This is a genomic window from Brevundimonas sp. FV1ye4L, assembly GCF_058681255.1.
The window spans coordinates 904,955-962,625 of the sequence record NZ_CM178734.1; the positions used below are offsets into that span (position 1 = coordinate 904,955).

Consider the following 57,671-nt stretch of genomic DNA (forward strand, 5'->3'; position numbering starts at 1 on the left):
GTTTTTCACGTGCGGTGGCCATGATGCTTCTCCTCAGATTCGTCGCCCTTTAGCTAGTCAGTGCAACGCTCCGGCGAAAGCCCCGTCGTCCGCCATTTTCGCGCACCTCGCTTTCATGCCTGGGCGCGCCCTATTCACGCAATCTAAACGCGTCCACTACACTATCTATAAACCAATATTTGTCATCGTCGTCTGCGACTTGACCCCTCGGGTCAATCTGGCCCATGCGTCATGAAACACAATAGTTGCAGTCGCGCCTGGGACGACGAAGGCCGCCCCGTTCGCCACAAATCCATCGCGCAGGGGCAATACTGCATCAGCGACGATCCCGACGCCGTGATCACGACGGTCCTGGGCTCCTGCGTCGCCGCCTGTATTCGTGATCCGCACAGAGGAATCGGCGGGATGAACCATTTCGTCCTCCCCAAATCGCCGACGCCCCTGCCGCAACATTGTGATCCTTACCGTTACGGCGATCATCTCATGCCCAGCCTGATCGACGCCTTGATCGCCAAGGGCGCCAAACTGGCGCGGCTGGAGGCGGTCGTCTTCGGTGGAGCAAGCACCTTTGAGTCGTTTTACAATGTCGGCGAGCGCAATCGCGACTTCGCGTTGGACTTTCTCTTCGCGGAAGGCATCACGATCATAGACGCTCCACGCGTCTGCGCTCTAGGCTGCAGACTGGAATATTGGCCGTTTTCCGGCAAGGCGGTCCAGACGCCTTTAGGCGCTACCCGGGGCGCTCGACATAGACCCTGAGTCGATATCAACTGCTGGGAGGGACAAGGCTCCCAAGTCGATCGACTATTCTACCATGCGCCTCACGCGCGGTAGACCCAATCTATTGCCAATAAATATCCTTCGAGATACCTCTATCCTCTAAGCTTGACCGACGGCAAGGTCGCGATTCCACCGGATAGAACGAGGTCGATGATGATCAGCAGGCGCTCCATCATGTCTGTGATGGCGACCGTCGGATGCCTCGCCGCAGGTGCGCGCACCGCGTCGGCAGGCTCGTCGACGTCGACGGACACAGGCGCCCTCATCGTCTCGACCTGGGATTTTGGTGCGGCGGCGAATGACGCGGCCTACGCCCGTCGGCGCGCCGGCGGCTCCCTGCTGGACGCGGTCGAGGCCGGGGCCATGGTGCCTGAGGCCGACCCTAACAATCATTCCGTCGGCTTCTCCGGCTATCCCGACCGGGACGGTCATGTCACCCTGGACGCCGTCATTATGGATGATGCGGGCCGCGTCGGCGCCGTCGCAGCCCTGGAAGATACGGTCCACGCCATTTCGGTGGCGCGCGCGGTAATGGAAAAGACGCCGCACACCCTGCTGGTCGGCGAGGGCGCAACCCGGTTCGCGCGCGATCAGGGCTTTCCCCAGACCAACCTGCTGACCCCCGAGGCCGAGGCCGCCTGGCGCGACTGGTTGAAGACGGCGCATTACAGCCCCCAGGCGAATGTCGAGCGGACCGGGTACCGCACCCCCGGCGGCGCCCTGGATCACGACACCATCGGGCTTCTGATGCGCGACCCCGACGGTCGCTTCGCCGGCGCCTGCACCACATCAGGCATGGCCTTCAAGATGCGCGGACGGGTCGGCGATTCGCCCCAGGTCGGCTCTGGCCTCTACGTCGAGAAGGACGTGGGCGGCGCGACCGCAACCGGGGTCGGCGAGGAGGTCACCCGCGTGGCCGGAAGCGCCCGGGTCGTGGCCTCGATGCGCGCCGGCGCCTCGCCTCAGGCCGCCTGCGAAGAGGTCGTGCGCCATATCGCCGGGCTGCGCGGCGACGCGATCCGTGGAGTTCAGGTCGGCTTCCTGGCCATGGACCGGCACGGCCGTGTCGGCGCATTCTGCCTGCTGCCCGGCTTCGTCTATGCGGTGACGGACACGGCCGGCGTGACCCAGGTCCGCACCGCCCCCTCGCTGTTCGCCGGCTGATGACGCCCCTGCTCGAGGTCTGCGTCGGGACCACGGCCGATGTCGAGGCCGCGACGGCAGGCGGCGCAGACCGGGTCGAGCTGTGCGCCGCCACCTCGGTCGGCGGCCTAACGCCATCTGCGGCAGCCATTGCCGCTGCGACGCGCGGCCCCTGCCCCGTCCATGTCCTGATCCGCCCCCGCGAAGGCGGTTTCGCCTATGACGACCAAGACGCGGCGCTGATCGCGGACGATATTGCGCGGGCGCTTGACCTGGGCGCCGCCGGCGTAGTGATCGGCGCCGGCCTATCGGACGGCCGACTGGACCTGGCGCGGCTGGAACAATGGATCAGCCAGGCCCGTCGGATCAACAGTGGGGCCGACGTCACCCTACATCGCGCCTTCGACCTCTGCCCTGACCTCGGCCAGGCCCTGGAACAGGCGGCGGCCCTGGGGTTCGACCGCATCCTGACTTCGGGCGGCCGTCCGCGCGCGTCGGACGCCGTCTCCGCCCTGATCGCCTTGCATGAACAGGCTGACGGTCGCCTGACCATCATGCCCGGCGGCGGCGTCAACGCGGCCAATGTCGCCCCGCTTCTGGCGGGCGGCCTTACGGCCTTCCATGCCTCGTGCAGCGAACCCGTCGGCGCAGATGGGCAGGATCCGCGTTTGCTCGAGTTCGGGTTCGTCGCCCCGGCGACTCGCAGGACGGCCGTCGCGCAAGTTGCTGCGATGCGAAAAGCCCTGAACGGGCAGGCAATATAGCTCTTGAACAATACCAATATATTACCTATCAACCTCCAGTGATATGTCATCAGGGGTTGAGTCTTTCGTGGTCAAATTGGCGCTGACGGCGACCGTCATGGAACGTGAGGCGCTCGAAGCCGCCGACGCCGTGGAGCATATGCTCCAGAAAAACGCTGCCGCATTTCAGGCGCTGGGCGCGCAACTGCGCACGACGCCCCCGGCAGTGGTGGTGACGGTCGCTCGAGGATCTTCCGATCACGCCGCCACCTACGCCAAATATCTGATTGAGACCTTTGTAGGCGTGCCGGTCGCATCGGCGGCTCCCTCTATCGCCTCTGTATACGGCGCCCCCAGCGCGCCCGGCCGCGCCCTTTGCCTGGCGATCTCGCAAAGCGGTCGCAGCCCCGACCTGCTGGCCTCTGTCGATGCCCAACGCACCGCCGGCGCTCAGGTCGTCGCCCTGGTCAATGACGAGACCTCGCCCTTAGCCGAGCGGGCGGACACGCTGGCGGGGCTGAACGTCGGACCCGAGCTCGCGGTCGCGGCGACCAAATCCTTCATCGCCTCACTGGCGGGCGTTGCGGCGCTGGTGGCCGCATGGTCCGAGAATGCCGAACTTCAGGCGGCCGTGGCCAGACTGCCGGATGATCTGCGGCGCGCCGCATCCCTGGATTGGCGCGACGCCGCCGCCTCCCTGATGGACGCCGACCAGTTGTTCGTCATCGGTCGCGGCTTCGGCCTAGGCGTGGCCCAGGAGGCGGCGCTGAAGCTCAAGGAGACCTGCGGCGTCCAGGCCGAGCCTTTCAGTGCGGCCGAAGTCCGGCACGGCCCCATGGCCATCGTCGGCGAGGGCTTCCCCGTCCTGCTGATGGCGGGCTCCGACACCGCCGGCGATTCCGTCCGCGCCGTCGCCGCCGAATTCGCCGCTCGTGGCGCCAGAACCCTGCTGGCCGACGCCCAATCAGGCGCGGGCCCGCTCCCGACCTTCGCCGCCCACCCGGCCGTAGAGCCCATCCTGATGATTCAGAGTTTCTATCGTCTGGCCGCCCATCTATCCGTGTCGCGCGGCCTCAACCCGGACGCGCCGCCCCATCTGCGCAAGGTGACGGAAACCGTATGACTCGCCTGCACTTCACCGGCGGCTCCATCGTCGTCTCCGACGGGGTTCACGCCGCCGGGACCATCACGGTCGAGGGCGACCGCATCACAGCCTTGGACGTCGACGCGGCGCCAGCCTCGGCTGACGCGATTATAGATCTTGCAGGAGGTTGGCTGACCCCTGGCTTCATAGACACCCAGTGCAACGGCGGCGGCGGGGTCCTGTTCAACGACGAACCGACGGTGGACGGCGTCGCCGTGATCGCCGAGGCGCACCGGCGTTTCGGCGCCACGGCCCTTCTGCCGACCATCATCAGCGACACGCCCGAGGTCATCGCCGCCGCCCTGGACGCCGTGGACGCAGCGATCGAAGCCGGCGTGCCCGGCGTCGTGGGTGTCCACATCGAAGGTCCGGTCATCAGCACGGCCCGCAAGGGCATCCATGACCCCAGCCGCTTCAGCCGCCTGGACGAGAACCTGATCGCCCTGCTGACGCGTCCCCGTCGAGGCAAGGTCGTCGTCACCCTGGCCCCGGAACGGGTCCAACCCGCCGACATCGCACGCTTGGCCAAGGCCGGGGTGCGTGTATCGGCCGGACACAGCGACGCGGACTACGAAACCACCAAGGCCGCGTTCGCCGCAGGCATGACCGGCGTCACCCATCTCTACAACGCCATGACGCCGCTGCACCATCGGGCGCCGGGCCTCGTCGGCGCTGCCTTGGACGATCAACAGGTCTGGTGCGGCGTCATCGCGGACGGGCACCATGTTCATGACGCCGCCCTGCGGATCGCTCTGAGATCCCGGCCTATGGATCGCTTCATGCTAGTCAGCGACGCCATGCCCTGCGTCGGCGCGGACACGAAGGACTTCATGCTGCAAGGCCGGCGCATCACGGTTCGCGACGGCCGCTGCGTCAGCGAGGACGGCACGCTAGCAGGATCTGACCTGGACATGGCGGGGGCTGTGCGCGGGATCGTCAGCCGGGCGGGAGTCACGGTTCCCCAGGCGGTCGCCATGGCCTCGACCAGTCCGGCCGCCTTCCTGGGGCTGTCTGAAGACAGAGGCGCGCTGGCTCTCGGGCTCCGCGCCGACTGGATCTGGCTGACGGCGGACCTTCAACCGGCGGGCGTATGGGTCGGCGGTCAACGACTCCACTGACCGGCGCTTGATTTTCGGGGGAAGACAGTATGGCGAACATCATCATCACGGCGCCGATCCAGGGTTGGTTGACCCCGATGGCCGCCGTTCCCGACCCCGTGTTCGCCAGCGGCGTCCTGGGTGACGGCGTCGCCATCGACCCCACCGGCGATCGTGTTGTGGCGCCCTGCGATGGCGTCGTCACCAGCCTGCAGTCGGCTGGACACGCCATCGCCATTCTGACGGACGAGGGCGTCGAGGTGCTGATCCACGTCGGAGTCGATACGGTCGCTTTGGGCGGCCGGGCCTTCACCGCCAGCGTCGCGGTCGGCGACCGAGTCGTTCGCAACGATCTTCTGATCACGCTGGATCTCGACGACATCGTTCAGAACGCCAGCGCGGCGGTGACGCCTGTGATCATCACCAGCGCCGAGCGGTTTTCGATCTCGTCGCGTGCGGGCGAGGGTCCGGTCGCAGCGGGCGCCCCGATCCTGACCCTGTCGGAACAAGCTTCGACCGAGACCGCCGCGACTTCGCCGGATCCATTGACGCCGCCGGACCGGGCGCAACTCAGCGTCCATGTCGCCATGATGCACGGCATCCACGCCCGACCTGCCGCGCGCCTGCGCGAGGCGACGGTGGATCTGGAGGCGGAAGTCGCACTGGTTCACGGCGAGCGCCGGGCGGCCTTGACCAGCCCAATCGCCGTAATGGCGCTGGGCGTTCGTCATGGCGACACCATTGTCGTGTCAGCCACCGGGCGTGACGCCGAACGGGCGGTCGCCCTCGTCGCCGGCCTGATCGAGGACGGCATGGGCGAACGCGGCGAGCCGCTCCATCCGGCCCCGTCCGTCGTCGCCCCCGTTCCCCCCCGGACCATCCCGGACGACGGGCGGCTTGTCGGGGTCGCCGCAGCGCCTGGGCGGGTCATCGGAATCGCCCATCGGCTGCAGGTGGCGGAAATCATCTTCACCGAGACGGCGACGGACGCTGCGGCGGAGCAGGCAGCCCTGGACGCGGCGCTCGACGCGGTCGGCGTCCGCCTGGCTCAGGCCAAGATCGGGGCGAACGCCGATGAACAGGCGGTCCTGACCGCCCACGCCTCCATGCTCACCGACCCGTCGCTGGTCGAAGCGGCTGTATCGGTGATCAAGACCGGCGGCAGCGCCTGCGCCGGATGGCGCGCGGCGATCCGCGAACAGGCGGCGGTCCTTCGCGCCGGCGGCGACGCCCGAATGGCGGAACGCACGGACGATCTGCTCGATCTGGAACGGCGCGTCCTTCAACAGTTGACCGGCACAGCCGAGACCGCCGGCGCGCCCCTGCCCCCCGACGCCGTCGTGATGGCCCGCGACCTCCTGCCGTCCGACGTGGTCGATCTGGCGCGTCGCGGCGCGGTGGCATTGTGCGTCGAAGGCGGGGGGCCGACCTCCCACGCCGCCATACTGGCGGCGACAGCGGGCCTGCCCATGGTCGTGGCCCTGGGGGCGGTGCTGGACAGCGTGACCGACGGCGTCTGCCTGATCGTCAACGGAGACGAGGGCGTGGTCGAGCCGGCGCCCGATGACGCCCGCCTGACCCAGGCGCGAGCAGAAATTGCGGCTGAACAACAAAGGATCGCCGCCGCCCGCGCCGCCCGCGACGTCCCCTGTCGCACCCGCGACGGCGTACGGATCGAGGCCTACGCCAACTGCGGCTCGGTGGACGACGCCTGCGCGGCGGTCGAGGCCGGGGCGGAAGGCTGCGGCCTGCTGCGCACCGAATTCCTGTTTCTCGAACGGGACACTCAGCCGACGGCCTCGGAACAGACGGCGACCTATCAGGCGATCGCCGACGCCCTGTCGCCGCGCCCGCTCATCATCCGGCTGCTGGATATCGGCGGCGACAAGCCCGCCCCCTATCTGCCGATCGCGACCGAGGAAAACCCGGCCCTGGGTCTGCGCGGCATCCGCGTCGGCCTGGCCCATCCCGAGGTTCTCGAGGCCCAACTTCGGGCCATCCTGGCCGTAACCTCGACCGGCGCGCTCCACATCATGGCGCCGATGATCGCCAGCCTCGACGAACTGCGCCAGGTGCGCGCCGTGCTGGACCGGCTTAAAGCCGAGCTCTCCATCACCTCCCCGGTCTCCCTGGGCGTCATGGTGGAAACGCCGGCTGCAGCCATCACCGCAGATCTGCTGGCGGCGGAGGCCGACTTCCTCTCCATCGGCACCAATGACCTGACCCAGTACGCCCTGGCGATGGATCGCGGCAATCCGGCGGTCGCGGCGGGCGTTGACGGCCTGCATCCCGCTGTCCTGCGCCTGATCGCCGAAACCTGTCGCGGCGCCGCCCGCCGCCAGACGCCGGTGGGGGTTTGCGGGGGCCTGGCCAGCGACAGTCTGGCCGTTCCCATCCTGATCGGCCTGGGCGTGACCGAGCTGTCGGCCGCCCCCGCACGCGTCACCGCGATCAAGGCCCTGGTCTCCGGCCTCGACGCCGTGACCTGCCGCGCCCACGCCACCGCCGCCCTCAATTGCGCCTCCGCCGCCGAGGTTCGGGCGCTCGCACGGAAGTTCGCCGCATGAAGTCGCTGCTCGAGGCCCTCCAACCCCTGGGCCGCGCCCTGATGCTGCCCATCGCCGTCCTGCCCGTGGCAGGGCTGATGCTGCGCCTGGGCCAGGCCGATCTGCTCGACATTCCCTTCCTCGCCGCCGCTGGCGACGCCATCTTCGCCCACCTGGGCTTGCTGTTCGCCATCGGGGTGGCGACCGGGTTCGCGCGAGACGGCGACGGCGCGGCCTGCCTCGGCGGCGTGGTCTGTTTCCTGGTCGCGACCGAGGCCGGAAAGGCCCTGCTGGCCGTGCCGCCCGAGGCCGCCGCAGGCCTCACGGGCCCCGGCGCCGATCTGGCCGTCGCCGCCTGGAAGGCCAAGGCCATGGCCAAACTGGACGTGCCCATCGGCATCCTGTCGGGCCTGATCGGCGGCGTCTTCTACAACCGCTTCTCGGGCTTGAAACTGCCCTCCTACCTAGCCTTCTTCGGCGGCCGCCGGTTCGTGCCGATCGCGGCGGGCGTCGCGGGTCTAGTGCTGGCGGCCGCCGTCGGCCTCGGCAACGCCGGGATCAGCGCCGCCATCGCGACGATGAGCGACTCCATCTCCCAGAGCGGCAGCGTCGGCCTGTTCCTGTACGGGATGTTCAACCGTCTCTTCCTCGTCACCGGCCTGCACCACGTCCTGAACAATTTCTTCTTCTTCGTTCAGGGCGATTATCAGGGCGTCAGCGGCGATCTGCGGCGCTTCTTCGCGGGCGACCCCACCGCCGGCGGCTATATGACCGGCTTCTTCCCGGTGATGATGTTCGGCCTGCCCGCCGCCTGTCTCGCCATGTATCACGCCGCCCGCCCCGAACGGCGTCGCGCGGTCGCCGGGCTGCTGTTCAGCTTGGCCCTGACTTCGGCGCTGACAGGGGTGACCGAGCCGATCGAGTTCACCTTCATGTTCCTGGCGCCGGCCCTCTACGTCATCCACGCGGTGCTGACCGGCGTGTCCATGGCGGTGATGGACCTGCTGAACGTGAAGCTGGGCTTCGGCTTCTCGGCCGGTCTGTTCGACTATGTGCTCAGCTTCGGCAAGGCGACGCGGCCCCTGCTGCTCATCCCGGTCGGCCTGGTCTATTTCGCCATCTATTACGGCCTGTTCCGCCTGGTCATCGAGCGTTTCGACCTGCCGACGCCGGGACGCGAAAAGGACGAGCCGACCGCCCCGACCCAGAACGCAGCCCTGACCGATCGCGGCACGGCCTTCATCTCCGCCCTGGGCGGCGCGGTGAACATCACCAAGGTCGACGCCTGCGCCACCCGCCTGCGCCTGATCGTGGCGCGTCAGGACGCCGTCGATGCGGCGGCCCTGAAGACCCTGGGCGCACTCGGGATCGTGCGCCCGTCGGACCATGCGCTCCAGGTCGTGCTGGGCCCCGTGGCGGACATCGTCGCCGTCGAAATCCGCGACGCCCTGGCCCGTCCAGTCACTGCGGCGCCGGATCAGGTCGCCGTTCCGTCCGTCTCGGCCGCGCCTTCCGATAGCGCTCAAGACGCGCCCACCCTGTCCGCAGCGCTGGTGAAGGCTCTGGGCGGCATGGACAATATCCTGTCCAGCACCCGACATCACGGACGCGTCCGCGTGGTCGTGGCTGAACCGGTCCTGATCGACGACCAGGCTCTGGCGACAGCGGGTCCGCGCGGCGCCTGCCGCCCCTCCCCCTCCGTCGTGCATCTGCTGAGTTAGATCGCAGCAAGCCAGACGGCGCCCGCAAGGGCCGCCGTCTGGTCGATCTTCAGCGAAGGGCCTTCAGCTTGACCGGCCCAGTCACGCCCGACGCTTCGCCCGGCGCCGCCTCAATGATCAGCGTGACACGGCGTTCGCCGGCGCCGGGACCGAACGCGGCGACACCGTCCCTCAGGGGCGTCGCCTGGCCGTCGATCCACAGCGAGACCGCGCCAGACAGACCTTCGAACTGCAACACCCCCCCCTCCTGGGCGACGGCGCGCCAGGGCGTCACCGCCGAGCGATAGACGCGCCAGTTCCGCGTCAGCTCTGCGCCGGTCGTCACGCCGCTTCGGACGAAGGCCCAGCTGTTGTTGTCGCCGTCGGTCGGCGCCAGGCTCGGATCTGGACGCTGCCCCAGGGCCGGCGACCGCCGCCAGCCCAGGATCGGCTGTGCCGGGACCAGAACGGGCGCGTACCGAGGCGCCGCCCGATCCAGCCGTTCGACCGCCAGCCGCGCGGGCCGCAGTCCGGGCGCGGAGGCCGTCACGACGATCCGTCCCTTCCCCGCCGCCGCCTGAACGATCACCTGCGCCAGACCGTTGAACAACGACCGCGCCGCGCCCTTCTCCGGCTCGTGGCTGTTGGGATTTCCATTGCCCAGGCCGATGATTTCCGCCCCCGCCACGTCAAAGGTCACGGGCAGGTTGGCGGTGGGCACATGGCGTCCAGCGGCGTCCACCGCATCGACCGTGATCGTCTGCACATCCTCTCCGTCGCCCGCCATCACCGTCCGCGCCGGCGTCAGCCGCAACCGAACCGGCGCGCCCGTCGTCTCGTGCGCGGCCGTGGCGACGACCCGTCCCGCACGTCGGGCGAAGGCTTCGATCCGACCCGGCTCATAGGGAACCGTCCATTCCGCCCCCATGATCCGGTCGCAGGCGACGACGCCGAGCGAACGTCCGTTCAGCTTCAGTTCGACCTCATCGGCGTTGGACATGACCAGCACCGGGACCGGCTGTCCCTCGCGCCCCGGCCAAGTCCAGTGCGGCGTGATCGACACCACGTCCTGATCGTCGATCCAGTGCGCCCGGTGAATATCGAAGGCCGTCTTGGGGAAGCCGCACAGGTCCAGGATGCCAAAGAAGCTAGCAATGGTAGGCCAGGCGTGCGGCGTCGGCTCGCCATGATAGTCGAACCCGGTCCAGACGAAGCCGCCGGCGACGAAGGGCCGATCCATGATCGCCTTCCAGGTCTTGCGATGCGTATCGCCCCAACTCGCCGCCTCGGTGTCATACGAGGTGATCACATTAGCCCGCGGATCGCTGGCGAAGGCGCCCCGTGTCTCAAAGGCGCTGGTGTCCTCCGAACTGGTGATCGGCCGGGTCGGATGAAGCGCGTGAAAGCGATCATAGTCGCCTTGGTAGTAGTTGAAGCCGGTCACATCGACGACGCTCGACACATTGACCGGCTCGAAGAAGGCCCCGTTCATCGCCGCCGTCACGGGCCGCGCATCGTCCAGCGCCTTCACCGCATGGGCCATGCGGCGCACCATTTCGACCCCGGCTTCGGAGCCCTGCATCGGCTCCTCGTTGAAGACCGACCACAGGATCACGCTGGGATGGTTGCGGTCACGCCGGACCAGCCACTCCAGCTGCGCCATATAGTCGGGCGCCGGGTTGAACACCCGGTTCTCGTTCATGACCAGGAAGCCCATCCGGTCGCACAGGTCCAGGAACTCTACGGCGGGCGCATTGTGGGCGCTGCGAATGGCGTTGCAGCCCATCGCCTTCAGCCGCTCCAACCGCCAGCGCACCAGCCCGTCGGGCATGGCCACCCCGACGCCCGCATGATCCTGGTGAATACAGACGCCCTTTAGCTTCAGCGGCTGGCCGTTGAGGAAGAAGCCCTGGTCCGCGTCGAATCTCAAAGTGCGGAAACCGACCGCGATACGCCGCTCGTCCACCACGCGCCCGTCGGCCAGCACCTGGGTCAGGACCGTATAAAGCGTCGGCTGATCGACCGACCACAGGGCCGGATCGGCGACGGGAATCGACACCGAGGCCACCGCCCGTTCCAGGGCGGGAACCGCCAGCGACGCACGGCGGGTCGCCAGAGTTCGGCCCTGCGGGTCCAGCAGGCTGGCTTGCACCTCGACTTGGTCCGGGTCGCGACCGACGTTGAACAGGGTCGCTTCGACAGGCACGTTCCAGCCGCCGTCCGCGTCCTGTCGCGGATCACAGTGGACGCCGTCGGTGATCAGGGCGACGGGTGCGCGCACCGTCAGCCAGGCATGGCGATACAGGCCCGCGCCCTCGTACCACCATCCCTCCATCGCCTCCGCATCGACGCGGATGGCGATCACATTCAGCTCGTCGCCGAACCGGGCGAAGGGCGTCAGATCGACCTCGACACTGTTATAACCGGACCAGTTGTGCGCCACGATGCTGCCGTTGGCCCAGATGGTGGCGTGGGTGGCGATGGCGCCGAACTGCAGCAGTATGGTCTTGCCGCGATCGGCCGGGTCCAGCCGGATCGTCCGCCGATACCAGCCGATCCCGCGCGGCCGAAAGCCCTGGGAGATGTTGGCCGTCTCGACGAAGGGCTGGGACGCCGCCCAGTCGTGCGGCAGGCGCACACGGCTCCAGTCGCTGTCGTCATAATCCATGGCCGCCGCGCCCCGCGCATTGCCGGCCTTGGCGTTCAAATAGGTGTTGTGATGGTCGGCCGGCGGCGGGGGGACAATGTCGCCTTCATGAAACAGCCACCCCAGATCCAGACTGATGCGGGACGGATCCTCGACCGGCAGAGGCTCGGGCAAGGTATTCAGGGGCGCGGGCATCGGCAGGGCTCCGGCGCCGGTTGCGCGCCCGGCTTCTCGGCCGGCGTCCGCTGATGCGACGCCCGGGATCATAAACCCCGCCGTGCTCGCACTGCCGATCAAAAGGTTGCGGCGATCGACGATCATGGCGGCTCCACGCGAAGACTGGGCCGCCGCAACGCGCCGGCGAATAGAGTTCAGATGTCCGAAAGCTCGGCGACGAAGTCATAGGCGTCGCCGCGATAATAGGACCGCGTCAGCTCGACGGTCCGCCCGTCCCTCAGGAAGGCCCGTCGTTCGATCAACAGCCCAGGGCTGCCCAATGACACGCCCAGCATCTTCGAATGCTCGCCGCCGAACGGTACGGCCCTCAAGCGCTGAAGGGCGCGGACAGGGCGCATCCCGTTGGCTTCCAGCGCGGCGTAAAGCGAATCCTCCACGGCCTCCAGCGACGGCAGGGCCGTGCCTAGGATGGTCGAGAACTCCAGCGCCATCGGCGTCTCGTCCGCGAACCGGATGCGCTGGAACCGATGGACCGGAACGCCCGGCGACACGCCGAAGGCGATGGCTTCTTCCGGCGTCACCGTGCCCGAGGCGCGCGCCACCCAGCGGCTGCTCGGCACGCGGCCGCGCGCCACCATGTCTTCCGAGAAGGAGGACAGTTTGGAGAAATTCTTTTCGACCCGCCCCGCGACGAAGGTGCCCGCGCCGCGACGGCGGCTCAGCAGCCCGTCTTCCACCAGGTCGCCGATCGCGCGCCGCACCGTGATGCGCGACACGTCATATTCGGTCGCCAGATCCCGCTCCGCCGGCAAGGCGTCGCCCTCCGCCAGGGTTCCGGCGGTGATGGCGTCCCGGATCAGCTGGCGCAATTGGATGTAAAGTGGCGCCACATTGCTCGGCGACAGCGCGCCGATCCGTTGCGAAAAAGACATGCCCCTCTCGATCTTCCTGCCACCGGTTCAGAACCGATCCATGTTCGTCCTCGCATGGCGAATAGGGAATTCACAATACCATTAAGCGGCATAGCCGCTGGAAAACGACGATTCGTCACACCGGATAGGGCTGGACGCCCCGTTGAGAGGGCGCCATCGTGCGACAGTACCAAAATCGGACCAAAGAGGGTGGGATGATGCAGAAAGCCATGATTGCGGCGGTTTGGGCGGGGGCCCTTCTTCACGTATCGTCAGCCTCGGCTGCAGCCGAGACCGCCGCGCCCCTGCCGCTGATTCCCATGCCGGCATCGGTCACACGTACGACGGGCGGCGTCTCCATCACGAACGGCGCCGGAATCGTCGCTTCGGACGCGGGCGCGACCGCCGTGGCGCGACTGCTGATCAATCAGGTTCGAACGACGCGGGGACTTGAGCTTCGCACTGCGACCAACGGCGCCGTCCGCCTTGAACGCGACGCCGGCGTCGTCGGCGAGGGCGCCTATCGGCTCGAGGTTTCGGACGCCGGAGTGCGGATCACCGCCTCGACGGATTCGGGCCTGCTGTACGGCGCCATGACCCTGGCTCAGCTGCTGTCGCCCGACACCGCCTTCGGTCAACCCGTGACCGTCCCGGCCATGGTCATCGAGGATCGTCCCGCCTATCGCTGGCGGGGCTATATGGCCGACGTGGCGCGCCACTACCAACCGGTCTCGGCGCTGAAGACCTCCATCGACCAGATGGCGGCGCTCAAGCTGAACGTCCTCCATCTGCACCTGTCCGACGACCAGGGCTGGCGCATCGAGATCAAGCGCTACCCCGAGCTGACGCGGATCGGCGCCTGGCGCACCACGCCTTCGGCCGGAAATGAGCCGCCCAAACGCTATGGCGGCTTCTATACTCAGGACGAGATGCGCGATCTGGTCGCCTATGCCGCCGCGCGGGGCGTCACCATCGTCCCCGAAATCGACCTGCCTGGCCACGCCCAGGCCATCGTGGCCTCCTATCCCGAGCTGGGCGTCTTCGGCGACCGTCCGCCGGTCTCGGGCGACTGGGGCGTCAATCCCTATCTGCTCGACCCCGGCCCGGAAGGGATCGCCTTCGTCAAGGCGGTGCTTGACGAGATCATGGACATCTTCCCCGGCCAGTACATCCATCTGGGCGGCGACGAAGCGATCAAGGACCAGTGGAAACGCTCGCCCCGCGTCCAGGCCCTGATGCGTGAACAGGGGATCGCCACCGAGAACGCACTCCAGTCCTCGCTGATCCGCGAGTTCGACGCCTATCTGCGGGCCGATGACCGGGTGCTGATCGGCTGGGACGAAATCCTCGAGGGCGGCGGCCTGCCGCAGTCCGCCGCCGTCATGTCCTGGCAGGGCGAGAAGGGCGCGATCGAAGCCTCGGCCGAGGGACATGACGTCGTCCTGTCGCCGGCGCCCATCCTGTATCTGGACAATATCCAGTCCTGGCTGCCGGGCGAACCGCCGATGCGGCCGGCCAATCCGGCCATGACCCTGGAACGGGTCTATGGCTACGACCCCATGCCCCAGGCCATCGCGCCCGCCGACCGCCACCATGTGCTGGGCGCTCAGATGAACGCCTGGTCGGAATATCTCTCGACCCCGGCCCTGGTGTGGCACGCCACCTTCCCGCGCCTGGCCGCCTTCGCCGACAATATCTGGTCCGGCTCGCAGACCCGCGACTTCCCCGGCTTCCTCGACCGGCTGGAGCCCCAGATGGCGCGCTGGAAACGGGCCGGCGTGCCCGCCGCCGACAGCGCCTTCGCCGTCGGCTACACGCTTCAGGGCGCCCGCTCCGACGCCGTCCGCACCGGCCAGGCGACCGTCGCCCTGGCCAGCCAGACCGGACAGGGCGTGATCCGCTACACCCTGGACGGCTCCGAACCCTCGCCGACCTCGACGGCCTATGCCCAGCCCCTGACCACGCCCCTGGGCGTGACCATCCGCGCGACATCGTTCGGCGCCGGGGACCAGGCCCTGGCCGCGCCCCGCGCCTATGAAGCCCGCCCCGCGGCCCTGCTCACCGCCGACGTCAACGCCCTGTCCGCCTGTATGGGCGGGATCGAGCTGCGCCTGCCGCTGGATCCGGATTCCGGCGCGGTGGCCCCGGCCTATAACGCCAACATCTTCGACGACTGCATGAACTGGCGGAACGCCCCGCTCTCGGTCGCCAAAGGCTTTGACATCGACGTGGCGCGCCTGCCCTACAACTTCGGCATCGCCAATGATTTCAAGCGGATGAAACACTATTTCGCCGCGACCCAGTTCGGCGAACTGATCGTCCGCGCCGGCGGATGCGAAGGAACGCCGGTCGGAACCTTCCCCCTGCCCGATCCCGCCGCCGCGCCCGTGCAGATGCGTTTCGCGGGAACCCTGCCCAGCGGCCTGACTGACAGCGACCTGTGCATGACCTTCACATCCCCCATCGGCGACTATTTCTACGCCGTCGGCGGCGTCACTCTGGAGGCGGCTCAATGAGATCGAATCGCGTCAGCGCACTCGCACTAGGCATCGCCCTGTCCTGGGCCATCACGGCCCCCGCCTTCGCCGGCGAACGCCAGACCACCGCGCTCGACACCGGCTGGTCGTTCAGGATCGACCCCACCGACGTCGAGGCCGTGCGCGCCCACCCCCGCGCCGCCCGCTGGCTGCCGGCCCGGACGCCGGGCAGCGTGCAGCAGGATCTGATCGCCGCCGGCCTCGTCACCGACCCCTTCGTCGGGCTGAACGAGGCGGACATCCAGTGGGCCGGACTGACCAACTGGGAATACCGACGCACCCTTGAGGTGACGCCCGAGATGATGGCGCGCGGCCATCTCGATCTGGTGTTCGACGGGCTCGACACCTTCGCCACGGTTCGGGTCAACGGCACCGTCCTACTGTCGGCGGACAACGCCCATCGGCGCTGGCGCGCCGATGCGAAGCCCCTGCTGAAGCTGGGGGCCAATACGATCACCGTGACCTTCGCCTCGCCCATCGACACGCTTCAGCCCATGGTCCTGGCCGAGGCCCATCCCCTGCCCGGCGAGTATGACAGCGCCTTCGGCGACGAGCCCAAGGGTCGTCAGACCTCCCCCTATATCCGCAAGCCCAAATATCATTACGGCTGGGACTGGGGTCCCCGGATCGTCAACATCGGCCTGTGGCGGCCGGTGTCGCTCGACGCCTGGGACGACGCCCGGATCGACACCCTGACCATCGACCAGGAGTCCGTGACCGACGCCGAGGCGCGGATCAACGCCCGCCTCGACATCACGGCGGACACCGCGACGTCGGTGCTGGTCCGTGTCGATCTGACCGGCCCCGACGGCCGGACCCAGACCCAGACCCGCCCCGCTGGCCTCGCCCCCGGCGCCAACCGGCTTTCGGTCCCGGTGAGTATCGCGGCCCCGCGTCGCTGGCAGCCGATCGGCTATGGCGACCAGCCGCTCTACACCGTCACGGCGACCCTCGTCGAAGACGGCCGCGACAGCGACCGCGCCTCGAAACGCACAGGGCTACGCACCGTCGAACTGATGCGCGACGACGGCGGTTTCGGGCTCAAGATCAACGGCGTGCCCATCTTCATGAAGGGCGCCAATCTTATCCCGTTCGACAACTTCCCCGCCCGGGTCAGCCGCCAGGATCAGGCGCACGTGCTGCGTATGGCCGCCGACGCCAATATGAACATGATCCGCGTCTGGGGCGGCGGCTATTATCCCGACGAGGCCTTCTACGAGGTCGCCGACGAACTGGGCCTGATGGTCTGGCAGGACTTCATGTTCGGCGGCGCCGTCACGCCCCCCGGCGCCGACTTCCGCGACAATGTGGCGATCGAGGCGACGGAACAGGTCGAACGGCTGCAGGCCCACCCGTCCCTGGTCATCTGGGCCGGCAATAACGAGGTCCTGTCCGGCTGGGAAAACTGGTCCGACCGCAAGGCCTTCAAACGGGCGGTCGGGCCGGACGAGCAGGAACGGATCGGAACCCATATGGCGGTTCTGTTCGACCGGGTCCTGCGTGAGGCGGTGACGCGCGGTGACGCCGACGTGCCCTACTGGCCCGGCTCGCCCTCGACCGACTACGAGACCCCCACGGACACCGACCGGGACGGCGACCGCCACTTCTGGGACGTCTGGTCGGGCTCGAAGCCCATCGAACGCTATACCGACAGCTGCCCGCGCTTCATGTCGGAGTACGGCTTCCAGGCCATGCCAGGCCTGGCCACCATCGCCGCCTTCGCCGGCACCACAGACCTGAACGCCGACAGTCCGGTGATGAAGGCGCACCAGAAGTTCCTCTCGGGTGAAGGCAACGCCCGCATCCTCTTCTATCTGGCCCAGCATCACCGCACGCCGCGCGACTTCGCCGACCTGGTCTATCTCAGCCAGGTGATGCAGGCCGACGCCATCCGCACGGCGGCCCTGCACCACCGCGCCTGCCGCCCGGTGACCATGGGCTCGCTGTACTGGCAGCTGAACGACACCTGGCCGGCCGTCTCCTGGTCCAGCATCGACTGGTACGGCCGGCCCAAGCTGCTGCACCACGCCGCCCGCCGCTTCTTCGCGCCCCAGGCCATCGTCGCCGAACGCCGCGCCGAACAGACCCGGATCGCCCTGGTGTCCGACGCCACGACCCCGGTGGCCGGTCGCTGGACCCTGCGCACCCTGACAATGGACGGCCAGGTTCTGGCCGAGCGCGGCGGCGCCGTGACCCTGGACCCGCTGTCGGCCGTCGATGTCGTCAATATTGACGACGCCGAGTTGTTCGGCGCCGCCCCGGCCCAGAGCAGCTACGCCGTCGCCGAACTGAGGCTGGACGGACGCCGCGTCAGCCGCGCCGTCATCGAACGGGCCGAGCCCAAGGACATGGCCTATCCCGCCCCCGGTCTATCGACCCGCTGGGACGGCGACCGCCTGACCGTCACCGCCGCCAATCTGGCGCGCGCGGTCATGATCGATTTCGGCGTCGTCGCCGCGACCCCGTCCGACAACGGATTCGATCTTCTGCCCGGCGAGAGCGTGACGGTGACGGTGGACAGCGCCGCAGATCCGCAGGCTCTGCGTCAGGCCCTCACCCTTCGCACCCTGGCCCAACCATGAGACACAGCACTGCAATTCTGGCCTTGCTGATGGCGGCTGGCCTCGCCGCCCCCGCAGCGGCCCAATCGGTCAACTGCGCCGCCTGCGCCCCCTCGGACGCCTCGGCTCCGGCCTCTTCCGGCGAAGGCCTGACGCTGGAACGCAAGGCGGCCCAGCTGATGAACGCCGCTCCGGCCGAGCCCCTGCTGGGGCTGCCCGCCTATGACTGGTGGAACGAGGGCCTGCACGGCCTGGCCCGCAACGGCCAGGCCACGGTCTTCCCCCAGGCCATCGGCCTGGCCGCGACCTGGGACGTCGATCTGGTGCAGCGCGTCGGCGACGTCACCTCCACCGAAGCTCGCGCAAAATGGAACGCGCGCCCGACCAATGCCGGTCGCGACCTGTTCGAGGGCCTGACCCTCTGGTCCCCCAACATCAACATCTTCCGCGATCCGCGCTGGGGCCGGGGCCAGGAGACCTATGGCGAAGACCCCTATCTGACCGGCCGCCTCGGCGTCGCCTTCGTCCAGGGGCTACAGGGGCCGGACCCGGACCATCCCAAGGTCATCGCCGCGCCCAAACATCTGGCGGTACACTCAGGGCCCGAGGCAGGTCGCGACAGCTTCTCCGTCAATGTCTCGCCGCATGACCTTGAGGCCACCTATCTGCCCGCCTTCCGCGCCTCGGTGGTGGACGGCAAGGCCCAGTCCCTGATGTGCGCCTACAACGCCATCCACGGCACGCCCGTCTGCGCCTCCTCGGCCCTTATGGTCGACCGGCTGCGGGGCGACTGGGGCTTTACCGGCGTGACGGTGTCGGACTGCGACGCCGTGGCCAACATCTATCTGTTTCATTACAGCCAGCCCGACGCCGCCCACGCCGCCGCCGCCGCCCTGAAGGGCGGCACCGACATCAACTGCGGCGGCGCCTATCGCGCCCTGCCCGCCGCCGTGCGCGCGGGTCTGGTCGATGAAGCCGTGGTGGACGCCGCCCTGGATCGGGCCCTCGCCGCCCGACGCGCCCTGGGCGCCGTCGTCGACGGCCGCTCTCCCTGGGACTCGATCCCCGCGACAGCCGTGGGCACGGCCGAACACCGCGCCCTGGCGCGCGAAGCCGCCGAAAAATCCATCGTCCTGCTCGAAAACAGCACGGACCTTCTGCCCCTGCAGAACCAGAAGATCGCGGTCATCGGCGCCAACGCCGACGACCTCAATGTGCTCGAGGGCAATTACCACGGCGCGGCCATCGATCCGGTCACGCCGCTGGAAGGTCTGCGGGCGCGCTTCGGTGCGGCACGGATCTCTTACGCCCAGGGCGGTCCTCTGGCCGAGAACACCCCGGTCGTCCTGCCCGAAACGGCGCTGAGCAGCGGCGGCCGACCGGGGCTGGAGGTCGAGGTCCGCGACGGCGACGGCCGCGTGATCCGCAGCGGCCACGACCGCCGCATCGACCTGAACCTGACCAAGACCGCGCCGTTCAAGGCGCGCTGGACCGGCCTGTTTACGCCCCCTGCCCCCGGCCGCTATCGCCTGATGATCGACGGCCCCGCCTGCTGGCACGCCTGCCCGGCGCATGACGCCGTGCGGCTCTGGGTCGACGGCGTCAAACAGATCGACAGCATCATCGGCGGCTCTGGCCTTGAGGTCGGAGTCGCCGGCGACCGGCCTTCCGAAATCCGGCTGGAGCTGGACCACAACGGCGGCGACGAAGGGATTCGGCTGCGCTGGATCGCCCCCGCCGAGGTTCAACGCGCCGAAGCCGTGGCCGCAGCGGCGGCGTCTGACGTCGTGGTCGCCGTGGTCGGCCTGGCGCCCGATCTGGAAGGCGAGGCCCTGCGCGTCTCGGCCCCCGGCTTCGTCGGCGGCGACCGCTCCGAGGTGATCCTGCCCGAGCCCCAGATCGACCTGCTGAAGGCGCTGGCCGCGACCGGCAAGCCCCTGGTGGTGGTCATCGCCTCTGGCAGCGCGGTGTCGCTGGGCGACCTAAAGCCCGAGGCGGTCCTGCAACTCTGGTACCCCGGCGTCGAGGGCGGAACCGCCCTGGCTTCCGTCCTCAGCGGCGACGTCAATCCGTCCGGCCGTCTGCCGGTGACGATCTACGCCTCCAGCGCCGACCTCCCGGCCTTCACCGACTACGGCATGAAGGAGCGGACCTACCGCTACTTCACGGGCACGCCCGCCTGGTCCTTCGGTCACGGCCTCAGCTACACCCGCTTCGCCTATCAGCCGCCCCGCCTCCCCGAGACGATCGGCGCGGGCCAGCCGCTTGAGGTCGCCGTCTCGCTCCGCAACACCGGCGCGCGCTCGGGCGAGGACGTCGTCCAGGCCTATCTCCTGCCGCCCGACGCCGGACGCGAGGGCAATCTGACCGACCCGGTGCTGCAACGTCAGCTGGCCGGATTCGCGCGGGTGTCCGTCGCGCCGGGCCAGACCCGCGAGGTCAGACTGACCATCGACCCGCGCGCCATGAGCAGCGTGGACCGCACGGGTACGCGCCGCGTCCTGCCGGGCGCCTATCGTCTTTGGCTGGGCGGCGGTCAGCCGGGCGACGCCGACGGCGTCTGGACCCAGTTCGTCGTCACCGGCCAACCCGTGGAGTTGCCGAAATGATCCCGACCCGACGCGCCCTTCTCGCCACGGGCGCCGCCTTGGCCGCTGCCCCGGCGCTCGCAGCGCCCCCCGCCGCCCCCTTCATCAGCCGCCGCCCCGCCGTGTCGGATCGCCGTTTCACCAGCGTCGCCGTCGAAGCGGAAATCCAGCGCGTCTCGGCCCGGATTGCCGATCCCAAGCTGCGATGGATGTTCGCCAACTGCTATCCGAACACTCTCGACACCACCGTGCGGATGTCTCAGGTCGACGGCGCGCCCGACGCCTTCGTCATCACCGGCGACATCCCCTGCCTGTGGCTGCGGGACTCGGCGGCGCAGCTGAAGCCCTATCTGAATCTGGCGAACCGCGACCCCGCCCTGGCCGACGTCTTCCGGGGACTGATTGCCCGCCAGGCGCGCTCGATCCTGATCGACCCCTACGCCAACGCCTTCATGGAAGACCCGTCGGCCGCCTCGAATCTTGAATGGGCCCTGTCCGACGAGACGGAGATGAAGCCCGGCGTGGCCGAGCGGAAATGGGAGATCGATTCCCTCTGCTATCCGATCCGTCTCGCCTACGGCTATTGGCGCCAGACCCGCGACCAGCGCCCCTTCGACGCGACCTGGGCCGCAGCGGCGGCGGCGTCCGTTCGGACCCTGCGCGAACAGCAGCGCAAGGACGGCCCCGGCCCCTATCGTTTCCGGCGCAAGGCCAACCAGCCGACCGAGACCCTGCTGTGGGGCCAGGGCAATCCGACCCGTCCGGTCGGCCTGATCCATTCGGCCTTCCGCCCGTCGGACGACGCCTGTCTCTATCCCTTCCTCATCCCCGCCAACCTGTTCGCCGTAACCACCCTGCGCGAGCTGGCCGCTCTGGCCGTCGAGGCTCGTCCCGATCCGGCCCTGGCCGCCCAGGCCACGGCCCTGGCCGACGAGGTCGAGGCCGCCCTGCGCCAATGGGGAACCATGCGCCTGCGCGACGGGCGCGAGGTCTGGGCCTATGAGGTCGACGGCTTCGGCAACGCCGTCTTCATGGACGACGCCAACGCCCCCTCCCTGTCCAGCCTCGCCTATCTGAACTGCGTCAGCCCCGCCGACCCGCTGTGGCGCCGCACCCGCTATGCGGCCTGGAGCTCCGACAATCCCTGGTTCTTCAAGGGCCGCGCTGCCGAGGGCATAGGCGGGCCCCATGTCGGCCTGGGCCAGGTCTGGCCCATGTCCCTGATCATCCGCGCCCTGTCGTCCGACGATCCGGCCGTAATCCGGGCCTGTCTGCGCCAGTTGCGCGACACCGACGCCGCCACCGGCTTCATGCACGAGGCCTTCGATCAGGACGATCCGACCCGTTTCACCCGGTCCTGGTTCGCCTGGGCCAACGGCCTGTTCGGTGAACTGATCGTCCACCTCGACCAGACGGCGCCTGCGCTGTTGCAGGAAACCCTATGATCTCGCGTCGCGCCCTTCTCGCCTCCGCGGCCCTGATCGCCCTGCCTGTTCCCGCGTTCGCCGCCCGCCCGACCTCGACCCGCCCGAACCTGTTCATCGGCACCGGCGGCGACGGCCATACCTATCCCGGCGCGACCCTGCCCTTCGGCATGGTCCAGCTGTCGCCGGACACCGATGTCGAGCGATGGGCGACCTGCTCTGGCTATCACCGCGACGACGACTCCATTCAGGGCTTCAGCCACACCCACCTGTCGGGCACGGGCATAGGCGACATGCTGGACGTCCTGGTGGTCCCCACGACCGGCCCGGTCCAACTCCTGCCCGGCCCGCTGGCCGATCCCGATCAGGGCTACCGCCAGCGCTTCTCCGACGAACAAGCCCTGCCCGGCGACTATCGCGTCACTCTGGAATCCGGGGTCCGGGCCGAGCTGACGGTAACGGAGCGGACCGGATGGCACCGCTATAGCTTCCCCCAGGGCGCAGGCCATCTGCTGGTCGACCTGTCCCATCTGGTGGCGGACAGGCCGGGCGCGCGGCCCTTGATCGACGAGGCGTCTCTGGCCCTCGACGCCGACGGAACCCTGACCGGCGGACGCCGCGTGCATCGCTGGGCCAAGGGGCGGCGGATCTATTTCGCCCTCCAGGTCTCGCGCCCGCCCGACCGGGTGGTCCTGTACGGCGACGATGATGTGGAACAGCCCGCCGGCGCTAAGGGCGTCACCGGCAAGCGGCTCAAAGCCGTGCTCCACTATGAGGACGCCGGCGCCGCCCCGGTTCTGGTCCGCTGCGCCCTGTCGGGCGTGGACGTCGCCGGCGCCCGCGCCAATCTGGCGGCCGAGGCCTCGCACTGGGACTTCGACCGGGTGCGTCAGGCGGCCCTGACGCAATGGGCCCAGACCCTGGACTGTATTCGGGTGGAAGGCGGGTCCAAAGATCAGCGCACCATCCTGTCCTCGGCCCTCTATCACGCCGTGCTGGCCCCGACCCTGTTCTCGGACGTGGACGGCCGCTACGTCGGGCTGGACCGCCAGGTTCACACCCTGCCGCGGGGCGAGGCCGCCTACAGCACCTATTCGCTATGGGACACCTATCGCGCGGTTCATCCGCTGCTGACCCTCATCGCGCCCGACCGCGCCCGCAGCCTGGTCGGCGATCTGATCCGCCAGACCCAGCAGAGCGCCTACGGTCCGCCCGTCTGGCCGCTTCAGGGCGTCGAGACCGGCACCATGATCGGCTGGCACGCCGTGCCCGTTCTGGCCGAGGCCATGGCCAAGGGGATCGTCGCCGATTACGCCGCCGCCTGGCCCGCCATCGCGCGGCGCAGCTTCGATTTCAGCGCGCCCGACCTCGCCAACAGCCGGGGCCGCGCCCTGTACGACCAGTTGGGCTACATCCCCGCCGACAAGGTGGGCGAGAGCGTCAGCCGGACCCAGGAATACGCCTATGACGACTGGGCGGCCTCCCATATCGCCCGCGCCGCCGGCGCTGAGGCCGAGGCCCGCCGCCTGGTCCAGCGCTCTGGCAATTGGCGCGGCGTCATTGATCCGGCCATTGGTTTCGCCCGGCCCCGTTTCGCCGACGGCGGCTGGTGGACGCCCTATGACCCGATCCAGCTGGGCCACATGCCCCGGCCCGACTGGCGCGACTACACCGAGGCCAACGGGTGGCAAGCGACCTTCCTCAACCAGCACGACATCTACGGCCTGATCGGCCACCTCGGCGGCGACGCCGTGTTCGAGGCCAAACTCGACGCCCTCTTCTCCGCGCCCTCGACCCTGCCCGCCAACGCCCCGCCCGACATCGCCGGTCTGGTCGGCCAGTACGCCCACGGCAACGAGCCCGATCAGCACGCGCCCTACCTCTATGCCTATGTCGGCGCGCCCTGGAAGACCCAGGCGATGGTGCGTCGCCTCTGCACCGAGATGTATCGCAACGCCCCCGACGGGATCATCGGCAACGACGACTGCGGCCAGATGAGCGCCTGGTTCGTCTTCTCCGCCCTGGGCCTCTATCCGGTCGATCCGGTCGAGGCGGCCTATGTCTTCGGTTCGCCGCTGTTTGATCGCGCCCAGGTCTCTCTCGGCGGCGACCGCACCCTGGTGATCGAGGCGCGGAACAACGCCCCGGATCACGCCTATGTCCAGTCGGTCCGCTGGCGTGGCCGCCCCTGGACGAAGGCCTGGATCTCCCACGCCGAGCTCGTGCGCGGCGGAACCCTGTCCTTCACCATGGGGCCCCGGCCTAACCTCGACTTCGGCCTCGCCCTCGCCGACCGCCCGCCTTCTTTCGGAAAAGCCGCATGACCCTCGACCGTCGCTCCCTGATCGCCGCCGGCGTCGCCCTGGCCGCCGCCCCCTTGGCCCTGCCCGCTCGCGCTTCGGCGCGCGTGGCCCCGCCCGCCCCCTGGGGCGCGGTTCCCTCTGCCCGCCAGTGGCAGTGGCACCAGCGCGAGCAATACGCCTTCGTCCACTTCGCCATGAACACCTTCACGGACAAGGAATGGGGCTACGGCGACGAATCTCCTTCAATGTTCAACCCGACCGATTTCGATGCGGACCAGATCGTCGCCGCCGCCCAGGCCGGCAATCTGAAGGGCGTCATCCTGGTCGCCAAACACCACGACGGCTTCTGCCTGTGGCCGACGACGCTGACCGAGCATTGCATCCGCAACAGCCCCTACAAGGACGGCAAGGGCGATATCGTCGGCGAAGTCGCCGCCGCCTGTCGCCGGGCGGGCATGGGCTTCGGCATCTATCTGTCGCCGTGGGATCGCAACCACGCCGAATACGGCCGCCCCGCCTATATCGACTATTTCCGCAAACATGTGGTCGAGCTGTGCACCCGCTACGGCGAGCTGTTCGAGTTCTGGTTCGACGGCGCCAATGGCGGCGACGGCTATTACGGCGGCGCGCGTGAAACGCGCCAGATCGACGCCCCCGCCTATTACAACTGGCCCTCGATCGTCGCCCTGGTCCACAGCCATCAGCCGATGGCCTGCACCTTCGATCCCATGGGCGCCGACATCCGCTGGGTGGGCAACGAGGACGGGATCGCCGGCGACCCCTGCTGGCCGACCATGCCCGCCCATCCCTATGTCCAGAGCGAGGGCAATTCGGGCGTGCGCGGCGCCCCCCTGTGGTGGCCGGCCGAGACCAACACCTCGATCCGCCCCGGCTGGTTCTTCCACGCCGACGAGGACGCCAAGGTCCGCAGCCCCGCCAATCTGGTCCGCTATTTCGACACCTCGGTCGGGCGCGGCACCAATATGAACCTGAACATCCCGCCCGACCGGCGCGGCCGCATCCCGGATCAGGATGTCCGCATCCTGAAAAGCTTCGGCGATGCGATCCGGGCCAGTTTCGCCGTCAATCTGGCGGACGGCGCCGCCGTCTCGGCCAGCCATGTTCGCGGCTCCGGCTATGAGCCTGCCCGCGTGCTGGACGGCGACCGCGAAACCTACTGGTCCACGCCCGACGACGTCGTCACCCCCACCCTGACGCTGGACCTGGCGTCTGAACAGAGCTTCGACCTGATCCGCCTGCGCGAATATCTGCCGCTCGGCGTGCGCGTCACCCGTTTCGCCGTCGAGGCCGAGGTGGACGGCGCCTGGCGCGTCCTGGCCGAGCACGAGTGCATCTCGGCCCAGCGCATCATCCGCCTGGACCAGCCGATCAAGGCCCGTCGTCTGCGCCTGCGCGTGCTGGAGGCGCCGGCCTGCCCCGCCATCAGCGAATTCTCTGTCTTCCGTTCGGTCGCGCCCGTCGCCGTCCCGCCGGTGGCGTCCAGTGATCCGAAGGTCCTGTCCACCGCCGGCTGGCGCATCGCAGACGCCAGCGCCCTGGGCGCCGAGGCCCTGCTCGATACCGAGGTCTCCACCGCCTGGATCCTGCCTGCGCCGACGCCGTCTCAACCGGCGACCGTTACCCTCGACCTGGGCGCGGTCCAGGATCTGGGCGGCTTCAGCCTGACCCCGGCCCGCCATCCCATCCGGGGCGCGGCGCCTCCGCGCGGCTACCGCGTCGAACTCAGCACCGACGGAACCCGATGGACGCCCGAGGCGACCGGCGAACTGTCCAACATCGCCTACGCCCTCTCCACCCAGAGGGTCGCCTTCGCCGGCCCCAGAACAGCCCGTTACATGCGCTTCAGCTTTGCCGAGACCGCCCTTCCCGCCGCTCGGCTCGCCATCGCCGGCATCGGCGGTTTCAAACCCTAAGGCAAAGAGGCGGGGACAATCGGAACACCGTCGGCACGGCCGTTCCCAGGACGGTGGTAGGCGGCGACGGGTTCGAACCGCCGACCCTCTCGGTGTAAACGAGATGCTCTGACCAGCTGAGCTAGCCGCCCTTGGACCGAAGCGGGCTTATGCCCTGCGACCGTCAGCCGTTCAAGGCGCTTTTCAGACCCTCGCCGGGGCGAAAGCGCGCGGTCCGGGAGGCGGCGCGGACGACGGCCTCGCCGGTCTGGGGGTTGCGGGCCACGCCGGCCTTGCGATCGATCGGGGTGAAACTGCCGAAGCCGATCAGCTTGACGTCTCGCCCCTGGGTCAGGGCCTCCACCACGCCCTCGGTGAAGGCTTCGAGCGCCGTCTTGGCCTGATCACGGCTGATGTTCGCGGCTGCGGCCATGCGGCCGATAAGTTCGGCTTTTGTCATGTCGTCCTCCCCTTGACCGTCAGTAAACGGCGGATTGGCGCTCGCGTCAAAAGCGAAAACGCCGCCGACATGAATGTCGGCGGCGTTTAGCATTCGACTTAAGTCGGGTCTCAGTGGCTGACGGTCGCCGTCGCCCCTTCAAGCGGCGGAACAGGCGCAGGCAGAGGCTCGGCGGCCTCGTCCCATTCGACCGGAGTCAATGGACCGATCAGGGCCCATTTCAGGGCTTCGTCCGCCGTGGAGATCGGCACGATCTCCAACGCCGACTTCACATTGTCGGGCACGTCGGCCAGGTCCTTCTCGTTCTCCTGCGGGATCAGCACCGTCTTGACGCCCGAGCGGAGGGCCGCGAGCAGTTTCTCCTTCAGGCCGCCGATGGCGGTGACCCGGCCGCGCAGGGTGATCTCGCCGGTCATGGCGATGTCCTTGCGGATGGGGATTCCGGTCAGGACCGAGACCATGGCCACGGTCATGGCGACGCCGGCGGACGGGCCGTCCTTGGGCGTGGCGCCGTCCGGCACGTGGACGTGGATGTCGGTCTTCTCGAACACCGGCGGCTTGACGCCGAAATCGAGGGCGCGGGACCGGACGTATGAGGCGGCGGCGGAGATGGACTCCTTCATGACCTCCTTCAAGTTGCCGGTCACGGTCATGCGGCCGCGGCCCGGCATCTTGATGGCTTCAATCGTGAGAATGTCGCCGCCGAACTCGGTCCAGGCCAGACCGGTGACGATGCCGACCTGATCCTCTTCGTCCGTCTCGCCGTAGCGGAACTTCTTCACGCCCGCATATTCGGCCAGCCTGTCCGCATCGACGGTGATCGAGGCGACCTTGGTCTTGGCCATCTCGCGCACGGCCTTGCGGGCCAGACCGCCCAGGGCGCGTTCCAGTGAGCGCACGCCGGCTTCACGAGTGTAGTAGCGGATCAGGTCGCGGATCGTGTCTTCCGGAATGACCAGCTCGCCCGGCTTCAGACCATGGTCGGTCAGTTGCTTGGGCAGGACGTGACGCTTGGCGATCTCAACCTTCTCGTCCTCGGTGTAGCCCGAGACCCGGATGATCTCCATCCGGTCCATCAGCGGCTGCGGCATGTTCAGGCTGTTCGCGGTCGTCACGAACATGACCTGGGACAGGTCGTAGTCGACCTCCAGATAGTGGTCGCCGAAGGTCGAGTTCTGAGCCGGATCCAGCACCTCGAGCAGGGCCGAGGACGGGTCGCCGCGCCAGTCGGACCCCAGCTTGTCGATCTCGTCCAGCAAGACGAAGGCGTTGGTGGTCTTGGCCTTCTTCATCGACTGGATGATCTTGCCGGGCATGGAGCCGATATAGGTCCGGCGGTGACCGCGGATCTCGCTCTCGTCGCGCACGCCGCCCAGCGACATGCGGACATATTCACGCCCGGTCGCCTTGGCGATGGACTTGGCCAGCGAGGTCTTGCCGACGCCGGGAGGGCCGACGAGGCAGAGGATCGGCCCCTTCAGGCTGCCGGTGCGGGCCTGGACGGCCAGATATTCGATGATCCGTTCCTTGACCTTCTCCAGGCCGAAGTGGTCCTCCTCAAGGATCTCCTCCGCCTTGTTGAGGTCGATCGTCTTCTGCTTGGCCTTGCCCCACGGCACGGACAGCAGCCAGTCGAGATAGTTGCGGACCACGGTCGATTCGGCCGACATCGGCGACATGTTGCGCAGCTTCTTGACCTCGGCCTCGGCCTTGGTGCGCGCCTCCTTGGACAGGCGCGTCTTGCGGATGCGCTTCTCCAGCTCCATGACCTCGTCGCGCGAGTCGTCGGTCTCGCCCAGCTCGCGCTGGATCGCCTTCATCTGCTCGTTCAGATAATATTCGCGCTGGGTCTTCTCCATCTGGCGCTTCACGCGCGAGCGGATCTTCTTCTCGACCTGGAGGACGGAGATTTCGCCCTCCATCAGACCGTAGACCTTCTCCAGCCGCTTGGGCACGTCGATGGTTTCCAGCAGGCCCTGTTTATCGGCGATCTTGACCGACAGATGGGCGGCGACCGAGTCGGCCAGCTTGGAGGCGTCGGTGATCTGGGGGATCGAGCTGAGGGCCTCGGGCGGGACCTTCTTGTTCAGCTTCACATAGTTCTCGAACTGCTCGACCACGGCGCGCAGCATGGCCTCGGCCTGGGAGGCCTCGCCCGGCTCGTCCTCGATCTCGACGGCCTCGGCCTCGAAATAGTCCTCACGATCGGTGAAGCGGGTCAGGCGCGCGCGGCCCTTGCCCTCGACCAGGACCTTGACGGTGCCGTCGGGCAGTTTCAGCAGCTGCAGCACGCTGGCCAGGACGCCGATGGGATAGATGGCGTCCGGCGACGGGTCGTCGTCGACGCTGTTCTTCTGGGTGGCCAGAAGGATCTGCTTGTCGCCCTTCATGATCTCGTCGAGGGCCTTCACCGACTTCTCGCGGCCGACGAAGAGCGGCACGACCATGTGCGGGAAGACGACGATGTCGCGCAGCGGCAGGACGGGCAGGATCTTGGATTCAGTCATGGATGCGTACTCCTGGGCCATTGATGATCGCCGGCCCGCCGCCACGGTCGATCGGGCAAGAGGCCCGACCGGCGCATGACGGCCCGTCGATTCCGACGGCGTTCGGATGAGTATGTGGTTTGAAACCGCCCCGGTTCAAGCGTGACGGCCGAACCGCCCACATCTGCGTGGTTTGGGCGCATCGCGTGACGCCGGGCGAGCGGAGGCGCCGACGCGCTTTCGCTGCGAAGTGTGGAGGGCAGGACGGAGCGCCGGGCCTCGCCCGGAGTGATTTAGTTTTACCGTTTCGACGAAGACAGACGCTCCGCGCGCAGGGTGTTTCTGCCGGCCGGGGATATTGAAGCGGCAGTTGTGATGCCTCTTCCCCATGGCCTGCGTCAGGTCGGCGATCCCTGCGAAGGATCGTCCCGAGTGCGACCGGGTTCCTAACCCCGAGTCCTCCGCCGACGTTTCTGCGCGGGATGAGCCCACCGATGCACCGTCATGCGGCGCGGGGGAATCCCACCCCCGCCCCTGATCCCTACGCTCCCGCCGCCGCAAGGTCGCAGGCCTTACGAGCCCTCCTAGCGACGAGACCGACAGGAGTATGCGCGCGTTTTGAGGGGTGGTTAGAAGAGGGGGGTGAGATTCTGTTAGAGCGTTGTATTCTTTGAGGTCGAGGCAGCGTCATTGTGCGCGCAGCCTCTTCTCTTTCGTTATTCCGGGCGAAGGGCCGCTTGGCCCGCAGACCCGGAACCCAGCGGCGCCGAAGGCGAAATCTGTAAGCCGCACGATGTTGGAACAGCGAGTCCGCGACAGGTTCGCGCTCTCGCGCGCCGCTGGGTTCCGGGTCTCCGCTGCGCTTCGCCCGGAATGACGAAAGAGGGGGAAGGCTGGCGTCACCTCTCCGCGCGCGAAGGCGCGGGGGGAGGACAGGTCGCGCTTGCGACCAGGAGGGGGCGACGCTGGCGGTGGTGATGACCGGACCAGCTTCAGACACCGGGTCGCCCCCTCCTGGCGTTCGCTGACGCTCCCGCCTGTCCTCCCCGTTCGCCTTCGCCGACGGGGAGGTGAAAAAAAGGCCGGAGCGTTGTCGCTCCGGCCCTTCATTTTAGTGCGAAGGCGATGCCTGATCAGGCGGCGCCGTCGGCCTTTTTCTTGGAGGCTTCGGAATAGATCAGCAGGGGCTGGGCCTTGCCGTCGATGACCTCGGCGTTGACGACCACTTCCTCGACGCCTTCGAAGGTCGGCAGTTCGAACATGGTTTCGAGCAGAATGCCCTCCAGGATCGAACGCAGGCCGCGCGCGCCGGTCTTGCGGGTGATGGCCTTCTTGGCGACGGCGATCAGGGCGTCGTCGGTGAAGGTCAGTTCGACATTCTCCATCTCGAACAGGCGCTTGTACTGTTTGACCAGGGCGTTCTTGGGCTCGGTCAGGATGGTGACCAGGGCGGTTTCGTCCAGGTCTTCCAGCGTCGCCAGAACGGGCAGACGGCCGATGAACTCGGGGATCAGGCCGAAACGCATCAGGTCGTCGGGCTCGACGCCCTTGAGGATGTCGCCGGTGCGACGTTCGTCGATCTCCTTGACCTGGGCGCCGAAGCCGATCGAGGCCCCTGCCCCGCGCGCCGAGATCACCTTCTCAAGGCCGGCGAAGGCGCCGCCGACGATGAAGAGGATGTTGGCGGTGTCGACCTGCAGGAACTCCTGCTGCGGATGCTTGCGGCCGCCTTGCGGGGGCACGGAGGCGACGGTGCCTTCCATGATCTTCAGCAGGGCCTGCTGCACACCCTCGCCCGAGACGTCGCGGGTGATGGAGGGATTGTCCGACTTGCGGCTGATCTTGTCGATTTCATCGATGTAGACGATGCCGCGCTGGGCCCGTTCGACATTGTAGTCGGAGGCCTGGAGCAGCTTCAGGATGATGTTCTCGACATCCTCGCCCACATAACCGGCTTCGGTCAGGGTCGTGGCGTCGGCCATGGTGAAGGGCACGTCGATGATTCGGGCCAGGGTCTGGGCCAGCAGCGTCTTGCCCGAACCGGTGGGGCCGATCAGCATGATGTTGGACTTGGCCAGTTCGACGTCGTTGTTCTTCGTCGCGTGGTTCAGGCGCTTGTAGTGATTGTGGACCGCGACCGAGAGGACCTTCTTGGCGTGCGACTGGCCGATGACGTAGTCATCAAGGACGTCGCGGATCTCCTTCGGCGTGGGGACGCCGTCGGTGGTCTTCTTGAACCCGATCTTGTGCTCTTCACGGATGATGTCCATGCACAGTTCGACACATTCATCGCAGATGAACACGGTCGGGCCCGCAATGAGTTTGCGGACCTCGTGCTGGCTCTTTCCGCAGAACGAGCAGTAGAGGGTGCTTTTGGCGTCAGAGCCGGCTGCTTTGGTCATAGACCCTTATCTCACTCCCGCGGTGCGGACCGAAATGGCCCGAAACGCGCTTTCTCCACGTTGATTCCAGCACTCTGGACGCAAAGGTCTTCAAAAAATGACAATCACCCATCCCACGTTCAACGACAACCCCGAAGGCGGCAGGGGAATGTTGCAGTGCGTGGATGGATCAGTGTCGTTGGGGATCAAGGCGAATGTCTGACATGGGAAGCGTGCAGGATCGGCGCCAGCCCCGGACCGAATCGGGACAGCCGACAACGCCCATCGTGGCCTTCGACTTCGACGGCACCCTGACGGTGCGCGACAGTTTCACCGAATTCCTGCGCTGGAAGGCCGGGCCGGGCGGCTGGGCCCTGGGCCTGGTCAAGCTGGCTCCTGCCCTGGCGGCCTATGGGCGGCACCGCGACCGGGGCCGAATCAAGGCCGCCTCGGTGAAGGAATTCCTGGCCGGCCAGAGCCGCGAGCAGCTGGAGGCGGAGGCGGAGCGGTTCGCCGAGGTCATGTGGTCGCGGCTGATGCGGCCCGACGCCCTGGCGGTGTGGGAGGACTGGGGTCGGCGCGGCGCCCATCGCGTAATCGTGACCGCATCGCCCGAGACGACGGTGGCGCCCTTTGCGCGCAGGCTGGGGGCCGAGGCCCTGCTGGGGACGCGGATGACCTTCGACGCCCAGGACCGGGTGACTGACGCCTTTACCGGACCCAACTGCCGGGGCGAGGAGAAGGTGCGCCGGCTGAAGGCCGCCTATGGCGACGATATGACGCTGAGCGCCGCCTATGGCGACACCTCGGGCGACCGGGAAATGCTGGAGATGGCCCAGGAGGCCGGGTTCCGGGTGTTCAAGGCCCGACCCTGAAAGGGCTTTGACAGGGTCAGCGGCCGTCGGCGTCGACGTCGAAGACCATGGCCTTGCCGCGCGAGGTCGGGTCCCACCCGGCCTCGATCGCCGCTGTGATGGCGTTGCGGACGGCGTCGACGTTTACGCGCTGTTTCTCGACGTCCGGCCGGCCGTTCGGCCGCAGAGGCGGCGGGAACTGGACGATGGCCTCACGCTTGAAATCGACATGGCGCAGGGAGACGGCCATGCCCTCCCAGACATTGCCGCCCTTGGGCTGGGGCTGGCGACGGAGTTCCCAGGCGTAGGTCTCGCCGTCGACCTCGACCGTGCCGCTGGGATCGCGTGTGAACTGCATCTCGGTTCCGATAGTCGAAAATGGAAAAGGGCGCGCCGCCAGGACGCGCCCCCTTCGGCATGTGGTGGAAGGCCTAGTGGCCGGGCGTCTTGACGCCGTCGGCGTCGGCCTGTTCGCGGCGGTCATAGACGTGATCGACAATGCCCCAGGCCTTGGCCTCTTCGGCCGACATGAAGTGGTCGCGGTCCAGGGTCTTTTCGACTTCCTCGTAGGTCCGGCCGGTGTGGTGGACATAGATCTCGTTAAGGCGACGCTTCGTGTAGCGGATGTCGGCGGCGTGCAGTTCGATGTCCGAGGCCTGGCCGCGGAAACCGCCCGACGGCTGGTGCACCATGATGCGGGCGTTCGGCAGGGCGATGCGCTGGCCCGCGGCGCCGGCCGTCAGGATCAGCGAGCCGGCCGAGGCCGCCATGCCCATGACCACGGTCGAAACCGGGCTCTTGATATATTGCATGGTGTCGTAGATCGCGAGCGCCGAGGACACCTGTCCGCCGGGGCTGTTGATGTACATGGAGATTTCCTTCTTGGGGTTCTCCGACTCCAGGAACAGCAGCTGGGCGCAGATCAGCGAGGCCATGCCGTCCTCGAACGGCCCCGTCAGGAAGATGATCCGCTCACGCAGCAGGCGCGAGAAGATGTCGAAGGAGCGTTCGCCCCGGCTGGACTGCTCGACCACCATGGGGACGAGGTTCATGTTCATCAGTTCGATCGGATCGCGCATTCAAGCCTTCTCGGGATGCCGTGGACGCGATTCAGGCCGCGTCCTTCGTGACTAGCATATCGCGTCCCCGGGGGGGGGGCGCAAGGCGGCGGTGTAGAACGACGACTCAGGGGGCTTCGTTGGCGGGCAGGACAGCAACGGGCGTCGTCTCTCCTTCACGTTCTTGGCGTTCCCGGACCATGGAGCGAACTACGCCATTCTCCTGCTGTGAAGCGCTGACGCGATCGTTCGGCGCTGTATAAAGAGCCGCAAGGTAGTCCTTGTCCCACTGGCTCAAGCCATTGATAGGGCCTGAACTACGGAAGAGATTCATCACGGTCGACTGGTCGCTGAGGTCGGCGCCCGGGTCGATCTGGGCCAGGGAGACCATGGACACATAGTCGGCGAGCACGCCTAAAGGCGCGCCGCCGGTTTTGCTCATATCGACGATGACGATGGTCCAGGCCATATCATAGCGGATGTTGGAGCGGATGCGCGAACTGTCGCGCACTCGGAGAAGCCGATATTCGTCGACGGTGCCCTCGACAAGAACGGAATCGCCCTGGAGGACCGTGGCAACATCTCCGGTGTCCGCCGTAACCGGCATCACCACGTTCCACCAGCGAACCGGCGACGCCGCGTTCTGAAATTCCGATAGAGCACTCCGCGTCAAATTGGTGTGCTGGATTGCTGGGCGGAAACCAAGCCCGGCCTCTCGCACCAGCTTCTTCGCCAAAGCCGGACCGTCGGTGGTCGCCAAGATTATAACATTGGGCCGGCAACCTGGACCGCCGACTTCGGCGCCAGCATCAAGGGCGTTTATGGCGATCCGGTCGATTATGAACTGGGCAAAGCGCGGCTGCATATTGCTGACGCTGACACAGACGGGGCGGTTCCAACGCGCCAACCGCGTGCCGCGCGGCGGCTCACCAACCTGCTGAGCATAAGCTCGTGCAGCTTCTTCCAGCCGCCTCCCCTCTACGAGGATGGATTCCAACTCAGCGTCTGGAACGTCGTCTTGGACGGGAACCTGCTGCGGAGCTTGCTGCGCACCCGACAACAGCACCAGAGCGACTAGAAAAGACGCGAAACTCATCCCCCCCTCCACAACCTCACAATCAGTATACTCGCACTGCACGCGTAGGAAACGTCGAAAGCGGAAGTGGAACAAGCCTAGATCAAAGTTTCGCTTCGCTCTTAAGGGCGGTCGTTACGGCTTGGTCGCCCCCTCATCGGTCGCCGCGTCCTCAAGACCCTCGCGCTCGCGTCTTTGCTGAATAAGCGAATTAGCCACGGCGGCCTCCTGTCGATCGCCATTCACGCGATCCGAGGGCGCGGCGTACAGGGCGGAGAGGTAGTCCTTGTCCCACTGGCTCAAACCTTCGACTTCGGCGGGGCTGCGGAAAAGATTCATCACGGTCGACTGGCCGCTGAGGTCGGCGCTCGGGTCGATCTGGGCCAGGGAGACCATGGAGACATAGTCAGCCAATGTGCCGAAAGGCGCGCCGCCGGTCTTGCTCATGTCGATGATGACGATGGTCCAGGCCATGTCGTAGCGAATGTTGGAACGGATGCGCGAACCGTCCCGCACCGTGACCTGGCGCGGCTCGTCGCCCCGCATGGTGATCGCGACCTCGCCCGTGTCTGTCGTCACGGGCATGACGACATTCCACCAGCGAACCGGCGCGTCGGAGTTCTGGAAGTCGGACAGGGCGTCGCGGCTCAGGTTGGTGTGGTTGATGGCGGGACGGAAACCCAGCCCGACCTCCTTGACCAATTTCTTGGCCAGCGCCGGGCCGTCTGTGGTGGCCAGAATGATGACGTTCGGCTTGCAACCCGGTTCGCCGACGTCGGCTCCGGCGTCGAGGGCGTTGGCGGCGATGCGGTCGATGACGAATTGAGCAAAGCGCGGCTGCATATTGCTCATGCTGATGCAGACGGGGCGGTTCCAACGAGCCAGGCGGGTCCCGCGCGGAGGCTCGCCCACTTCTTCGATGTAGGCGCGAGCCGCCTCCTCGATTCGGCGGCCTTCGACGATGATGGCTTCGAGTTCGGCAGAATCGGACTGAGCCGGCGGGGGCGCGGCCTGGGGCGCCGAAGTCAGGAGAAGGGCCGCGGCTAGGGCTGCAGACAGGCTCATCAGACTAGGTCTCCCAGGCAACCGACAGATGCAAAAAGGGCCCGCATTGCGGACCCTTTCGCATACCCATGTCCGAAGACAATGGGAAGTTACGCTTACGTAAGATGACTAAGGGCGATCAGCCCTCTTCGTCTTCCTTCAAGAGCTCTTCCTTGGTGATCGGCTTGTCGGTCACCTCGGCGAGGCCGACGATCAGGTCGACGACCTTTTCCTCGTAGATCGGGGCGCGCATCTGGGCGGCGGCGTTGGGGTTCTGGCGGTAGAAGTTCAGGACGGCCTGTTCCTGGCCCGGATAGTTGCGGGCTTCCTGCAGCAGGGCGGCGTTCAGCTCCTGGTCGGTGACCTGGACGTTGTTGGCGCGGCCGATCTCGGCCAGGACCAGACCCAGGCGCACGCGGCGCTCGGCGATCTTGCGGTATTCAGCCTTCAGGTCCTCGTCGGACTTGGCGGCGTCTTCTTCCGGCAGGCGGCCGGCGGCCTTGTCGGCCTCGACCTGTTGCCAGATGCCGTCGAACTCGGCCTCGACCATCTTCGGCGGCAGCGGGAAGTCATGGGCCGTGTCCAGTTGGTCCAGCAGGGCGCGCTTCAGCTTGAAGCGGGCGGCGCCGGCGTATTGCTGGTTCAGGTTCTGGCTCAGCAGTTCCTTCAGCTTGTCCAGCGATTCCAGACCGATACGCTTGGCGAAGTCCTCGTCGACCTTGGCTTCGACCTCGGCCTTGATGGCCTTCACCTTGACGTCGAAGGTGGCCAGTTTGCCGGCCAGATGGGCGGCTTGGTAGTTCTCGGGGAAGGTGACCTCGATGGTCTTTTCCTCACCGACCTTGGCGCCGGTCAGTTGTTCTTCGAAGCCGGGGATGAAGCGGCCCGAGCCGATCACCAGGTCCGCGTCCTCGGCGGCGCCGCCGTCGAAGGGCTCGCCGTCCAGCTTGCCCAGGAAGTCGATGGTCAGTTGGTCGCCCTCGGCGGCCTTGACGGTCTTGCCCTTCTTGTCCTCGTAGGACTTGGCCTGGCCGGCCAGCTCGGTCAGGGCCTCGTCCAGATCGGCGTCCGAGGCTTCGTAGGTCGGGCGTTCCAGCTTCAGGGTCTTGGGATCGACCGGGGTGAAGTCCGGCATGATTTCCAGGGCCATTTCATAGGCCAGGTCTTCCTGACCGGCCATGACCTTGTCCATGTCGGAGGTCAGCTTCATCTCGGCCGGAGCGGCCGGACGGATCTTGGCCTCGTCGAGGGCCTTCTGGCTGGTCTCGTTCAGTTCGGCGTTGATGATCTCGCCCATGAACTCGCGGCCGAAGGTCTTCTTGACGTGGGCGACCGGCACCTTGCCCGGACGGAAGCCCTTCAGCTTCACCTGCGGGGCGACTTCCTTGACGCGGGCTTCGAGCTTCTCGTTCAGCTCCGCGACGGGAATGGTGACCGCGAACACGCGGCTGAGGCCTTCGTTCGACTTTTCGACGACTTGCATGGTCGGGATTTCTGACGCTCTGGGGCGCATGGACCGTCGAAACGGTCGGCGCGAAATGGATAAAGCAAGAAGGCCGCCCCTTGCAGAGCGGCGCCTCGAAGCCCGCCCTTATGTCGAGAAGGGCCCCAAAGGTCAACGCGAGCGTGGCGTCAGACGGTGGTTTCGCGCCGCAGGGGCGATTATGTAGGACGGATGAGCCAGCCCGCCTCCCCCATCGGCGTCTTCGTCACGCCCGTCACGCCGCTTCAGCAGAACTGCACCACCGTCTGGTGCACCGCCACGAACAAGGCGGCGGTGATCGATCCGGGCGGGTCGGTGGATGCGGTTCTGGGCGAGGTGACGCGGCGGGGGCTGACCCTCGATCAGATCTGGATCACCCACGGCCACCTGGACCACGCCGGCGGCGCGGCCGAGATGCAGGAGAAGACCGGAGTCCAGATCACAGGGCCGCAGAAGGCCGATCAGTTCTGGATCGACCGGATCGTCGAGAGCGGCCGGATGTACGGCCTGCCGGACGCGCGGCCCTTCACCCCCGACCGCTGGCTGGAAGACGGGGACACGGTCAGTCTGGGCGAAACGACCTGGGAGGTGCGCCACTGCCCCGGTCACACGCCGGGCCATGTGATCTTCTTCAATCGGGCGGCGCGATTCGCCCAGGTCGGCGACGTGCTGTTCAAGGGGGCGGTGGGCCGCACCGATTTTCCGATGAGCGATCCGCCCGCCCTGATCCTCGCCGTGGTCGAGAAACTTTGGCCGCTGGGCGACGACGTGACCTTCGTGCCGGGGCACGGGCCGATCTCGACCTTCGGCGAGGAGCGCCGGACCAATCCGTTCGTGTCGGACGCGGCGCTGCAAAGGGCGCCGATCCAGCGGGAGCCGGTGGGGCCGGCTTAGAATGCTTCCTTCTCCCCTTGTGATCTTCCCCCGCAAAAGTGGACGGGGTTAAGCCGCTCTGCGTTCGGCCTCGGCGGGGCTGATATAGCCCAGTGCTGAGTGCAGGCGACGGGGATTGTAGAAGCCCTCGATGTATCCGAACAGGTCTCGCCGCGCCTGGTCGCGGGTGGCGTAGACGCGGTGATGGACGCGCTCGGTTTTGAGGGTGTGGAAGAAGCTTTCCATGGGCGCATTGTCCCAGCAGTCCCCCTTGCGGCTCATGGACGGCGTGATGCCGGATCGAGCAAGCGCGGAGCGATAGGCCTCGGCGGCATATTGGATTCCGCGATCGGAATGGTGGATCAGGCCGGGCGCGGGGCGCTGACGTTCGACGGCCATGTTGAGGGCGTCCAGGGCGATCTCGGTGTGCAGGGTCTGGCGCATGGACCAGCCCACGATCTTGCGGGTGTGCATGTCAAGGATGGCGGCGAGGTAGAGCCAGCCTTCACCCGTTGGGATATAGGTCAGATCGGCGAGCCAGACCTGGTTGGGCGCCGCCGCCTCGAAGTTCCGGGCCAGCCTGTTGGGCGCGATGGGATAGCCGTGGCGGCTGTTCGTCGTCCGGGCGCGACGCGGCAGGGCGGCCAGCCCTCGCAGGCCGGCACGGCGCATCAGCCGCTCCACGCGGGATCGACCAATCCGACGTCCATGCCGACGCAAGGTGGCGTGGATGCGTGGCGAGCCGTAGCAGCCGCTGCTCTCGGCATGGATCAGCCGGATGTCCTCGGTCAGCTCGCGATTGGCCACGGACCTCGGGCTCTCGGGGCGACCGCGCCAGGCATAGTAACCGCTGGCCGAAAGCCCCAGGACCGCACACATCACGCGGACCGGCCAAACCTGACGATGCTCATCGACGAACCCGAACTTCATCGGGAGGCCGCTCCGAAGATGAGCGCGGCTTTTTTTAGAATGTCCCGCTCCATCCGAAGCTGACCGTTCTCCCGTCGCAACCGGGCCAACTCCGCCGCCATGTCCGACGGCGACGGGGACGACGCCTGCGTTGTGGGGCGCCGCGACGTCCCCGTCGCCTGCACCCCGAACTGCGTCATCCATCGACGCAGCACCGTCTCGTGGAGACCCAGCTCACGGGCCACCGCCCCGACGCTCAGGCCGCCGTTGGCGACGCGGTCAACCGCCTCGCGCTTGAAAGAATCCGGGAAGTTCCGGCGTTGAACACTCATCAGACACTCCTCTCCAGCTCCGAAAAGCTAGCATGGGTGTCCACCAAAACGAGGGAGGATCACTTGCGGGAGAAGGTGGCCCGCAGGGCCGGGTGAGGGGTCCGGCGGCGGGCCAACTCTCACCACCTTGCCCCTCACCCTTTTGCGCAAGGACGATCGCTTCGCTCTCGTGCGCTCAAGCCCTCTCCCGATGGGAGAGGGTGTCTGTCTAGCGACGCAGCAGCATGCCGATGAGGACGCCTACGCCCAGGGCGTAGAGGGTGGTCTTCATCGGTTCGTCGCGGATGCCGTCGCGGGCGGTTTCGACGCGGCCGACCACCTTGCTGCGGATCAGTTCGACGTCATCGCGCAGTGCCTGACGCAGGGACGTCGTGTCTTCAAAGCTGCGGCGCTCGCCTTTGGCCAGGATGGCATCGGCCTGACGGTCGAGACGCTGGGTCAGGGTGTCGTCTTCCAGGACGATGTCGTCGGGGGATGCTGGAGCGATGGGGGTCTGGGTCATGAAGATCTCCGGGGGTTCGGACACTGAACCGGCGCGCCCCGATCCAGTTCCCTGATCTGTTCAAGCAGGATCGGTGAACATTGCGGGTCGCACAGCGTTCTCAAGCCAGAGGAGAACACCATGACCTATGTCGAACCCACGCCCCCCGGAACCCCGCAACCCGAGATCCAGCCCGAGCCGACGCCCCAGCCTGAAATCGATCCGTCCGACACGCCGGACGAAATGCCGCCGATGGAACCGGGCGGCGGCGGCGAAGGTGATTCCCGACCCTATGGAGCCGTTTGAAGTCAAACCACAAAGTCGTTCCGAGGCGGGACAGTAAAACGGAGTTCCACACGGAACCGTCACCGAGTCACAGGGTTCACATCGGCAAGCGCAACGGCAGCACTGAAAGGAACACCGATGGACAGCCAACCGACGCGACCCTCCGGCGTTTCCAAGCGAGGCTTCGCCTCCATGGATCCCGAACGTCAACGCGAGATCGCACGTAAAGGAGGCGCCAGCGTCCCCAGCGAAAAGAGAAGCTTCTCCCAAGACCGCAGCCTGGCGGCCCAGGCCGGACGCAAGGGCGGCGAGGCCTCGCACGGGCCGAAGAAGGACGCGGCTTCGAACGAAGCCGAGTGATACGGCTTCAGTGAAATTCTGCAGGGCGGCGCGTCAAAGATGCGCCGCCCTTTTTCTGTTCCCCAACGCTCTGCGGACAGGTCCTGAATGAGGGAGATAGCGACACGGGCAAAGGTCGGACGCCAGCGCCCTTAAGCGGACGTTTCAAAGGCTGTTATGGGTGGAAAGCGGACCTCAAGAGGTTACGCTGCGCTTCGAAAGTTAGCGGAGGGGCAATGAACGAGCAGGACGACAACGAGACGTGGCTGATCGAGATCGGACACGACGTGATCGAGAAGAAGGCAGACGTCGGCTCAAGCTCCCTCCGGCCATGGGAACGCCTCGTCTACTGCCTTTGGGTCGCCGACTACGGCATGAGGAATGCGGGCGATCTGGAGACGGCGTACGACGTGCACGCTGCCTTTCAAGATGAGGGGAGGACCCTTGCGGCTGCGATGTCATTGCAGCTCACACACTCTGCGTTTGCGCTGAGCAAATCAGACCTTCAGGATCAATATTTCGATCTCTTTGACGGCGTTTGTGTCGAGCTTCGCGGCGCGGCCTAACGTCCGCTCAGGGTCGGACCGCGACATCTCACCAGCGCGGAAAGCGGACATCGGCCGCACAGCCCAAAAGCGGCGCGCCGAACTGCCTATAGGGTGGAAAGCGGAACTTAGGCTCGGCTGGTCAGGTGAGCGATTTTCGCATCCAGTTCCTCCAGCTCGCTTTTGAGGTCCGCCTCTTTTTCCTGTGTAGCGGGATGGAGGCCATCGCGGCACTCATAGAGCAGGCGCGCCACATGCTCCCGATCGAGACGAAGATCTTCTTCAGTGTCCATGCAGGCAGCGGAGCTGGCGTCGATTTCGGACCCGCCCATATGTCGAATGAAGGCCCCGAGCACGCTGGGGCGGAACCTCTGAGCCTCTAAGCTGTCCGGGTCCAATCCTTCGGCTTTGAATACCGCATCGGCGAAATCATCGGCAGTCAGGGTGCCGGATTGAGCGAGAAACTGGTCAACGTGCATTGGTTGGCCGCCGACGACAGAACCGCAGAAGCCGAGGCGGACGCAGACGTCTTTCAGAAGCTTGTCATAGGCAGCGGTCATGAACCGACCGTAGCGGAGCAACTGATGTCTGCAATGGGTCGCGAAGCGAAATTGACCCACCGTCAGAAAGCCGACCGTCAGATCACGACTGCAGGCGCTGCCGGCCTTGCGGAAGCTCGCCCCGGGGGTTCACCCTCGCAGCAAGGCCAGGGCGACGCGGGGTTCGGGCGAAACCTCGAAACCGGCCATGGACCAACCGGACTCCTTGGCCAATGCGGCGACCGAATCCCGCGTGAACTTGCGCGAGCTTTCGGTGTGGAGGGTCTCTCCGGCCATGAAGCTGAAGGCCCTGTCGCCGACGCGGGCGGCGGTTTGACGCGTCGCCTGGAGGTGCATCTCCATGCGCGACTGATCCGGGTTCCAGACGGCGCGGTGGGCGAAGGCGTCGAGGTCTAAATCGGCGCCCAGTTCGGCGTTGGCGCGGGCCAGGAGGTTCAGGTTGAAGGCGGCGGTGACGCCCTGGCTGTCGTCATAGGCGGCGACCAGGATGGCGGGATCCTTGACCAGATCGACGCCGAGAATGAACAGTGCACCCTCCCCCAGCATCCGCCGGGCCGAGGCGAGGAACCGCACCGCCTCGTCCGGCTCCAGATTGCCGATGGTCGAGCCGGGGAAGAAACCGATGCGCCGGCCGTGCGGCAAATCGTCCGGCAGGGGCGACAGGTGTTCGAAATCGCCCAGCAGCGGCTGCACCCGCAGGCCGGGATAGTCGGCGCGGATACGGGTCGCGGCGTCCAGCAGGGCCGACTCGCTGATGTCCAGCGGGACATAGGCGCCGAGGTCAGGCACGGCGTCCAGCAGCAGACGGGTCTTCTCGCTGGCGCCCGATCCGAACTCGACCAGGACGGCGTCGGGGCCGAAGTCGGCCGTCAGAGCGCCGGCGCGGTCGCGCAACAGGGCGGTCTCCTGCCGGGTCGGGTAATATTCCGGCAGGGCGGTGATCTCTTCGAACAGGCGCGAGCCCTCGGCGTCGTAGAACCATTTGGGCGGCACGGCCTTCTGGTCGCGCGATAGGCCCTGGATCAGGTCACGCCGGAAGGCGGCGGTCTGGGCGTCCTCAGGGGCAGGCTTGCGCTCGCGCGGGGCGTCTTCGGCTAGTCTGAGACCCATGAAGGCCCACCTCTGTTGGGGGTAGAAGAAGTTGCGATAGGTGATGCGGTCGTGGCCGGGGGGCGTGGCGAAGGCGCCGCCGCGCAGGACAATCTGATTGGCCATGAACTTGCCGTTGTACTCGGCCGCCGTGCCCGGCGTCGGCTGGAAGCCGGGGTATGGGGCGTAGGCGCTGGACGTCCACTGCCAAACCTCGCCCGACAGGTTGGAGAAGGCGTTGGGCGACGTGGTCGCGGCGTGCTCCCACTCGGCCTCGGACGGCAGGCGTTTGCCGGCCCAGCGGGCGTAGGCCTCGGCCTCGTAGAAGCTGATGTGACGCACCGGCGCGGCGGGATCGACGGGGGCGCGGCCGGTCAGGCTCATGATGCTCCAGTCGTCGCCGTCGCGGCGCCAGTAGAGGGGCGCGGTCCAGGCCTCGGCCTTCACCGTGGCCCAGCCGTCGGCGAGCCAGAGCTCAGGCCGGGCGTAGCCGCCGTCAGCGATGAAGCCCAGCCAGTCGCCGTTGGTCACGAGGTCCGCGGCCAGGGCGAAGGGCTCCAGCCAGACCCGATGCGCCGGCCCCTCGTTATCGAAGGCGAAGCCGGCGCCGTCGTGACCGATCGAGACCAGGCCGCCGTCGAAGGCGACGCCGCCGCCGCGCGGGGATTCCAGCGGGGCCTGTCGCGGCTCGACCGCATAGGCGGCCGGGTCCAGCGGCGAGCGGGACATCAGGTTCAGCAGGTCCATCAGGAACAGCTCCTGGTGCTGCTGGTCGTGGTGCAGGCCCAGTTCGAACAGGTAGCGTTGCTGACCGCTGGACGGCCCCGAGGCCAGCCAGGCGGCCATGCGCCGGTCGATCTCGCGGCGATAGGCCAGGACCTCGTCCACCGAGGGCCGGGTGATCAGGCCGCGCCGGTCGCGCGGCACGCGCTCGCCCAGGGCCTCGTAGTAGGAGTTGAACAGCTGCTGGAAACGCGGGTCGACCGGCTGGTAATCCGGGTCGGCTGCCAAGATCAGCGCCTCGAAGAACCAGCTGGTGTGGGCCAGGTGCCATTTGCCGGGACTGCAATCCGGCATGGACTGGGCCGACAGGTCCTCGGGCGACAGGCCCTGCGCCAGGGCGGGCATGGCGGCCCTGGTCTCCCTGAAACGGGCCACGTCGGACGCCGCCCGCGTATCGGGCTCGAAGCGAGCATTCATGTCAGCCGTCCGTCCCGCCTCAGCCCCGATGCCCCGGCGGGCGTCGCGTCGTCCAAGCATAACGAACGTGACGCTTCAGCCGGGGTTCCCCTGATTTAGTAAGCGTAACGGTGAATTCAACGCACCGGCTTGCCGCCGTGTTTGGCGTATTCCAGCCGGGCGATGGTGCGGTTGTGAACCTCGTCCGGGCCGTCGGCGATCCGCAGGGTGCGCACCGTGGCGTAGAGTTCGGCCAGGGGCGTGTCGCCCGAGACGCCGGCGCCGCCGAAGGCCTGGATGGCGTCGTCGATGACCTGAAGCGCCATGCGGGGGGCGGCGACCTTGATCTGAGCGATCTCGGAGCGGGCGTTCTTGGCCCCCGCCTCGTCCATCATCCAGGCGGCCTTCAGCACCAAGAGGCGGCACATCTCGATATTGGTGCGGGCGTCGGCGACCCTCTGCTCCCAGACCGAATGTTCGGCCAATTGTTTCCGGAAGGCGGTGCGGTTCAGAAGGCGCGTCACCATCAGCTCCAGCGCCCGCTCGGCCGCGCCGATCACACGCATACAGTGGTGGATCCGGCCGGGGCCGAGGCGCCCTTGCGCGATCTCGAACCCCCGGCCCTCGCCGGCGATCAGGTTGGACGCGGGGACGCGGACGTTCTCCAGCACCACCTCGGCGTGGCCGATGGGGCGTTCGTCATAGCCGAACACCGACAACATCCGCTCGACGCGGAAACCGGGCGTGTCCACGGGCACGATGACTTGTGACTGCTGGGCGTGGGTCGCGGCGTCGGGGTCGGTCTTGCCCATGACGATGGTCACGGCGACGTTCGGGTGCGCCATGTTCGTCGACCACCATTTGCGGCCGTTGATCACATAGTGATCGCCGTCTCGCTCGATCCGGGTCTGGATATTGGTGGCGTCGGACGAGGCGACCTCGGGCTCGGTCATCAGGAAGGCCGAGCGGATTTCGCCGGCCATCAGGGGCTTGAGCCAGCGGTCCTGCTGGGCGGCGTCGCCGTACATGTGCAGGACTTCCATATTGCCGGTGTCGGGGGCGTTGCAATTGAACACCTCCGACGACCACAGATGGGCGCCCATCATCTCGGCCAGGGGGGCGTAGTCGAGGTTGGTCAGGCCGGCGCCGTGGTCTCCGGGCAGGAACATGTTCCACAGGCCCGCCTCGCGCGCGGCGGCCTTCATGGCCTCCATGACCGGGGGCTGGCGGTTCGGGTTCTCGCGGACCTGGGCGAAATATTCGGCCTCGCGCGGGATGACCTGTTCGTCGAGGAAACGGCGCACGCGGGCGTACCAGTCCAGGGCGCGGTCGGAATGTCTGAAGTCCATGTCGTTTCCTCGTTTTTCGGTCGCGCCTCTGGCGGGCGCTGATACGAAAACGGCGCGGCCCCGGGGGGAGCCGCGCCGCAATCAACTGTTGCTCAGCCTGGCATCAGCGCTTCAGCAGCGGGGCCAGCTTCTGGGCGATCATCATGTCGCCGGCGATCTTCAGCTTGCCCTGCATGAAGGCCATCATCGGGTCCAGCTTGCCTTCCGACAGGGCCATGAAGTCGTCCCACTTCATCGAGACGGTGGCGTCGGCGGGCTTGTCTTCGTTGGTGACGGTGTTCGGCACCGAGGCGCCGTCGATGAAGATCTTGCCCTCGTCGCCGAGGTCGAGCTTCACGGTCTTGCCCAGACCGGAGTTGTCGCCGACGGCGTCGCGGATGTGGTCGGTGACTTGTGCGAGATCAGGCATTGGGGGCGTCTCCCTTGGACGTTGAGACACATGCCGTAACCCGCATCGCGCGGGGCGCCAAGATCACGTCGGGTAAAGCTGTCGTCACTTGTCCTGAGGCGAGCGCGAATAGAGGCTGGCCAGGGCCAAGGCACCCATGAAGAAGACGAAGGCCGCGACGATGGCGGCGACGAAGGGAACGGCGTCATGGGGCATGGAAAATCTCCTCTGCCCTACCCTCGCGCCGCTGACCCGACTTCGCCTTGATCCGGATCAAACCTGGAGGATCTGGCCGTCAGGCGTCGGGATCGCCGTCCCGGAACCGCCACTTCATCGCCAGCACGCCCGAGGCCATGACCAGGGCGCATGAGTTGGCGATGGTCACCGGCCAGGCCTGGGTCATGACGCCATAGACGACCCACAGGGCGAAACAGGTCACGGTCAGGGAATAGGTCTTCAGACTGACCGAGGAGGCGTCGCGTTCCTTCCAGATCTTGATGGTCTGGGGCGCAAAACTGGTCACCGAACAGACCGCAGCGGCCGAGCCGACTATATTGGCGATCAGGTCGCTCATTCGGGGATCGTCGGCTGAGTCATGAAGCCCCAAACAGCGGACGGCCGATCAAGGTTCCTGAACTGTCGGCGCCAGGAGAGGCGCGATGGCGCGCATGGTGTTGAGGGAGGCCGCAAAGCCCGGCGCGACTCGCTGCGGTCCCAGTTGTTCATAGGCGTAGCCCAGCGCCAGAACCCGAGCGTCCTGCCACTGGCCGCCGATGAAGCTGAGCCCCACCGGCAAGCCGCCCACCTGGCCCATCGGCACGGTCAGATGCGGATAACCCGCCACGGCCGGCAGGGTCGAGGCCGAACCCAGATAGTTGTCGCCATTGACGATGTCGGTGGTCCAGGCGGGACCGGTGGTGGGCGCGATGAGGACGGCGACGTCGTTGTCCTTAAGCAGCCGATCAATCCCCTCAATCCCGGCCAGGCGCAGCGAGGTCTCGCGCGCCTCGATATAGGCGGGCCCGGACAGGCCGCTGGTGTCCTCGGCGGCCTCGAACAGGTCCTGGTCGAACAGGGCCAACTCGCGCGGCGTCGCGCGGTTGAAGGCGATGACCTCAGCCAGCGTGCGCGTCGCGACCTGTTCCGAGTCGGTCGTGGCGATATATGCGTTCAGATCGACCTTCAGCTCGGTCAACAGGACGGTGAATTCCGCGCTGCCGATGACGTCCATGTCCGGCCCGTCCTTGATCTCGACCAGGACAGCGCCGGCCTCGCGCAACCGCTCCAGATTGGCTTCGAAGACGGCGTCCGTACCGTCTGAATAGCCGGTCAGGAACCGGGCGACGCCGATGCGAACGCCGTTCAGGCCGGCGCCGTCCAGCGCCGCCGCATAGTCGGTCTTGCGCGCATCGGCCTGGACCGTCGCCGGGTCGGCAGGGTCTGAGCCGGCGATGACATTGAGCACGATGGCCGCGTCCCTGACCGTGCGGGTCATCGGCCCGGCCGTGTCCTGGCTGTGGCTGATCGGCACGATGCCCGTCCGCGACACCAGTCCCACAGTGGGCTTGAACCCGACCAGGCCGTTCATCGCCGCCGGACAGGTGATCGAACCGTCCGTCTCGGTGCCTATGGCCACGATGGCGAAGCCCGCCGCCACTGCTGCGCCCGATCCAGAGGACGAGCCGCAGGTGTTGCGGTCGCGGGCGTAGGGATTGCGGGTCAGGCCGCCCACGGCGCTCCAGCCGCTGATGGAGTGGGACGAGCGGATATTGGCCCATTCCGACAGATTGGACTTGCCGATCAGCACCGCCCCCGCCGCGCGCAGGCGGGCCATGATCGGCGCGTCGCGGTCCGGCTGGTTCGCGGCCAGGGCCAGGGAGCCCGCCGTGGTCGGCATGCCGCGGGCCTCGACATTGTCCTTGATGACCAGGGGCACGCCGTCCAGCGGCAGGGTCTGTCCGGAGAGGCGGCGGGCGTCTGAGGCGCGAGCGTCCTCAAGCGCCGAAGGGTTTATCGAGATCAGGCTGTTGATCGCGGGACCGGGTTCGCCGAACCGGCCTTCGACGTCATAGGTGCGAATCTGGCTGAGGAAGAACCGCGCCATCTCCTCCCAGGAGCCGTAGGGCGTACGCTCGCGCTGAACCCAGGCGATGTCGGCGTTCGGCGGCGGCGGCGGGGGCGGCGGCGTGTGCGCCGAGGCGAGAAACGGCGCGGTGCTCGCCAAAACGACGGCAAACACGCCGGCCATTAGCTTGGTCTTCGACATGTTCGCCCCCGTGTTCGGTTTCAGCCGTCAGTCATCCGTCGTTTCCGCCCGCTTGCCGATCGTGCGGTCCAGGAAGTCGAGATAGGTTCGCCATTGCTGCAACTGCCTGGGTTCGCCGCGGACGCCGTGTCTTTGGCCGGGATAGAGCATCATCTCGAAGGGCGTGCTCTTGGCCTGAAGGGCGTCGATCACGCGGGTGGCGTTGCCGAAGATGACATTGTCGTCGGCCATGCCGTGCAGGATCAGCAGACGACCGGTCAGATCATCCAGGCGCGGCAGGACGTCGGTGGCGGCGTAGCCTTCCGGATTGTCCTGGGGCGTGGACATGTAGCGTTCGGTGTAATGGGTGTCGTACAGGCTCCATTCCGTCGGGGCGGCGCCGGCGAGGGCCGAGGCCAGTCCGGCCTCGGGCTCGGTCACGGCCAGCAGGCTGAGGAAACCACCGAAGCTCCAGCCCATCATGGCGATCCGGTCCGCATCGACATAGGGCAGGGTTTTCAGCCATTTGGCGGCCAGGGTCTGATCCTCGACCGCAGGAATGCCGAGCCGGCGATAGATGCTGGTCTCGAAGGCCTGGGACCGGTCGCCCTCGCCGCGGTTATCGACGCGGAAGACGATATAGCCGGCGTCGGTCAGCAGTTGGTTGGTCAGAGGCTGCCAGCTCTTCTGCACGCCCGCGCCGGTGCCGGGGCCGCCATAAACCTGCATCACCACCGGGTACTTCTTCGACGGATCGAAGTCGGGCGGCGTGGTCATGCGCCAGACCAGGGTTTCGCCGTGGCTCTGCATCGTGCCGAACTCGGGCGTCTGGAGGCGCGAGACATAGGGGGCGAAGGCGTGGTCGGCGTCGAGTTTGTTCTCTTCGATCCAGCGGATCCGCGTGCCGTCGATACGGTACAGGGCCGACTGGGGCGGGGTCTTCGGATCGGAATAGTTGCCGACATAGGCCGTCGCCGGCCCATTGACCGAGACGTTCCACCAACCGCCGGCCGGCGTTACCGCCACGGGATCGACCGTGCGGTTCAGGCTGGCGCGGAACATCTGCTGCTCGATCGGCAGTTCCTTGCCGTCGCGCATCGAGGCGGTGAAATAGACTTCGCCCGTCTGTGCGTTGACGCCGTCCAGATGTTTGACCGGATAGTCGCCGCGCGTAACGGCGCGTAGCTGACGGCCGTTACGGTCGTACAGATACAGGTGTCGCCATCCGCTGTCCTCGTTCGACCAGATGAAGCGGCCGTCCGGCAGCACATGGAAGTCATTGTTCAGATCGACCCAGGCCGCGGCCTTCTGGCTGAGGATCACGCGCGAGACGCCGGTGGCCGGATCGACGCTGAGCAGGTCCAGCGTCTTCTGGTCGCGCGAGTGACGCTGGACATACAGGGTCTTGCCGTCGTCGGACCAGTCGACCCGCGCCAGATAGATGTCGGTGTTTGATCCCAGGTCCACCTTGACCCGTGCGCCGGTCTGCTGATCCCGGACATAGAGTTCGACCAGGGCGTTGGGGCGGCCGGCGCGGGGATAGCGCTGCTCGACCATGGTGGCGCCGACGCCGGTGATCTCGAAGCGGGGAACGATGTCCACCGGGCTTTCGTCCACGCGGGTCAGGGCGATGTAGCGTTCGTCGGGGCTCCACCAATAGCCGGTGTCGCGGTCCATCTCCTCCTGGGCGATGAACTCGGCCGTGGCCCAGGTGATCAGGCCGGCGCCGTCGTCGGTGATCGGCGTCTCCTGGCCGGTGGCCAGATCATAGATCACCAGATTCTGGTCGCGGACCCAGGAGACGTAGTTGCCCTTGGGCGAGACCTTGGCGTCGATCTCGTCGGCGGCCGTCTCGGTCAGGCGGCGCACCTTGCCGTCGGCGCGGCTGGCCAGGAAGATGTCGCCTTCCAGCGGCGCCAGAATGTAGCGGCCCTGTTTGTCCCAGGAATAGTCGACCACGCCGCGGGCGCTGATGCGCATCCGCTCGCGCCGCGCCTTCTCGGCCTCGGACAGTTCGCCGGCGTCGGGGACCAGGGCGCGGGCGTCGATCAGCTTGTAGGCTTCGCCCTCGCCGGTCGGGGCGGCCCACAGGTCCTGGACGTCCACATTGTCTTCGCGCGAACGCAGGAAGGCGACCAGTTGCCCGTCCGGCGACAGGCTGACCCCCTTGGCCACCGGGCCGTTCAGGCTGGGGCTGGAGAAGACGCGCTCGGGCGTCAGGATGTTGGAGGGGGGCTCCTGAGGGGTGGCTTGGGCGAACGCCGAACCGGCCGACAGGAGGATGGTCGAAGCAAGGAGAACTGTGCGCATGGTCGGGGACGCTAGCGGCGCTTCTGCAAGCCGTCACGAGGAAAAGTCGCCATCGGAGCGATGGCTTTTCCTTCCCTGCGAGCGGGTCTCAGATTAGAGAAGCGCACGATGACAGACGCCGCCCTCTCCCCCGCCCCGGTTAAGGCCAGCCCGTTCAACGAACTGGAGGTTCTGTGGGTCCGCCACTGGACCGACAGCCTGTTCAGTTTCGCGGTGAAACGGCCCGAGGATTTCCGCTTCCGCTCGGGCGAGTTCGTGATGATCGGCCTGCCGGGAGAAGACGGCGGAAAGCCCGTGCTGCGCGCCTATTCCATCGCCAGCCCCTGCTGGGCCGAGGAGCTGGAGTTCTTCTCCATCAAGGTCGCCGACGGCCCCCTGACCTCGCGCCTGCAGAAGATCGTGGCCGGGGACACGGTGCTGATGGGCAAGAAGCCGACCGGCACCCTGGTGCTGGACGCCCTGACCGGCGGCGAGCGGCTGTTCCTGATCGGCACCGGCACGGGCCTGGCGCCCTGGCTGAGCGTCGCGCGCGATCCCGAGACCTATTCCCGCTTCGGCCATGTCTATGTGATCCACACGGTGCGCAGCGTCGCCGACCTGGCCTATCGCGACTTCTTCACCCGTGAGATCCATGACGACCCGCTGATCGGCGACGAAGCCAAGGCGCAGCTGACCTACTACCCGACGGTCACGCGCGAAGCCTTTGAAAACCCGGGCCGGATCACCGACCGGATCAAGTCCGGCGACTTCTTCCGCGACCTGGGCCTGCCCGAGGGCTTCGACCCCGCCCGCGACCGCGCCATGCTGTGCGGCTCCATGGCCATGATCAAGGAAGCCGGCGAACTGCTGGAGACCTACGGGCTGAAGGAAGGCTCCAACGCCGAGCCCGCCGACTATGTGCTGGAACGCGCCTTCGTCGGCTGAGACTTGAAAAATCCGCTCATCCCGGCGAAAGCCGGGACCCAGATCTTTGGGCGACCCGTCGTTCGTGACGATCCGCACCCTTGATCCAGACACCGGCGCCGTGAAAAGCACTGGGTCCCGGCTTTCGCCGGGATGAGCGGAAAGTTTTGATGCACCACCCTGCCCTTGTCGCCGTCGACGCCCGCGTCGATCCCGCCGAATGCTCGTCGATGGCCGAGGTCCGCCAGGGCGTCGACGCCCTGGACCGCGCCCTGGTCGCCCTGCTGGCCGAACGCCAGCGCTATATGGAGGCGGCCGCCCGCATCAAGCCCGACCGCGACGCCGTCTTCGACCAGGCCCGCATCGACGACGTGGTGGCCAAGGTCCTGACCGCCGCCGAGGCCCATCACCTGTCGCCCGAGATCGCCGAACCGGTCTGGCGCCTGCTGATCGACCGGTGCATCGCCCATGAGTTCGCGGCCTATGACCGGACTCGGCGCTAGGCCTTAAGGCTCTTCAGCATCAGCTCGTGCCGATAGGCGGCGACGTCGGCCAGAGCGGCGTCCAGCGCTGTCCGAACCCGCTCCAGCCCCGGCGCCGCCAGGGCCTGCTCCGCAACCTCCGCCTCGGCGCAGATTGCCGCCAGATCTCCGGCGCCGATACCCGCCGCCGCCCCCCGGATGGTGTGGACCCCGTCACGCCAGCCCTCCACCCTGGGGTTCAGCAGGGCGGACCAGAGGGCGGCCTGTTCGACGAACAGGCCCAGCACCTCTTCCGAAATCGACGCGTCGCCGCCGGTCATGCCTTCCAGCACGCTGAAGTCGACGGCGCCGGTCAGGTCGCGGCGCGCCATCAGGCGGCCTCTTCCTCGCCCTTGGCCAGGCGCGAGTTCTTCGACGACCACAGCAGGTAGATGGCCACGCCGATCAGGTTCCAGACGACGAAGCCGACCTGTGTGACGGGCTTCAGACTGAGGAAGAAGACGATACAGCCGATCACCGTAACCGCTCCAACCAGAGGCCACAGCGGCGCCTTGAACACCCGACGGCGGCCCGGCTCGCGGATCCGCAGCACCACCAGACACACCCCGACGGCGCAGAAGGCCGCAAGGGTGCCCGCGTTGGCCAGCGACGCCAGCTCGTCCAGCGGCAACAGACCCGCCAGGATCGCCACCACCACAGCCGTGAAGACCGTCACCACCGCCGGCACGCCGCGCACCGACACCTTGGCCAGGCGGCGCGGCAGCAGGCCGTCGCGCGCCATGCCCAGGAAGATGCGGCTCTGGCCGAACAGGAAGGCCAGCAGCACGGTCGGAAGCGCGATCACCGCCGCCGCCGCGATCCACTGGGCCGCCGTCCCCTGCCCCATCTGGCGCAGGATCAGGGCCAGGGGCTCGGGGCTGTCGGCGAAGTCCGCCACGGGCCGGGCGCCGATGGCGGCGGCCGCGACCACCAGATACAGGGCCGTGCAGATCAGCATCGAGCCGACGATGCCGATGGCCAGGTCGCGCTCGGGCTTCTTGGTCTCTTCCGCCGCCGTCGAGATGGCGTCGAACCCATAGAAGGCGAAGAAGATGATGGCCGCCGCCGCCATGACCCCGGTCTGGACGAAGGGCGCGCCGAAGCCGTTAGGCATGAAGGGGGTGAAGTTCTCGGTCTTGAAGGCCGGCAGGGCGATGGCGACGAAGACGACCAGGGCGGCGATCTTGATCACCACCAGCACGGCGTTCAGCGTCGCGCTCTCCTTGGTGCCCAGCAGGAGCAGGCCCGTCACCACGCCGATGATGGCCACAGCCGGCAGGTTGATGATCCCGCCGGCATGGGGCCCGGCGACCAGGGCGGTCGGCAGATCGACGCCCAGACCGCTGAGGAAGCCGACGGCGTAACCGGACCAGCCCACCGCAACGGCGCTGACCACCAGCGAATATTCCAGGATCAGGCTCCAGCCCACGACCCAGGCGATCATCTCGCCCAGGACGGCGTAGGAATAGGTATAGGCGCTGCCCGCCGCCGGCATCATGGTGGACAGCTCGGCATAGGCCAGGGCCGCGCAGGCGCAGACCAGGCCGGCAAGGCCGAAGCTGATCAGCACCGCCGGTCCCGCCAGCCCCGCCCCGACCCCGATCAGGGTCAGAATGCCGGTGCCGACGATGGCGCCCACGCCAAGGGCCAGCAGATGCGGCCAGCTGAGCGTCGGTTTCAGCCGCGGCCCGTCGTGCGGCGCCGTCATGACGTCGATCGAACGACGCCGGTTCCAGAAGGCCATGATGCTCACTCCCCCGCCGCCCCACGCGACCGATTCCGTGCGACCATGCCCGTCAAAGAAAGTTTTCGAAAGCGCTTGCCAACCCCCCGGCGGGTGGGTAGTAGGAGCGCCCTTCGGCAAGGCAGTCGCCTTCGCCGCAGACAAGACGACCGGTCGGGTGATTAGCTCAGTTGGTAGAGCAGCTGACTCTTAATCAGCGGGTCGTAGGTTCGAACCCTACATCACCCACCATCGTCTTTCCTTCAAATCAACTGTTTATCGGTCAGCGCCCAAGGGCGCTTTTTGTGCGTTTGACCATGACGCCATCAGGACGGGCGTGAGGATGGTTTTTTGGCCTCCTGCTTGTTCTGTCCCTTCACCTTCCGCATGTCTTGCGACCGCGACTGACGGATAGCGGCCAGCTGCGCCAGAGCTGACGTTTCGGCCTTGGTTCTGAAATGCAGTCATCACGAGGCGGGGGCGCACGCCCTGTCTGTTCCGCCTAAAGGGCGGCCCCTGTTTTCTCAAACTAAAGCCAAATCCAAGCCCGACCTCACATATCAGCAAAACCCCGACTCTCAAATGAGATCTTGTCTCACAAAGTGAAACTTATAAGGTGGGCTTGCTTGGGAGCTAGGGAATGGATTGTTTCAGATCGGCAGGCGCAGCCTTAGCGGGAGCTTCGGTCTTGGCTTGGCCTCTTGCGGGATTCTGTGAACCCGTATCGGCTGTGAGAGACGCTTTGGACAGGGCGGCGGTCGCTGTGCCGGCGCAGAACGGCGGCGTTCTTATCCATTGGCGATTAAGCGCATCCGATCCGTCAGACCAAGGTTTCGACGTCTATAGAGACGGGCGCAGGATCACGCCCCGCCCGGTGTCCACCGCGACCAACTGGCTGGACCCAGAAGGCGGATTGAACGGCCGCTATGCGATCAAGGCGGTAGGGAGCAACGCGCCGTTTCCAGGCCTCAACCTAACCGAGGGCTATCTGACGATACCCCTGGATCGCCCGAACGGCGGGGTCACGCCAGATGGCGTGGCCTATGAGTATGACGCCAATGATGGGTCGGTCGGCGATCTGGACGGGGACGGCCGTTACGAAATCATCCTGAAGTGGGCGCCGACCAATGCGAAGGACAACGCCTTCGCCGGCTACACCGGTCCGACGCTGATCGACGCCTATACGCTGGACGGCCGCCGGCTTTGGCGGATCGACCTGGGCCGCAACATCCGCTCGGGCGCCCATTATACGCAGATGGCGGTCCAGGACTTCGACGGCGACGGCCGTGCGGAACTGGCCGTGAAAACGGCCGACGGAACAGTGGACGGGACCGGCGTGGTGCTGGGAGACCCCGCTGCGGACTGGCGCGAAGAAGGCGGCGAGATCGCCAGTGGCGACAGAACCGGCGCCGAACGGAAACCGGACGGCAGCCTGACCGCGCGTTTGACCGGCCGCATCCTCTCCGGCCCGGAATATCTGACCGTCTTCGACGGCGCCACGGGGCGAGCCCTGGCCAGCGCCCCCTATGTCCCGTCGCGGGGACAGGGCGTGGATAGCCCTTCGTCCGCCGAAATGGCCGCCCTTTGGGGCGACGGCTACGGCAACCGGTCGGAACGGTATCTGGGCGGCACGGCCTTTCTGGATGGCCGGCTGCCCAGCATCATCATGGCGCGCGGCTATTACGCCCGCACAGTGATCGCGGCTTGGGACTGGCGCGACGGCCGCTTGCAACCGCGCTGGACCTTCGACAGCGACGCCGCGCCGAAAGGCTTCGCCGGCCAGGGCAACCATCAGTTCAGCGTCGCCGATCTGGATGGCGACGGTCGGCAGGAGATCCTCTACGGCGCGATGGCGATCGACGACGACGGCGCGCCGATGTGGACGACCGAACTGGGCCATGGCGACGCCATGCACGTCGGCGATCTGGACCCGAGCCGGCCCGGCCTGGAGAAGTTTGGGGTGCATGAAGACATGCGCGGAAACGGCGGGGTCGGCAGCGCCATGGTCGATGCCCAGTCCGGCGAAATCCTGTGGCGCACCTCGTCGGACAAGGACGTAGGACGCGGCGTCGCCGTCGATATCGACCCGCGCTATCCCGGCGCCGAAGCCTGGGCCAGCAACAGCACAGACCTGTATGCGGCCGACGGGCGCGTGATCGCTCATGCCAGACCGGCCCAGGTCAACTTCGCCGTCTGGTGGGACGGCGACGCCCAACGCGAACTGCTGGACGGCGTGGGGATCTTCAAATGGGATTGGGCGAACCAGCGAGCGGTTCCACTGCTGATCGCCGAAGGCGCCGCCTCCAACAATGGGACCAAGTCCACGCCGGTGCTGGCGGCGGACATTCTGGGCGACTGGCGCGAGGAAGTGGTCCTGAGAACAGAGGACAACACGGCGCTGCGGATTTACGTCACCCCCTATCCGACCGCGATCCGGCACACGACCCTGATGCACGACGCCCAGTATCGGTCGCAGGTGTCGGGTCAGAATTCGGCCTATAACCAACCGTCCCATCCCGGTTTCACACCGGAGACGGACCTGAAGGCGGCTCAGTGAGAACGGCCAGGGCCGTAACTCGCGCCTGGTCGAGGCGAGACGCCCTTGCCGCCGGCATCGCCGCGCTGGGAACCGTCTCCGCCTGCGCGGGCGTCCCCTCTGGCGGCCGGAGCGGCGGGCGTCGCCTCTATGCGGACGACTTTCGACACGGGCTGGCGTCCTGGCTGATCGAACGCGAGGACGGACTGGGCAAGGTGTGGACCGCAGACGGCGCGATGTGGTTCGACACGCCTCGCGGCGCCACGGCCTGGTTCCGTCAGCGACTGACGTCCCCCGTTGAAATCAGCTTCACCGCCCGGGCCATATCGGCCGGCGGACCGAATGACCGGGTCAGCGACCTCAACTGCTTCTGGATGGCGACCGACCCGCGCAGCCCGGGGGATCTGATCGCGCGTCCACGCTCGGGCGCCTTCGCCGACTACGACCTGTTGCAGACCTATTATGTCGGCCTGGGCGGTAATTATAACAGCACCTCTCGCTTCCGGCGCTATGCCGGAAACGGTGAACGCCCCCTGCTCGCGCGCCACGACCTGAGCGCGCCCGAGGATCTGATCGCTCCGAACCGGCCCTACAAAATCCGACTGATCGCGGACGGCGAACGGATCGAATACTGGCGTGACGAACGCCGGATGTTCGCCCTTGACGACCCCCACCCCTATCGCGAGGGCTGGTTCGGACTGCGGACCACCTTCAATCATATGGCCGTGCGCGACTTCGAGGTCCGCACCAGAGCCGGTTCGCCCCCGCCAGGCAGGATCCCATGAAAAACCTCCTTCTCACGCTGGCGTCCATCCTGGCGGCGCTCAGCGCCGGGCCGGCCTGGGCGCAACAGACAGAACCGCAACCGTATTGGGCGCGCAGCTGGTACGCCGCCCCCCTGGCGGCCACGGCCGACCGCATGCCTCCGCCCTTGAAGAACACCACGGTGCGGCAGACGGTTCGCGTCAGCCTCGGCGGCGAACGGTTTCGCCTTCGGCTGTCCAACGAGTTCGGAGACGCGCCGGTCCGGATCGGGCGCGCGACGGTCTTCCTGATCGGCGAGGACGGGAAGCCTGTGGCGGGCTCCGAACGGGACGTGACGTTCGATGGACGGCCCGGCGCCGTCCTGCCGGGCGGCGCGCCGATCCTGAGCGATGCCGTCGATCTCGACCTGCCTGAGCTGTCGCGACTGACCGTCAGCCTTTATCTGCCCGATGACGTGCCGCAGCCGACGATCCACCTGCTCGGCCTGGCGACCGGCCAGGTCGGTCCCGGCGATCAGGCCTCAGCGCCCGAATTGATCGACGCCGTCACGACCACCCAGCGCGTGTTGCTGTCGGGGGTGGACGTGGAGCGTGCGCGCCCCGCCAGAGTCATCGTCACCCTGGGCGATTCCATCACAGACGGCGCCAACGGCACGCGTGACGCGGATCGCCGATGGCCGGACCTGCTGGCCGGGCGGCTCCAGGCGGCGGGACTGACTGATGTGGCCGTGGCCAACGCCGGGATCTCGGGCAACCGCATCCTCAATCCGCGCGCCGGACTGGGCGTTTCGGCTCTGGCGCGATTTGATCGCGACGTCCTGGCTGCGCCCGGCGCCACCGACCTGATCATTCTGGAAGGCGTCAATGACATCGGCATGGCCTGGCGGGACAAGGATCCGCACCCGCCGACCGCAGCCGATCTGATCGCCGGATACCGCCAGATGATCGCGCGCGCGCATGCACGCGGTCTGCGCGTGTTTCTGGCGACCATTCTGCCTTATGAGGGGGCCAACTACTGGTCCGAGTCCGGCGAGTCCGTGCGGCAGGCGGTCAACACCTGGATTCGCAGCGGGGGCGAAGCAGACGGCGTCATCGATTTCGATCTCGTCATGCGCGACCCTGCCAGCCCCAGCCGATTGGCGGTCGCCTATGACAGCGGCGACCGCCTCCATCCGAATGACGCGGGTTTCAGGGCGATGGCGGACGCGATCGATCTGACCCTGTTTCGCTAGGTGGCCAGCATATCGCGACTGACAGCCTGAACCGATTTCGCCCCGGTCAGGGT

General features: G+C 67.2%; 46 protein-coding genes and 2 tRNA genes (2 of these 48 running past the window's edge). 24 read left to right on the top strand and 24 right to left on the bottom strand.

Translation table 11 applies throughout. The features are described from left to right. A protein-coding gene (locus tag ACW17X_RS04360; RefSeq protein WP_492099825.1) for a Dps family protein crosses the window boundary here: on the bottom strand, positions 1-22 show its start. The gene continues 494 nt to the left of window position 1, outside the view; only the first 22 of its 516 coding nucleotides appear in the window; the start codon lies at positions 20-22; the stop codon falls past the left edge of the window. A 383-nt stretch (positions 23-405) separates the two neighbouring features. On the opposite strand from ACW17X_RS04360, the gene ACW17X_RS04365 reads away from it, so the two are divergent. The 7 genes from ACW17X_RS04365 to nagE all read left to right on the top strand — a co-directional run bounded on the left by ACW17X_RS04365 (position 406) and on the right by nagE (position 9,174). Beyond that, positions 406-759, top strand: a complete 354-nt coding sequence (locus tag ACW17X_RS04365; protein WP_492099826.1) for a hypothetical protein — start codon at positions 406-408, stop codon at positions 757-759. A 195-nt stretch (positions 760-954) separates the two neighbouring features. Then, positions 955-1,944, top strand: a complete 990-nt coding sequence (locus ACW17X_RS04370; protein ID WP_492099828.1) for a glycosylasparaginase — start codon at positions 955-957, stop codon at positions 1,942-1,944. Beyond that, the gene (locus ACW17X_RS04375) at positions 1,944-2,687 is read left to right on the top strand and encodes a copper homeostasis protein CutC (RefSeq protein ID WP_492099829.1); all 744 of its coding nucleotides are present in this window, start codon (positions 1,944-1,946) and stop codon (positions 2,685-2,687) included. The genes ACW17X_RS04370 and ACW17X_RS04375 overlap by 1 nt, the downstream gene beginning before the upstream one ends. 67 nt (positions 2,688-2,754) lie before the next feature. Continuing rightward, positions 2,755-3,789: an SIS domain-containing protein gene (locus tag ACW17X_RS04380; protein WP_492099830.1), complete on the top strand. Its 1,035-nt coding sequence runs from the start codon at positions 2,755-2,757 to the stop codon at positions 3,787-3,789. Next, positions 3,786-4,928: an N-acetylglucosamine-6-phosphate deacetylase gene (gene nagA / locus ACW17X_RS04385; protein ID WP_492099832.1), complete on the top strand. Its 1,143-nt coding sequence runs from the start codon at positions 3,786-3,788 to the stop codon at positions 4,926-4,928. Before ACW17X_RS04380 ends, nagA begins: the two co-directional genes overlap by 4 nt. A gap of 29 nt (positions 4,929-4,957) precedes the next feature. Next, on the top strand, positions 4,958-7,474 hold the full coding sequence (gene ptsP, locus ACW17X_RS04390; protein ID WP_492099833.1) for a phosphoenolpyruvate--protein phosphotransferase: 2,517 nt from the start codon (positions 4,958-4,960) through the stop codon (positions 7,472-7,474). Further along, the gene (nagE, locus tag ACW17X_RS04395) at positions 7,471-9,174 is read left to right on the top strand and encodes an N-acetylglucosamine-specific PTS transporter subunit IIBC (RefSeq protein WP_492099834.1); all 1,704 of its coding nucleotides are present in this window, start codon (positions 7,471-7,473) and stop codon (positions 9,172-9,174) included. Before ptsP ends, nagE begins: the two co-directional genes overlap by 4 nt. A gap of 49 nt (positions 9,175-9,223) precedes the next feature. On the opposite strand, the gene galA is transcribed toward nagE, so the two are convergent. Together galA and ACW17X_RS04405 are read right to left on the bottom strand one after the other, a co-directional pair. Next, positions 9,224-11,995, bottom strand: a complete 2,772-nt coding sequence (galA, locus tag ACW17X_RS04400; RefSeq protein WP_492099835.1) for a beta-galactosidase GalA — start codon at positions 11,993-11,995, stop codon at positions 9,224-9,226. Positions 11,996-12,171: 176 nt separating this feature from the next. Next, entirely contained in the window at positions 12,172-12,909 is a 738-nt protein-coding gene (locus ACW17X_RS04405) for a GntR family transcriptional regulator (protein ID WP_492099836.1), read from the bottom strand. 194 nt (positions 12,910-13,103) lie between these two features. On the opposite strand from ACW17X_RS04405, the gene ACW17X_RS04410 reads away from it, so the two are divergent. From ACW17X_RS04410 to ACW17X_RS04435, 6 genes are read left to right on the top strand one after another with little or no spacing between them, the layout of a single operon-like run. After that, positions 13,104-15,404 carry a beta-N-acetylhexosaminidase gene (locus ACW17X_RS04410; RefSeq protein ID WP_492099837.1) on the top strand — a complete coding sequence of 767 codons (2,301 nt, stop codon included), beginning with the start codon at positions 13,104-13,106 and terminating at the stop codon, positions 15,402-15,404. Continuing rightward, positions 15,401-18,007 (top strand): beta-mannosidase, encoded by a 2,607-nt coding sequence (locus tag ACW17X_RS04415; RefSeq protein ID WP_492099838.1) that lies wholly within the window; start codon positions 15,401-15,403, stop codon positions 18,005-18,007. The genes ACW17X_RS04410 and ACW17X_RS04415 overlap by 4 nt, the downstream gene beginning before the upstream one ends. Next, a complete protein-coding gene (locus ACW17X_RS04420) occupies positions 18,004-20,595 on the top strand; it encodes a glycoside hydrolase family 3 C-terminal domain-containing protein (RefSeq protein WP_492099839.1) in 2,592 nt (863 codons plus the stop codon). The genes ACW17X_RS04415 and ACW17X_RS04420 overlap by 4 nt, the downstream gene beginning before the upstream one ends. Then, complete coding sequence (locus tag ACW17X_RS04425) at positions 20,592-22,019, top strand: glycoside hydrolase family 125 protein (RefSeq protein ID WP_492099840.1); 1,428 nt, start codon at positions 20,592-20,594, stop codon at positions 22,017-22,019. Before ACW17X_RS04420 ends, ACW17X_RS04425 begins: the two co-directional genes overlap by 4 nt. After that, complete coding sequence (locus ACW17X_RS04430; RefSeq protein WP_492099841.1) at positions 22,016-24,322, top strand: GH92 family glycosyl hydrolase; 2,307 nt, start codon at positions 22,016-22,018, stop codon at positions 24,320-24,322. Before ACW17X_RS04425 ends, ACW17X_RS04430 begins: the two co-directional genes overlap by 4 nt. After that, entirely contained in the window at positions 24,319-26,235 is a 1,917-nt protein-coding gene (locus ACW17X_RS04435; protein ID WP_492099842.1) for an alpha-L-fucosidase, read from the top strand. The genes ACW17X_RS04430 and ACW17X_RS04435 overlap by 4 nt, the downstream gene beginning before the upstream one ends. 54 nt (positions 26,236-26,289) lie before the next feature. Here the strand turns inward: ACW17X_RS04435 and ACW17X_RS04440 are convergent. From ACW17X_RS04440 to clpX, 4 genes are all read right to left on the bottom strand, one after another. Further along, positions 26,290-26,366: transfer RNA gene (locus tag ACW17X_RS04440), tRNA-Val, on the bottom strand. 32 nt (positions 26,367-26,398) lie between these two features. After that, on the bottom strand, positions 26,399-26,674 hold the full coding sequence (locus tag ACW17X_RS04445; protein ID WP_492099843.1) for an HU family DNA-binding protein: 276 nt from the start codon (positions 26,672-26,674) through the stop codon (positions 26,399-26,401). A 110-nt stretch (positions 26,675-26,784) separates the two neighbouring features. After that, entirely contained in the window at positions 26,785-29,181 is a 2,397-nt protein-coding gene (gene lon, locus ACW17X_RS04450) for an endopeptidase La (protein ID WP_492099844.1), read from the bottom strand. 1,112 nt (positions 29,182-30,293) lie between these two features. Further along, positions 30,294-31,562: an ATP-dependent Clp protease ATP-binding subunit ClpX gene (gene clpX / locus ACW17X_RS04455; RefSeq protein ID WP_008260240.1), complete on the bottom strand. Its 1,269-nt coding sequence runs from the start codon at positions 31,560-31,562 to the stop codon at positions 30,294-30,296. Between the two features lie 194 nt (positions 31,563-31,756). On the opposite strand from clpX, the gene ACW17X_RS04460 reads away from it, so the two are divergent. Then, positions 31,757-32,416 carry an HAD-IB family hydrolase gene (locus ACW17X_RS04460; RefSeq protein WP_492099845.1) on the top strand — a complete coding sequence of 220 codons (660 nt, stop codon included), beginning with the start codon at positions 31,757-31,759 and terminating at the stop codon, positions 32,414-32,416. 16 nt (positions 32,417-32,432) lie between these two features. Here the strand turns inward: ACW17X_RS04460 and ACW17X_RS04465 are convergent, their stop codons facing one another. The 5 genes from ACW17X_RS04465 to tig form a co-directional block, all read right to left on the bottom strand. Next, positions 32,433-32,753, bottom strand: coding sequence for a hypothetical protein (locus ACW17X_RS04465; protein ID WP_492099846.1), 321 nt, complete (start codon positions 32,751-32,753; stop codon positions 32,433-32,435). A gap of 73 nt (positions 32,754-32,826) precedes the next feature. Continuing rightward, complete coding sequence (locus tag ACW17X_RS04470; RefSeq protein ID WP_271166410.1) at positions 32,827-33,474, bottom strand: ATP-dependent Clp protease proteolytic subunit; 648 nt, start codon at positions 33,472-33,474, stop codon at positions 32,827-32,829. A gap of 106 nt (positions 33,475-33,580) precedes the next feature. Next, positions 33,581-34,549, bottom strand: a complete 969-nt coding sequence (locus ACW17X_RS04475; RefSeq protein WP_492099847.1) for a hypothetical protein — start codon at positions 34,547-34,549, stop codon at positions 33,581-33,583. 114 nt (positions 34,550-34,663) lie between these two features. Next, entirely contained in the window at positions 34,664-35,593 is a 930-nt protein-coding gene (locus ACW17X_RS04480; protein WP_492099848.1) for a hypothetical protein, read from the bottom strand. A gap of 118 nt (positions 35,594-35,711) precedes the next feature. After that, positions 35,712-37,055 (bottom strand): trigger factor, encoded by a 1,344-nt coding sequence (tig, locus tag ACW17X_RS04485; RefSeq protein WP_492099849.1) that lies wholly within the window; start codon positions 37,053-37,055, stop codon positions 35,712-35,714. 192 nt (positions 37,056-37,247) lie between these two features. Here tig and ACW17X_RS04490 point away from each other — a divergent pair, with 192 nt between their 5' ends. Continuing rightward, positions 37,248-37,949, top strand: a complete 702-nt coding sequence (locus tag ACW17X_RS04490; RefSeq protein ID WP_492099850.1) for an MBL fold metallo-hydrolase — start codon at positions 37,248-37,250, stop codon at positions 37,947-37,949. 48 nt (positions 37,950-37,997) lie between these two features. Here the strand turns inward: ACW17X_RS04490 and ACW17X_RS04495 are convergent. Together ACW17X_RS04495 and ACW17X_RS04500 are read right to left on the bottom strand one after the other, a co-directional pair. Further along, positions 37,998-39,169 (bottom strand): IS3 family transposase gene (locus tag ACW17X_RS04495; RefSeq protein ID WP_492098836.1). Its coding sequence is split into 2 segments (ribosomal slippage): positions 37,998-38,896 and positions 38,896-39,169, totalling 1,173 coding nucleotides; the frame shifts between segments, so codons are not numbered across the junction. Positions 39,170-39,377: 208 nt separating this feature from the next. Beyond that, positions 39,378-39,671, bottom strand: coding sequence for a hypothetical protein (locus ACW17X_RS04500; RefSeq protein WP_492099851.1), 294 nt, complete (start codon positions 39,669-39,671; stop codon positions 39,378-39,380). Positions 39,672-39,791: 120 nt separating this feature from the next. On the opposite strand from ACW17X_RS04500, the gene ACW17X_RS04505 reads away from it, so the two are divergent. From ACW17X_RS04505 to ACW17X_RS04515, 3 genes are all read left to right on the top strand, one after another. Next, positions 39,792-39,956, top strand: a complete 165-nt coding sequence (locus tag ACW17X_RS04505; RefSeq protein ID WP_492099852.1) for a hypothetical protein — start codon at positions 39,792-39,794, stop codon at positions 39,954-39,956. A 117-nt stretch (positions 39,957-40,073) separates the two neighbouring features. Further along, a complete protein-coding gene (locus ACW17X_RS04510; RefSeq protein WP_291752576.1) occupies positions 40,074-40,295 on the top strand; it encodes a con-10 family general stress protein in 222 nt (73 codons plus the stop codon). A gap of 215 nt (positions 40,296-40,510) precedes the next feature. Beyond that, a complete protein-coding gene (locus tag ACW17X_RS04515) occupies positions 40,511-40,840 on the top strand; it encodes a hypothetical protein (protein ID WP_492099853.1) in 330 nt (109 codons plus the stop codon). Positions 40,841-40,947: 107 nt separating this feature from the next. Here ACW17X_RS04515 and ACW17X_RS04520 read toward each other — a convergent pair whose 3' ends face one another. The 7 genes from ACW17X_RS04520 to ACW17X_RS04550 form a co-directional block, all read right to left on the bottom strand. Further along, positions 40,948-41,379, bottom strand: coding sequence for a hypothetical protein (locus tag ACW17X_RS04520; RefSeq protein WP_492099854.1), 432 nt, complete (start codon positions 41,377-41,379; stop codon positions 40,948-40,950). A 129-nt stretch (positions 41,380-41,508) separates the two neighbouring features. Further along, entirely contained in the window at positions 41,509-43,668 is a 2,160-nt protein-coding gene (gene egtB / locus ACW17X_RS04525; protein ID WP_492099855.1) for an ergothioneine biosynthesis protein EgtB, read from the bottom strand. 116 nt (positions 43,669-43,784) lie between these two features. Continuing rightward, positions 43,785-44,996 (bottom strand): acyl-CoA dehydrogenase family protein, encoded by a 1,212-nt coding sequence (locus ACW17X_RS04530; protein ID WP_492099856.1) that lies wholly within the window; start codon positions 44,994-44,996, stop codon positions 43,785-43,787. A gap of 103 nt (positions 44,997-45,099) precedes the next feature. Next, positions 45,100-45,405 (bottom strand): SCP2 sterol-binding domain-containing protein, encoded by a 306-nt coding sequence (locus tag ACW17X_RS04535; RefSeq protein WP_492099857.1) that lies wholly within the window; start codon positions 45,403-45,405, stop codon positions 45,100-45,102. 274 nt (positions 45,406-45,679) lie between these two features. Continuing rightward, complete coding sequence (locus tag ACW17X_RS04540; protein WP_492099858.1) at positions 45,680-45,958, bottom strand: SemiSWEET family sugar transporter; 279 nt, start codon at positions 45,956-45,958, stop codon at positions 45,680-45,682. A gap of 48 nt (positions 45,959-46,006) precedes the next feature. After that, positions 46,007-47,650 carry an amidase gene (locus ACW17X_RS04545; protein ID WP_492099860.1) on the bottom strand — a complete coding sequence of 548 codons (1,644 nt, stop codon included), beginning with the start codon at positions 47,648-47,650 and terminating at the stop codon, positions 46,007-46,009. A 27-nt stretch (positions 47,651-47,677) separates the two neighbouring features. Beyond that, positions 47,678-49,939, bottom strand: coding sequence for a S9 family peptidase (locus tag ACW17X_RS04550; protein ID WP_492099861.1), 2,262 nt, complete (start codon positions 49,937-49,939; stop codon positions 47,678-47,680). A gap of 108 nt (positions 49,940-50,047) precedes the next feature. Here ACW17X_RS04550 and ACW17X_RS04555 point away from each other — a divergent pair, with 108 nt between their 5' ends. Both ACW17X_RS04555 and ACW17X_RS04560 read left to right on the top strand, forming a co-directional pair. Then, positions 50,048-50,863 carry a ferredoxin--NADP reductase gene (locus tag ACW17X_RS04555; protein WP_271166426.1) on the top strand — a complete coding sequence of 272 codons (816 nt, stop codon included), beginning with the start codon at positions 50,048-50,050 and terminating at the stop codon, positions 50,861-50,863. A 149-nt stretch (positions 50,864-51,012) separates the two neighbouring features. Continuing rightward, positions 51,013-51,345, top strand: coding sequence for a chorismate mutase (locus tag ACW17X_RS04560; protein WP_492099862.1), 333 nt, complete (start codon positions 51,013-51,015; stop codon positions 51,343-51,345). Here ACW17X_RS04560 and ACW17X_RS04565 read toward each other — a convergent pair. Continuing rightward, a complete protein-coding gene (locus ACW17X_RS04565; RefSeq protein ID WP_492099863.1) occupies positions 51,342-51,695 on the bottom strand; it encodes an Hpt domain-containing protein in 354 nt (117 codons plus the stop codon). The two genes, ACW17X_RS04560 and ACW17X_RS04565, sit on opposite strands and share 4 nt — an antisense overlap. Then, positions 51,695-53,107, bottom strand: coding sequence for an amino acid permease (locus tag ACW17X_RS04570; protein WP_492099864.1), 1,413 nt, complete (start codon positions 53,105-53,107; stop codon positions 51,695-51,697). The genes ACW17X_RS04565 and ACW17X_RS04570 overlap by 1 nt, the downstream gene beginning before the upstream one ends. 155 nt (positions 53,108-53,262) lie before the next feature. On the opposite strand from ACW17X_RS04570, the gene ACW17X_RS04575 reads away from it, so the two are divergent. The 4 genes from ACW17X_RS04575 (at position 53,263) to ACW17X_RS04590 (ending at position 57,618) form a co-directional block, all read left to right on the top strand. Beyond that, a tRNA-Lys gene (locus ACW17X_RS04575) sits at positions 53,263-53,338 on the top strand. A gap of 388 nt (positions 53,339-53,726) precedes the next feature. After that, a complete protein-coding gene (locus ACW17X_RS04580) occupies positions 53,727-55,643 on the top strand; it encodes a rhamnogalacturonan lyase (protein WP_492099865.1) in 1,917 nt (638 codons plus the stop codon). Beyond that, positions 55,640-56,407 (top strand): DUF6250 domain-containing protein, encoded by a 768-nt coding sequence (locus tag ACW17X_RS04585; RefSeq protein ID WP_492099866.1) that lies wholly within the window; start codon positions 55,640-55,642, stop codon positions 56,405-56,407. Before ACW17X_RS04580 ends, ACW17X_RS04585 begins: the two co-directional genes overlap by 4 nt. Further along, positions 56,404-57,618, top strand: coding sequence for an SGNH/GDSL hydrolase family protein (locus ACW17X_RS04590; protein ID WP_492099867.1), 1,215 nt, complete (start codon positions 56,404-56,406; stop codon positions 57,616-57,618). The genes ACW17X_RS04585 and ACW17X_RS04590 overlap by 4 nt, the downstream gene beginning before the upstream one ends. Here ACW17X_RS04590 and lldD read toward each other — a convergent pair. Continuing rightward, positions 57,615-57,671, bottom strand: the final stretch of a protein-coding gene (lldD, locus tag ACW17X_RS04595; RefSeq protein WP_492099868.1) for an FMN-dependent L-lactate dehydrogenase LldD. It continues 1,077 nt past the right edge of the window; only the last 57 of its 1,134 coding nucleotides appear in the window; its start codon lies off the right edge, out of view; the stop codon is at positions 57,615-57,617. The two genes, ACW17X_RS04590 and lldD, sit on opposite strands and share 4 nt — an antisense overlap.

What these genes read in the sequence shown, in the direction of transcription:
- ACW17X_RS04365 (WP_492099826.1), top strand. Translation starts at nt 406, where the DNA reads ATGAACCATTTCGTCCTCCCCAAATCGCCGACGCCCCTGCCGCAACAT.
- ACW17X_RS04370 (WP_492099828.1), top strand. Translation starts at nt 955, where the DNA reads ATGTCTGTGATGGCGACCGTCGGATGCCTCGCCGCAGGTGCGCGCACC.
- ACW17X_RS04375 (WP_492099829.1), top strand. Translation starts at nt 1,944, where the DNA reads ATGACGCCCCTGCTCGAGGTCTGCGTCGGGACCACGGCCGATGTCGAG.
- nagA (WP_492099832.1), top strand. Translation starts at nt 3,786, where the DNA reads ATGACTCGCCTGCACTTCACCGGCGGCTCCATCGTCGTCTCCGACGGG.
- ptsP (WP_492099833.1), top strand. Translation starts at nt 4,958, where the DNA reads ATGGCGAACATCATCATCACGGCGCCGATCCAGGGTTGGTTGACCCCG.
- nagE (WP_492099834.1), top strand. Translation starts at nt 7,471, where the DNA reads ATGAAGTCGCTGCTCGAGGCCCTCCAACCCCTGGGCCGCGCCCTGATG.
- galA (WP_492099835.1), bottom strand. Translation starts at nt 11,995, where the DNA reads ATGCCCGCGCCCCTGAATACCTTGCCCGAGCCTCTGCCGGTCGAGGAT.
- ACW17X_RS04405 (WP_492099836.1), bottom strand. Translation starts at nt 12,909, where the DNA reads ATGTCTTTTTCGCAACGGATCGGCGCGCTGTCGCCGAGCAATGTGGCG.
- ACW17X_RS04410 (WP_492099837.1), top strand. Translation starts at nt 13,104, where the DNA reads ATGATGCAGAAAGCCATGATTGCGGCGGTTTGGGCGGGGGCCCTTCTT.
- ACW17X_RS04415 (WP_492099838.1), top strand. Translation starts at nt 15,401, where the DNA reads ATGAGATCGAATCGCGTCAGCGCACTCGCACTAGGCATCGCCCTGTCC.
- ACW17X_RS04420 (WP_492099839.1), top strand. Translation starts at nt 18,004, where the DNA reads ATGAGACACAGCACTGCAATTCTGGCCTTGCTGATGGCGGCTGGCCTC.
- ACW17X_RS04425 (WP_492099840.1), top strand. Translation starts at nt 20,592, where the DNA reads ATGATCCCGACCCGACGCGCCCTTCTCGCCACGGGCGCCGCCTTGGCC.
- ACW17X_RS04430 (WP_492099841.1), top strand. Translation starts at nt 22,016, where the DNA reads ATGATCTCGCGTCGCGCCCTTCTCGCCTCCGCGGCCCTGATCGCCCTG.
- ACW17X_RS04435 (WP_492099842.1), top strand. Translation starts at nt 24,319, where the DNA reads ATGACCCTCGACCGTCGCTCCCTGATCGCCGCCGGCGTCGCCCTGGCC.
- ACW17X_RS04445 (WP_492099843.1), bottom strand. Translation starts at nt 26,674, where the DNA reads ATGACAAAAGCCGAACTTATCGGCCGCATGGCCGCAGCCGCGAACATC.
- lon (WP_492099844.1), bottom strand. Translation starts at nt 29,181, where the DNA reads ATGACTGAATCCAAGATCCTGCCCGTCCTGCCGCTGCGCGACATCGTC.
- clpX (WP_008260240.1), bottom strand. Translation starts at nt 31,562, where the DNA reads ATGACCAAAGCAGCCGGCTCTGACGCCAAAAGCACCCTCTACTGCTCG.
- ACW17X_RS04460 (WP_492099845.1), top strand. Translation starts at nt 31,757, where the DNA reads ATGTCTGACATGGGAAGCGTGCAGGATCGGCGCCAGCCCCGGACCGAA.
- ACW17X_RS04465 (WP_492099846.1), bottom strand. Translation starts at nt 32,753, where the DNA reads ATGCAGTTCACACGCGATCCCAGCGGCACGGTCGAGGTCGACGGCGAG.
- ACW17X_RS04470 (WP_271166410.1), bottom strand. Translation starts at nt 33,474, where the DNA reads ATGCGCGATCCGATCGAACTGATGAACATGAACCTCGTCCCCATGGTG.
- ACW17X_RS04475 (WP_492099847.1), bottom strand. Translation starts at nt 34,549, where the DNA reads ATGAGTTTCGCGTCTTTTCTAGTCGCTCTGGTGCTGTTGTCGGGTGCG.
- ACW17X_RS04480 (WP_492099848.1), bottom strand. Translation starts at nt 35,593, where the DNA reads ATGAGCCTGTCTGCAGCCCTAGCCGCGGCCCTTCTCCTGACTTCGGCG.
- tig (WP_492099849.1), bottom strand. Translation starts at nt 37,055, where the DNA reads ATGCAAGTCGTCGAAAAGTCGAACGAAGGCCTCAGCCGCGTGTTCGCG.
- ACW17X_RS04490 (WP_492099850.1), top strand. Translation starts at nt 37,248, where the DNA reads ATGAGCCAGCCCGCCTCCCCCATCGGCGTCTTCGTCACGCCCGTCACG.
- ACW17X_RS04500 (WP_492099851.1), bottom strand. Translation starts at nt 39,671, where the DNA reads ATGACCCAGACCCCCATCGCTCCAGCATCCCCCGACGACATCGTCCTG.
- ACW17X_RS04505 (WP_492099852.1), top strand. Translation starts at nt 39,792, where the DNA reads ATGACCTATGTCGAACCCACGCCCCCCGGAACCCCGCAACCCGAGATC.
- ACW17X_RS04510 (WP_291752576.1), top strand. Translation starts at nt 40,074, where the DNA reads ATGGACAGCCAACCGACGCGACCCTCCGGCGTTTCCAAGCGAGGCTTC.
- ACW17X_RS04515 (WP_492099853.1), top strand. Translation starts at nt 40,511, where the DNA reads ATGAACGAGCAGGACGACAACGAGACGTGGCTGATCGAGATCGGACAC.
- ACW17X_RS04520 (WP_492099854.1), bottom strand. Translation starts at nt 41,379, where the DNA reads ATGACCGCTGCCTATGACAAGCTTCTGAAAGACGTCTGCGTCCGCCTC.
- egtB (WP_492099855.1), bottom strand. Translation starts at nt 43,668, where the DNA reads ATGAATGCTCGCTTCGAGCCCGATACGCGGGCGGCGTCCGACGTGGCC.
- ACW17X_RS04530 (WP_492099856.1), bottom strand. Translation starts at nt 44,996, where the DNA reads ATGGACTTCAGACATTCCGACCGCGCCCTGGACTGGTACGCCCGCGTG.
- ACW17X_RS04535 (WP_492099857.1), bottom strand. Translation starts at nt 45,405, where the DNA reads ATGCCTGATCTCGCACAAGTCACCGACCACATCCGCGACGCCGTCGGC.
- ACW17X_RS04540 (WP_492099858.1), bottom strand. Translation starts at nt 45,958, where the DNA reads ATGAGCGACCTGATCGCCAATATAGTCGGCTCGGCCGCTGCGGTCTGT.
- ACW17X_RS04545 (WP_492099860.1), bottom strand. Translation starts at nt 47,650, where the DNA reads ATGTCGAAGACCAAGCTAATGGCCGGCGTGTTTGCCGTCGTTTTGGCG.
- ACW17X_RS04550 (WP_492099861.1), bottom strand. Translation starts at nt 49,939, where the DNA reads ATGCGCACAGTTCTCCTTGCTTCGACCATCCTCCTGTCGGCCGGTTCG.
- ACW17X_RS04555 (WP_271166426.1), top strand. Translation starts at nt 50,048, where the DNA reads ATGACAGACGCCGCCCTCTCCCCCGCCCCGGTTAAGGCCAGCCCGTTC.
- ACW17X_RS04560 (WP_492099862.1), top strand. Translation starts at nt 51,013, where the DNA reads ATGCACCACCCTGCCCTTGTCGCCGTCGACGCCCGCGTCGATCCCGCC.
- ACW17X_RS04565 (WP_492099863.1), bottom strand. Translation starts at nt 51,695, where the DNA reads ATGGCGCGCCGCGACCTGACCGGCGCCGTCGACTTCAGCGTGCTGGAA.
- ACW17X_RS04570 (WP_492099864.1), bottom strand. Translation starts at nt 53,107, where the DNA reads ATGGCCTTCTGGAACCGGCGTCGTTCGATCGACGTCATGACGGCGCCG.
- ACW17X_RS04580 (WP_492099865.1), top strand. Translation starts at nt 53,727, where the DNA reads ATGGATTGTTTCAGATCGGCAGGCGCAGCCTTAGCGGGAGCTTCGGTC.
- ACW17X_RS04590 (WP_492099867.1), top strand. Translation starts at nt 56,404, where the DNA reads ATGAAAAACCTCCTTCTCACGCTGGCGTCCATCCTGGCGGCGCTCAGC.